Origin of the sequence: Amycolatopsis sp. lyj-112, from assembly GCF_046549055.1 — a bacterium.
GTDB lineage: Bacteria > Actinomycetota > Actinomycetes > Mycobacteriales > Pseudonocardiaceae > Amycolatopsis.
This window is the reverse complement of record NZ_JAJPWS010000003.1, coordinates 221222-276297: the sequence shown is the minus strand read 5'-3', so window position 1 is coordinate 276297 and position 55076 is coordinate 221222. Positions and strand designations below refer to the sequence as shown.

Annotated in this window: 55 protein-coding genes (2 of these 55 running past the window's edge); 28 read left to right on the top strand and 27 right to left on the bottom strand. The window is 67.9% G+C overall.

Annotated elements, in window-relative coordinates:
• Positions 1-999, top strand: partial view of a thymidine phosphorylase gene (locus tag ACLJRL_RS13295; protein ID WP_410656440.1) — the 3' portion only. It extends 282 nt beyond the left edge of the window; the window shows 999 of its 1281 coding nt (coding positions 283-1281); its start codon lies off the left edge, out of view; the stop codon is at positions 997-999.
• Between the two features lie 176 nt (positions 1000-1175).
• Here the strand turns inward: ACLJRL_RS13295 and ACLJRL_RS13290 are convergent, their stop codons facing one another.
• Complete coding sequence (locus tag ACLJRL_RS13290) at positions 1176-2264, bottom strand: PA containing protein (RefSeq protein ID WP_410656439.1); 1089 nt, start codon at positions 2262-2264, stop codon at positions 1176-1178.
• Positions 2265-2474: 210 nt separating this feature from the next.
• Here ACLJRL_RS13290 and ACLJRL_RS13285 point away from each other — a divergent pair, with 210 nt between their 5' ends.
• Both ACLJRL_RS13285 and ACLJRL_RS13280 read left to right on the top strand, forming a co-directional pair.
• On the top strand, positions 2475-3575 hold the full coding sequence (locus ACLJRL_RS13285; RefSeq protein ID WP_410656438.1) for an adenosine deaminase: 1101 nt from the start codon (positions 2475-2477) through the stop codon (positions 3573-3575).
• A 111-nt stretch (positions 3576-3686) separates the two neighbouring features.
• A complete protein-coding gene (locus tag ACLJRL_RS13280; RefSeq protein WP_410656915.1) occupies positions 3687-4895 on the top strand; it encodes an MFS transporter in 1209 nt (402 codons plus the stop codon).
• 24 nt (positions 4896-4919) lie between these two features.
• Here the strand turns inward: ACLJRL_RS13280 and ACLJRL_RS13275 are convergent, their stop codons facing one another.
• A complete protein-coding gene (locus ACLJRL_RS13275; RefSeq protein ID WP_410656437.1) occupies positions 4920-6164 on the bottom strand; it encodes a primosomal protein in 1245 nt (414 codons plus the stop codon).
• A gap of 153 nt (positions 6165-6317) precedes the next feature.
• Between ACLJRL_RS13275 and ACLJRL_RS13270 the strand changes: the two genes are divergently transcribed.
• On the top strand, positions 6318-8822 hold the full coding sequence (locus tag ACLJRL_RS13270) for a DEAD/DEAH box helicase (protein ID WP_410656436.1): 2505 nt from the start codon (positions 6318-6320) through the stop codon (positions 8820-8822).
• A 419-nt stretch (positions 8823-9241) separates the two neighbouring features.
• Here ACLJRL_RS13270 and ACLJRL_RS13265 read toward each other — a convergent pair whose 3' ends face one another.
• Positions 9242-9910 carry a DUF2269 family protein gene (locus ACLJRL_RS13265; RefSeq protein WP_410656435.1) on the bottom strand — a complete coding sequence of 223 codons (669 nt, stop codon included), beginning with the start codon at positions 9908-9910 and terminating at the stop codon, positions 9242-9244.
• Positions 9911-9976: 66 nt separating this feature from the next.
• Positions 9977-10588 (bottom strand): NADPH-dependent F420 reductase, encoded by a 612-nt coding sequence (locus ACLJRL_RS13260; protein ID WP_410656434.1) that lies wholly within the window; start codon positions 10586-10588, stop codon positions 9977-9979.
• A gap of 76 nt (positions 10589-10664) precedes the next feature.
• Between ACLJRL_RS13260 and ACLJRL_RS13255 the strand changes: the two genes are divergently transcribed.
• The gene (locus ACLJRL_RS13255) at positions 10665-11033 is read left to right on the top strand and encodes a winged helix-turn-helix transcriptional regulator (protein WP_410656433.1); all 369 of its coding nucleotides are present in this window, start codon (positions 10665-10667) and stop codon (positions 11031-11033) included.
• Here ACLJRL_RS13255 and ACLJRL_RS13250 read toward each other — a convergent pair.
• Complete coding sequence (locus ACLJRL_RS13250; protein WP_410656432.1) at positions 11002-11982, bottom strand: sugar-binding transcriptional regulator; 981 nt, start codon at positions 11980-11982, stop codon at positions 11002-11004. The genes ACLJRL_RS13255 and ACLJRL_RS13250 overlap by 32 nt on opposite strands.
• A gap of 144 nt (positions 11983-12126) precedes the next feature.
• Between ACLJRL_RS13250 and ACLJRL_RS13245 the strand changes: the two genes are divergently transcribed.
• Genes ACLJRL_RS13245 through ACLJRL_RS13230 form a run of 4 tightly spaced genes read left to right on the top strand, consistent with a single transcriptional unit; the run spans position 12127 to position 16208 of the window.
• A complete protein-coding gene (locus ACLJRL_RS13245; protein ID WP_410656431.1) occupies positions 12127-13131 on the top strand; it encodes a zinc-dependent alcohol dehydrogenase family protein in 1005 nt (334 codons plus the stop codon).
• A complete protein-coding gene (locus ACLJRL_RS13240; protein ID WP_410656430.1) occupies positions 13124-14461 on the top strand; it encodes an ABC transporter substrate-binding protein in 1338 nt (445 codons plus the stop codon). Before ACLJRL_RS13245 ends, ACLJRL_RS13240 begins: the two co-directional genes overlap by 8 nt.
• Positions 14461-15396 (top strand): carbohydrate ABC transporter permease, encoded by a 936-nt coding sequence (locus tag ACLJRL_RS13235; RefSeq protein ID WP_410656429.1) that lies wholly within the window; start codon positions 14461-14463, stop codon positions 15394-15396. Before ACLJRL_RS13240 ends, ACLJRL_RS13235 begins: the two co-directional genes overlap by 1 nt.
• Entirely contained in the window at positions 15393-16208 is an 816-nt protein-coding gene (locus ACLJRL_RS13230; protein WP_410656428.1) for a carbohydrate ABC transporter permease, read from the top strand. Before ACLJRL_RS13235 ends, ACLJRL_RS13230 begins: the two co-directional genes overlap by 4 nt.
• A gap of 71 nt (positions 16209-16279) precedes the next feature.
• Here ACLJRL_RS13230 and ACLJRL_RS13225 read toward each other — a convergent pair whose 3' ends face one another.
• On the bottom strand, positions 16280-16477 hold the full coding sequence (locus ACLJRL_RS13225; protein ID WP_410656427.1) for a ferredoxin: 198 nt from the start codon (positions 16475-16477) through the stop codon (positions 16280-16282).
• An 8-nt stretch (positions 16478-16485) separates the two neighbouring features.
• The gene (locus ACLJRL_RS13220) at positions 16486-17700 is read right to left on the bottom strand and encodes a cytochrome P450 (RefSeq protein ID WP_410656426.1); all 1215 of its coding nucleotides are present in this window, start codon (positions 17698-17700) and stop codon (positions 16486-16488) included.
• Positions 17701-17917: 217 nt separating this feature from the next.
• Between ACLJRL_RS13220 and ACLJRL_RS13215 the strand changes: the two genes are divergently transcribed.
• On the top strand, positions 17918-18565 hold the full coding sequence (locus ACLJRL_RS13215) for a TetR/AcrR family transcriptional regulator (protein ID WP_410656425.1): 648 nt from the start codon (positions 17918-17920) through the stop codon (positions 18563-18565).
• Between the two features lie 70 nt (positions 18566-18635).
• Here ACLJRL_RS13215 and ACLJRL_RS13210 read toward each other — a convergent pair whose 3' ends face one another.
• Genes ACLJRL_RS13210 through ACLJRL_RS13190 form a run of 5 tightly spaced genes read right to left on the bottom strand, consistent with a single transcriptional unit; the run spans position 18636 to position 23717 of the window.
• Positions 18636-19502, bottom strand: coding sequence for an aldehyde dehydrogenase family protein (locus ACLJRL_RS13210; protein WP_410656424.1), 867 nt, complete (start codon positions 19500-19502; stop codon positions 18636-18638).
• Positions 19495-20928 (bottom strand): aldehyde dehydrogenase family protein, encoded by a 1434-nt coding sequence (locus tag ACLJRL_RS13205; protein WP_410656423.1) that lies wholly within the window; start codon positions 20926-20928, stop codon positions 19495-19497. The genes ACLJRL_RS13210 and ACLJRL_RS13205 overlap by 8 nt, the downstream gene beginning before the upstream one ends.
• A gap of 2 nt (positions 20929-20930) precedes the next feature.
• On the bottom strand, positions 20931-21905 hold the full coding sequence (gene deoC / locus ACLJRL_RS13200; protein ID WP_410656422.1) for a deoxyribose-phosphate aldolase: 975 nt from the start codon (positions 21903-21905) through the stop codon (positions 20931-20933).
• A gap of 19 nt (positions 21906-21924) precedes the next feature.
• The gene (locus ACLJRL_RS13195; protein WP_410656421.1) at positions 21925-23082 is read right to left on the bottom strand and encodes a serine hydrolase domain-containing protein; all 1158 of its coding nucleotides are present in this window, start codon (positions 23080-23082) and stop codon (positions 21925-21927) included.
• A gap of 26 nt (positions 23083-23108) precedes the next feature.
• Positions 23109-23717 (bottom strand): DUF1707 domain-containing protein, encoded by a 609-nt coding sequence (locus ACLJRL_RS13190; protein WP_410656914.1) that lies wholly within the window; start codon positions 23715-23717, stop codon positions 23109-23111.
• Positions 23718-23822: 105 nt separating this feature from the next.
• Between ACLJRL_RS13190 and ACLJRL_RS13185 the strand changes: the two genes are divergently transcribed.
• Both ACLJRL_RS13185 and upp read left to right on the top strand, forming a co-directional pair.
• Positions 23823-24266, top strand: coding sequence for a protein-tyrosine phosphatase family protein (locus ACLJRL_RS13185; RefSeq protein ID WP_410656420.1), 444 nt, complete (start codon positions 23823-23825; stop codon positions 24264-24266).
• Positions 24267-24284: 18 nt separating this feature from the next.
• Positions 24285-24908 carry a uracil phosphoribosyltransferase gene (gene upp / locus ACLJRL_RS13180; protein ID WP_410656419.1) on the top strand — a complete coding sequence of 208 codons (624 nt, stop codon included), beginning with the start codon at positions 24285-24287 and terminating at the stop codon, positions 24906-24908.
• A gap of 219 nt (positions 24909-25127) precedes the next feature.
• Here upp and ACLJRL_RS13175 read toward each other — a convergent pair whose 3' ends face one another.
• Positions 25128-25721 (bottom strand): TetR/AcrR family transcriptional regulator, encoded by a 594-nt coding sequence (locus ACLJRL_RS13175; protein ID WP_410656418.1) that lies wholly within the window; start codon positions 25719-25721, stop codon positions 25128-25130.
• Between the two features lie 84 nt (positions 25722-25805).
• Here ACLJRL_RS13175 and ACLJRL_RS13170 point away from each other — a divergent pair, with 84 nt between their 5' ends.
• Genes ACLJRL_RS13170 through ACLJRL_RS13160 form a run of 3 tightly spaced genes read left to right on the top strand, consistent with a single transcriptional unit; the run spans position 25806 to position 28212 of the window.
• Positions 25806-26207, top strand: coding sequence for a MerR family transcriptional regulator (locus ACLJRL_RS13170; RefSeq protein ID WP_410656417.1), 402 nt, complete (start codon positions 25806-25808; stop codon positions 26205-26207).
• Positions 26204-27187 carry an aldo/keto reductase gene (locus ACLJRL_RS13165; protein WP_410656416.1) on the top strand — a complete coding sequence of 328 codons (984 nt, stop codon included), beginning with the start codon at positions 26204-26206 and terminating at the stop codon, positions 27185-27187. The genes ACLJRL_RS13170 and ACLJRL_RS13165 overlap by 4 nt, the downstream gene beginning before the upstream one ends.
• Before the next feature lie 23 nt (positions 27188-27210).
• Complete coding sequence (locus ACLJRL_RS13160) at positions 27211-28212, top strand: aldo/keto reductase (protein WP_410656415.1); 1002 nt, start codon at positions 27211-27213, stop codon at positions 28210-28212.
• A 105-nt stretch (positions 28213-28317) separates the two neighbouring features.
• On the opposite strand, the gene hisS is transcribed toward ACLJRL_RS13160, so the two are convergent.
• The 8 genes from hisS to ACLJRL_RS13120 form a co-directional block, all read right to left on the bottom strand.
• On the bottom strand, positions 28318-29604 hold the full coding sequence (gene hisS, locus ACLJRL_RS13155; protein ID WP_410656414.1) for a histidine--tRNA ligase: 1287 nt from the start codon (positions 29602-29604) through the stop codon (positions 28318-28320).
• 36 nt (positions 29605-29640) lie between these two features.
• Positions 29641-30030, bottom strand: coding sequence for a hypothetical protein (locus tag ACLJRL_RS13150; protein WP_410656413.1), 390 nt, complete (start codon positions 30028-30030; stop codon positions 29641-29643).
• Between the two features lie 86 nt (positions 30031-30116).
• Positions 30117-31301 carry an amidohydrolase family protein gene (locus ACLJRL_RS13145; RefSeq protein WP_410656412.1) on the bottom strand — a complete coding sequence of 395 codons (1185 nt, stop codon included), beginning with the start codon at positions 31299-31301 and terminating at the stop codon, positions 30117-30119.
• Positions 31298-32431, bottom strand: coding sequence for an MAB_1171c family putative transporter (locus ACLJRL_RS13140; protein ID WP_410656913.1), 1134 nt, complete (start codon positions 32429-32431; stop codon positions 31298-31300). The genes ACLJRL_RS13145 and ACLJRL_RS13140 overlap by 4 nt, the downstream gene beginning before the upstream one ends.
• Positions 32428-32949 (bottom strand): hypothetical protein, encoded by a 522-nt coding sequence (locus ACLJRL_RS13135; RefSeq protein ID WP_410656411.1) that lies wholly within the window; start codon positions 32947-32949, stop codon positions 32428-32430. The genes ACLJRL_RS13140 and ACLJRL_RS13135 overlap by 4 nt, the downstream gene beginning before the upstream one ends.
• Positions 32946-33338, bottom strand: a complete 393-nt coding sequence (locus ACLJRL_RS13130; protein WP_410656410.1) for an XRE family transcriptional regulator — start codon at positions 33336-33338, stop codon at positions 32946-32948. The genes ACLJRL_RS13135 and ACLJRL_RS13130 overlap by 4 nt, the downstream gene beginning before the upstream one ends.
• A gap of 369 nt (positions 33339-33707) precedes the next feature.
• Positions 33708-34160 carry a flavodoxin family protein gene (locus tag ACLJRL_RS13125; RefSeq protein WP_410656409.1) on the bottom strand — a complete coding sequence of 151 codons (453 nt, stop codon included), beginning with the start codon at positions 34158-34160 and terminating at the stop codon, positions 33708-33710.
• 10 nt (positions 34161-34170) lie between these two features.
• Complete coding sequence (locus ACLJRL_RS13120; RefSeq protein WP_410656408.1) at positions 34171-35817, bottom strand: phospho-sugar mutase; 1647 nt, start codon at positions 35815-35817, stop codon at positions 34171-34173.
• 29 nt (positions 35818-35846) lie between these two features.
• Between ACLJRL_RS13120 and ACLJRL_RS13115 the strand changes: the two genes are divergently transcribed.
• On the top strand, positions 35847-37001 hold the full coding sequence (locus ACLJRL_RS13115; RefSeq protein WP_410656407.1) for a glycosyltransferase: 1155 nt from the start codon (positions 35847-35849) through the stop codon (positions 36999-37001).
• Between the two features lie 80 nt (positions 37002-37081).
• Here ACLJRL_RS13115 and ACLJRL_RS13110 read toward each other — a convergent pair whose 3' ends face one another.
• The 3 genes from ACLJRL_RS13110 to ACLJRL_RS13100 are packed head-to-tail and all read right to left on the bottom strand — an operon-like array spanning position 37082 to position 39266.
• Positions 37082-37867: a purine-nucleoside phosphorylase gene (locus tag ACLJRL_RS13110; RefSeq protein ID WP_410656406.1), complete on the bottom strand. Its 786-nt coding sequence runs from the start codon at positions 37865-37867 to the stop codon at positions 37082-37084.
• Positions 37864-38292 (bottom strand): ABA4-like family protein, encoded by a 429-nt coding sequence (locus tag ACLJRL_RS13105; RefSeq protein ID WP_410656405.1) that lies wholly within the window; start codon positions 38290-38292, stop codon positions 37864-37866. The genes ACLJRL_RS13110 and ACLJRL_RS13105 overlap by 4 nt, the downstream gene beginning before the upstream one ends.
• Positions 38292-39266: a hypothetical protein gene (locus ACLJRL_RS13100; protein WP_410656404.1), complete on the bottom strand. Its 975-nt coding sequence runs from the start codon at positions 39264-39266 to the stop codon at positions 38292-38294. Before ACLJRL_RS13100 ends, ACLJRL_RS13105 begins: the two co-directional genes overlap by 1 nt.
• A 120-nt stretch (positions 39267-39386) precedes the next feature.
• On the opposite strand from ACLJRL_RS13100, the gene ACLJRL_RS13095 reads away from it, so the two are divergent.
• A complete protein-coding gene (locus ACLJRL_RS13095; protein WP_410656912.1) occupies positions 39387-40028 on the top strand; it encodes a MerR family transcriptional regulator in 642 nt (213 codons plus the stop codon).
• Here ACLJRL_RS13095 and ACLJRL_RS13090 read toward each other — a convergent pair.
• Positions 40008-41780 (bottom strand): protein kinase domain-containing protein, encoded by a 1773-nt coding sequence (locus ACLJRL_RS13090; RefSeq protein ID WP_410656403.1) that lies wholly within the window; start codon positions 41778-41780, stop codon positions 40008-40010. The genes ACLJRL_RS13095 and ACLJRL_RS13090 overlap by 21 nt on opposite strands.
• 128 nt (positions 41781-41908) lie before the next feature.
• Here ACLJRL_RS13090 and ACLJRL_RS13085 point away from each other — a divergent pair, with 128 nt between their 5' ends.
• The 6 genes from ACLJRL_RS13085 (at position 41909) to ACLJRL_RS13060 (ending at position 50022) form a co-directional block, all read left to right on the top strand.
• Positions 41909-43834 (top strand): methylmalonyl-CoA mutase family protein, encoded by a 1926-nt coding sequence (locus ACLJRL_RS13085; protein WP_410656402.1) that lies wholly within the window; start codon positions 41909-41911, stop codon positions 43832-43834.
• A complete protein-coding gene (gene scpA, locus ACLJRL_RS13080) occupies positions 43834-46011 on the top strand; it encodes a methylmalonyl-CoA mutase (RefSeq protein WP_410656401.1) in 2178 nt (725 codons plus the stop codon). Before ACLJRL_RS13085 ends, scpA begins: the two co-directional genes overlap by 1 nt.
• Before the next feature lie 3 nt (positions 46012-46014).
• Positions 46015-47013, top strand: a complete 999-nt coding sequence (gene meaB / locus ACLJRL_RS13075; protein ID WP_410656400.1) for a methylmalonyl Co-A mutase-associated GTPase MeaB — start codon at positions 46015-46017, stop codon at positions 47011-47013.
• Positions 47014-47085: 72 nt separating this feature from the next.
• On the top strand, positions 47086-47418 hold the full coding sequence (locus ACLJRL_RS13070) for a hypothetical protein (protein ID WP_410656399.1): 333 nt from the start codon (positions 47086-47088) through the stop codon (positions 47416-47418).
• Positions 47419-47656: 238 nt separating this feature from the next.
• Positions 47657-48955, top strand: coding sequence for an amidohydrolase (locus ACLJRL_RS13065; protein WP_410656398.1), 1299 nt, complete (start codon positions 47657-47659; stop codon positions 48953-48955).
• Between the two features lie 233 nt (positions 48956-49188).
• Positions 49189-50022 carry a DUF559 domain-containing protein gene (locus tag ACLJRL_RS13060; protein ID WP_410656911.1) on the top strand — a complete coding sequence of 278 codons (834 nt, stop codon included), beginning with the start codon at positions 49189-49191 and terminating at the stop codon, positions 50020-50022.
• Positions 50023-50073: 51 nt separating this feature from the next.
• Here ACLJRL_RS13060 and ACLJRL_RS13055 read toward each other — a convergent pair whose 3' ends face one another.
• Positions 50074-50526: a gamma-glutamylcyclotransferase gene (locus ACLJRL_RS13055; RefSeq protein ID WP_410656397.1), complete on the bottom strand. Its 453-nt coding sequence runs from the start codon at positions 50524-50526 to the stop codon at positions 50074-50076.
• Between the two features lie 126 nt (positions 50527-50652).
• Between ACLJRL_RS13055 and ACLJRL_RS13050 the strand changes: the two genes are divergently transcribed.
• From ACLJRL_RS13050 to ACLJRL_RS13030, 5 genes are all read left to right on the top strand, one after another.
• Positions 50653-52056, top strand: coding sequence for an NAD(P)H-quinone dehydrogenase (locus ACLJRL_RS13050; RefSeq protein WP_410656396.1), 1404 nt, complete (start codon positions 50653-50655; stop codon positions 52054-52056).
• Between the two features lie 97 nt (positions 52057-52153).
• The gene (locus ACLJRL_RS13045; RefSeq protein ID WP_410656395.1) at positions 52154-52624 is read left to right on the top strand and encodes a hypothetical protein; all 471 of its coding nucleotides are present in this window, start codon (positions 52154-52156) and stop codon (positions 52622-52624) included.
• A 163-nt stretch (positions 52625-52787) separates the two neighbouring features.
• Complete coding sequence (locus ACLJRL_RS13040; protein ID WP_410656394.1) at positions 52788-53453, top strand: class F sortase; 666 nt, start codon at positions 52788-52790, stop codon at positions 53451-53453.
• On the top strand, positions 53450-53944 hold the full coding sequence (locus tag ACLJRL_RS13035; protein WP_410656393.1) for a hypothetical protein: 495 nt from the start codon (positions 53450-53452) through the stop codon (positions 53942-53944). Before ACLJRL_RS13040 ends, ACLJRL_RS13035 begins: the two co-directional genes overlap by 4 nt.
• Before the next feature lie 99 nt (positions 53945-54043).
• Entirely contained in the window at positions 54044-54643 is a 600-nt protein-coding gene (locus ACLJRL_RS13030; protein ID WP_410656392.1) for a hypothetical protein, read from the top strand.
• Positions 54644-54719: 76 nt separating this feature from the next.
• On the opposite strand, the gene glpK is transcribed toward ACLJRL_RS13030, so the two are convergent.
• Positions 54720-55076: the final stretch of a glycerol kinase GlpK gene (glpK, locus tag ACLJRL_RS13025; RefSeq protein WP_410656391.1), read on the bottom strand. Its footprint extends 1158 nt past the window's final position; the window shows 357 of its 1515 coding nt (coding positions 1159-1515); the start codon falls outside the window, past its right edge; the stop codon is at positions 54720-54722.

Below are 55076 nucleotides of genomic sequence, written 5' to 3'. Positions count from 1 at the left end.
CTTCCGCTGGCGCCGCTCGTGGCGGCCTGCGGCGCGGCCGTGCCGCAGCTGTCCGGGCGCGGGCTCGGGCACACCGGCGGAACCCTGGACAAACTGGAGTCGATCCCCGGCTGGCGTGCCGCTTTGTCGACATCGGAGATCATCCGGCAGCTCGACGACGTCGGCGCGGTGGTCTGCGCGGCGACGTCCGGGCTGGCTCCCGCGGACAAGAAGCTGTACGCGCTGCGGGACGTGACTTCGACGGTGGAGTCGATCCCGCTGATCGCCAGCTCGATCATGAGCAAGAAGATCGCGGAAGGCGCGGCCGGGCTCGTCCTCGATGTGAAGACCGGGTCCGGCGCGTTCATGAAGACGCTTCCGCAGGCTCGCGAACTCGCGCGGACGCTGGTGGAGATCGGGACGGCGCACGGCGTCGCGACGACGGCGCTGATCACGGACATGGACATCCCGCTCGGGTACGCCGTCGGCAACGCGATCGAGGTCGCCGAGTCGGTCGAGGTACTGCGCGGTGGCGGCCCGGCCGACGTCGTCGAGCTGACCGTGGCCCTGGCGCGGGAGATGCTGGCGCTGGCCGGGCTGTCCGATGTGGATCCGGCTTCGGTGCTCGCGTCAGGCCGGGCTTACGAGACCTGGTGCCGGATGATCGCCGCTCAGGGCGGGGATCCGGAGGCTGCGCTACCGCGGCCTCAGCATGTCCATGTCGTGGAAGCCCCTTCGGATGGCGTGTTGTCCACTTTGGACGCCTATGCGGTGGGGGTCGCCGCCTGGCGGCTCGGCGCCGGACGGGCGCGCAAGGAGGATCCGGTACAGGCCGCGGCAGGTGTGCTGTGCCTGGCGAAGCCGGGCGACGAGGTCAAGGCCGGGCAGCCCCTGCTGGAGCTGCACACCGACACCCCGGACGCCGTACCGTCCGCCCTCGCCGCTCTCACCGACGCCTACGCCGTCACCTCCGAGGCCCCGGCGTCCACGCCTCTGGTCCTGGAGACCGTGCGCCCCTGACCTGCGTTTAGCCCCCATATCGCGATTTCCCTGGGCCTCGCAAGTAGTCCTCTAGTTGCGGTAGTTGGCACTACGCACTTTCGCAACTAGAGGACTAAACGCGGGAAGCGCGTGAAGGCCCCCTTCCCTCGGCTGAGCCGAGGGAAGGGGGCCTTCACGCGCTAAAGGGGAGAGTCTCAGTCAGTGGGCTCGTCGGTGCCGTCGGCCTTGGTCTTGGCGTCGGCTGTCTTGGGCGCCCGGCCGTTGCGGGAGCTGCGGCGCGGCTGACGCGGGGCGGGCGGCGGCGGGGAGATCTGCTGCATGGCCGGGCCGCCACCGAGCATCAGCTCGGCGAACGTCGCCATGGCCTCGTCGAGCTGGCCACCGATCCGGCGCACGGACTCGTCGTTGCTCTTGCGCACCAGCGTGTCCACCGAGTCGGTGTCCGGCTGCTTCGACAGCGTGCTCTCGACCTTGGACAGGCCGCTGCGGATCGAGCCGTCGAGGTCGCCGAGCCGTCCGGTGAAGCCGTCCTCGACCTTGTCGAGGCGCTCGGCCAGACCGTCGAGCCGCGAGGTGACCTTCTCCAGCCTGTCGCCGAGGCCGTCGAGCCGATCCGAGGCGTCCATCATCTCGCCGGTCTCGGTCAGCGCGGTCTTGAGCGCCTCGGCGTTCGCGGCGAGGCTTTCCTTGGTGGCCTTGTCGAGGTTCTCGACGCGGGTGCGCAGCTCGCGGTCGACGGTGTCGACGCGGTCGCGCAGGACCGACTCGGCCTGCTCGACGCGCTCGCGCACCGGGCCGATCACCGACTGCGGCAGCGAGTCCGTCTTCACGTCCTGCTTGTCGAGGTGCGCGCCGAGCTCGTCGAGACGGCGGTGGATGTTCTGAAGCTTGTCCTCGAGCCCGTCCATCCGGCCCGCGACGCCTTCGAACTTCGCGGCCATGCCGTCGAGGCGGCCGTCGAGCTGGGCGAAGGGCTTGGCGAGCTTGTCGACGATGCTTTCGACCGCGCGGGTCAGCGCGGCGATCGCGCCGTCCTGCGCTTCGAGCCGCGACATGGTCTCGTCGAGGCGCTCGGCGAGCACGCTGGTCTCGGTGCGGTCGGGCATCTCCGAGAGCCGCTTCCGGACCGCGCCGAGCGAGTCGACCGGGGCCAGGCGGGCGTAGATGTCGTCGAGGGCGTCGAAGATCTGCTGCTGTTCGCTCTCACGCACTTCGGCCGCGCGCACCAGCATGTTGCGCATCCGGTCGAAGGACGGGGCTGCAATGTGGTTGTCAGTGGTCACTGCGGTGTCCTTCGGGGGCGGGGAAATGGGAGGGACGTGACGTGAAGCTTATCCATTGCGAAATTGCTGTGCGTATGGCCCCCGGGTATCGGACAATGCCGAGCTCTGCCCCTGATGGCCGATTCAGGCCGTGATCGACAAAGCTGAGGGTTAAGTCCAGCATGAGACTTACCGCCATGTAGGGGAATGACAGCCCGGTTACCGTTACGTATGTCCTCTGAAAGCAGCAGTCCCCGCATCCAGGAGGCGGTACTGGCCCGCGCTCCGAAGGTCCTCCTGCACGACCACCTGGACGGCGGGCTGCGGCCCGCCACGGTCGCCGAGCTCGCCGATCAGACGGGGTACAAGGCCCTGCCGTCCCACGATCCCGCGGAACTCGGCCGATGGTTCCGGGAAGCCGCCGATTCCGGCTCTCTCGTCTCGTACCTTGAGACGTTCGCGCATACCTGCGGCGTGATGCAGACCGAGGAAGCCCTGGTCAGGGTGGCTGCCGAGGCCGTCGAGGATCTCGCGGCCGACGGAGTCGTCTACGCCGAGGTGCGTTATGCCCCCGAACTCTTCGTCGAGCGCGGACTGTCACTCGATGCGGTGGTCGAGGCTATTCAGGCCGGCTTCGCGGAAGGTGAACGGAGAGTGGCCGCCGGAGGCGGCAGGATCCGCGTCGGGACGTTGCTCTGCGCTATGCGCCAGCACGCCCGCGCCCTCGAGATCGCCGGGCTCGCCGTCCGCTACCGCGACGCCGGCGTCGTCGGGTTCGACATCGCCGGACCGGAAGACGGATTTCCGCCTACCAGAAATTTGGACGCATTCGAGTTCCTGCGAACGAATAATGCGCATTTCACCATTCATGCCGGGGAGGCGTTCGGTCTCGCGTCCATTTGGGAGGCCATTCAGCATTGCGGTGCGGAGCGGCTCGGGCACGGCGTGCGCATCGTCGACGACATCAAGGTCGACAGTGACGGAACGGTCCATTTGGGACGGTTGGCCGCCTATGTCCGCGACTGCCGGATCCCGCTGGAGATCTGCCCCACGTCCAATGTGCAGACCGGAGCGGCCCGCTCGATCGCCGAGCACCCCATCGGCCTGCTGGCCCGGCTGCGCTTCCGGGTCACGGTCAACACCGACAACCGGCTGATGAGCGGCTGCTCGATGACCAGCGAATTCGCCACGCTGGCCGAGACGTTCGGCTACGACCTGGCCGAGCTGGAGTGGTTCACGATCAATGCGATGAAATCCGCGTTCCTCGATTTCGACCAACGGCTCGAGATCATCAACACGGTCATCAAACCCGGGTACGCCGCGCTGGCCTGAGGCTCCGGATGCGCGAACGCGGCCGCCGTCCCGGCGGTTGCGTTCGTTAGCATGCCCAACTATATTTCACTATATAGGAGAACTATCCCAGATAGTGAAACGGTGGCGGAGATAGTGCAGGTCGCGGGCGTGGGGATCGGCGGAAAGCGACGCTGGCTCGTCCTCGGGCTCGGCCTCGCCGCCCAGACCGCGAGCTGCTCCTTCCTTTACGGGATCCCGTTCCTGGTGCCGTCCATGCAGCGTGCGGAGGGTCTGACGCTCGCCGAGGCGGGGACGGTGGTCGCGGCACCGAGTCTTGGCCTTCTGTTCACCCTGATCCTGTGGGGCGCGGCCGCGGACCGTTACGGAGAGCGTCTGGTGATGGCCATCGGACTGGGCACTTCGGGATTACTCCTCGTGTACGCGGCCCTCGGCGACCACTCGCTCGGGGTCCTCTTTGGTGTGTTCTTGCTGGCCGGCGCGAGCACAGCGTCAGTGAACGCGGCGAGCGGCCGGGCCGTCCTCGGCTGGTTCGGCCCGGCCGAACGCGGACTCGCGATGGGCATCCGCCAGACGGCCCAGCCGCTGGGCGTGGGGGTCGCCGCCTTCGGTCTCCCGCCGCTCGCGGATCGCTGGGGTTTCCAGGTTTCGCTGCTGCTGCCCGCGGTGGCGGCCGTCGTCGTCGCGCTGCTGGTCGCCGGGTTGCTCGTCGACCCGCCCCGGCCGCCTTCCGAGTCCGGCACAGGGGAGAAGCCGCTGTCGCCGTACCGGAAACCGGCGTTGTGGCGGGTCCACGGCGCGAGCGCGCTGCTCGTGGTCCCGCAGTTCACCGTTTCGGCGTTCACGCCGGTGTACCTGGTGACCGTGCACCACTGGACGGCGCTGTCGGCGGGCTGGTTCGTCGGCGGCGTGCAGATCCTCGGCGCGCTGGGCAGGCTCGTGTCGGGGCACTGGTCCGACCGCGTCGGCAGCCGGCTGCGGCCGATGCGGCAACTGGCGATCTCGAGCGCCGGAGTGATGCTGCTGGTCGCCGTCGGGGACGCGACCTGGCCGTGGCTCGTGCTGCTCGCGCTCGTCCTGGCCGCGGTGATCACCGTGTCCGACAACGGGCTCGGCTTCACCGCATCGGCTGAAATGGCCGGGCTCGCGTGGGCCGGGAGGGCGATGGGGACGCAGAACACCGGCCAGAACATCGCCGCCGCGCTGACCCCGCCGATGCTGGGGCTCGTGATCGGCGACTCGCGCTACGCACTGGCGTTCTGCGTGGCCGCCGTCTTCCCGGCACTGGCCGTCGCGCTCGTGCCCGTCAAAGACGAAAAGGCCCCCTCAGAGCAAGTCTGAGGGGGCCTCGCGTGACTACTGGGTTCAGACGACCGTGAGCCGGTTTTCGAAGGTCTCGACCAGCTTGCGCCACTCGGACTGCTCGGCGTCGAACGGAGCGCTCGGCTCGAGGCGCGAGGGGTCCGGCCGCAGCACGAACGACACCAGCCAGCCGAGGCTTTCGTTGGAGGCCAGCGCGGTTTCGACGCTGTCGTCCTCGGCCCACTCGGCGGCGTCGGTGATCAGCTCGACGGCCAGCTCCAGCTGGATCGGGTCGATCGACTCGGGGCCCTCGGCGATGTCGTCCGAGAGGCCGTTCAGCACGTAGGTGTTCTCGGCGTCGACGTCGATCTCGAGTTCGCCGGCGGTGGCCTTCGTGGTCACCTCTTCCCAGGTGGACACCTGGGTGAGGTCGTTGTCCGTCAGGTCCTTGCCGTCCGCGATCGCGCGGATCAGGGCCTTTTCGGAGGCGAAGACGTCGATCTCGCCTTCGCTGCCGAGGAACACCGGCTTGTCGTCGAGGTAGCAGCGCAGCGTGTAGTACTCGGCGCCGGAGGTGATGATCTTGATCGGGTCGATGCCGACCTCGCCCCAGAAGCCGAGGGGCACGTCTTCTTCTTCGTCATCCTCGGCGTCGATGGCTTCGAGGTCCTCGTTCTCCGCGGCCGCTTCGGCTTCGGCGGATTCCGCGAGGAAGGTCGCGAGCTCTTCCGCGGTCTGCTCCAGCAGCTTCTCGTCGACGTCGGGCGCGGTCACCAGGCCGTCGATCGCGTCGAGCACGATGTCCCACTTTTCGGAGACCGCCTGGGACAGGTCGGCCCACAGACGCTCGCCGTCGCGGCCGGAGAAGGGCAGTGTGCCCTGGTCCAGCAGCGAGAAGCTCTCGTGCGCGTCGAGGACTTCGTGGACGTCGTCGAGCTCGCACACGTCCGCGAGCGAACGCACGATGCCGATGATCTCGGCCAGCTCGCCCAGCGTCCACTGGTCCGGCTTGTCGGCGACCAGCTCGGGGACGCCCACCAGGTCGTAGGAGTGGTCGTCGTCCGGGATCAGCTCGGGCACGTTCAGCGCGGGAACGAGTTCCCAGGCGGGGTGGTCGAGCAGGTCGTGCTGCTCGGACGTCCGTACGAACGCGGCGAGGTGTGCGGCGTCCGGGAAGGCGTACAGGTCCTCCTCGTCGCCGAGGAAGGCTTCCCATTCCTCGCCGTCTTCCCGCCAGCGCGGCGCCCAAAGAGTGACGACGTCACCCTGCGGCAGGCCGAGTTCGATCGGGATGATGTCCTGTGCCATTCCTAAGCCCTCTCGGATTACCGCCTGTGTGCGCGCGACCGGGTGACGTTCCCCCGGTAGGTGCGCGGTACCGCGAAGCCTACGGGTTTCCATCTGAGGGCGCGATCACCCCTGGGCAAGAAGCGACCAACGGATGGCACGATAGGCCTTCTGATGACTCTTACAGACCTCCTGCCAGCGGATCCCGACCCCGACTCGCTGTTCGAAGCCTTCTCCGCGTGGACAGCCGAGCGCGGGCTAGAGCTGTACCCCGCTCAGGAGGAGGCCATCATCGAAGTGGTCTCCGGGGCGAACGTGATCCTCTCGACACCGACGGGCTCGGGTAAGAGCCTGGTCGCCGTCGGCGCCCACTTCACCGCGCTCGCGCACGGCCGCCGCAGCTTCTACACGGCGCCGATCAAGGCGCTGGTCTCGGAGAAGTTCTTCCAGCTCATCGGGATCTTCGGTGCCGACAAGGTCGGCATGATGACCGGCGATTCGAGCGTCAACGCGGACGCGCCGATCATCTGCTGCACAGCGGAAATCCTGGCGAACATGGCGTTGCGGTTCGGTGCGGGCGCGGACGTCGGCCAGGTCGTGGCCGACGAGTTCCACTTCTACTCCGAACCCGATCGCGGCTGGGCCTGGCAGGTGCCGCTGCTGGAACTGCCGAACGCGCAGTTCGTGCTGATGTCGGCGACGCTCGGCGATGTCTCGTTCTTCGAGAAGGACCTCACCCGCCGGACCGGCCGTTCGACCGCGGTGGTCACCTCGGTGCAGCGGCCGGTGCCGCTCACCTTCCGCTACGCGCTGACGCCGTTGCACGAGACGATGTCCGAGCTGCTCAACGGCGGCCAGTCGCCGGTCTACGTCGTGCACTTCTCGCAGGCCGCGGCCATCGAGCGCGCGCAGACGCTGATGAGCATCAACGTCACCACCAAGGCGGAGAAGGAGGCCATCGCCGAACTGCTCGGCGACTTCCGCTTCTCGGCCGGGTTCGGGAAGACCCTTTCGCGGCTGGTCCGGCACGGTATCGGCGTGCACCACGCCGGAATGCTGCCGAAGTACCGGCGCCTGATCGAGCAGCTCGCGCAGGCGGGACTGCTGAAGGTGATCTGCGGGACCGACACGCTGGGCGTCGGCATCAACGTACCGATCCGCACGGTGGTCTTCTCCGCGCTGACGAAGTACGACGGGGTGCGGCAACGGCATCTCAAGGCGCGCGAGTTCCACCAGATCGCCGGGCGGGCCGGTCGCGCGGGCTACGACACCGACGGCTACGTCGTCGTGCAGGCACCGGACCACGTCGTCGACAACGCCAAGGCGCTGGAGAAGGCGGGCGACGACCCCAAGAAGAAAAAGAAGATCGTCCGCAAGAAGGCGCCCGAAGGTTTCGTCAACTGGACGGAGAGCACCTTCGACCGGCTGATCGCGGCCGACCCGGAACCGCTGACGTCGAGCTTCCGCGTCACCCACTCGATGCTGCTGAACGTCGTCTCCCGCCCGGGCAACGCGTTCGACTCCATGCGGCATCTGCTGGAGGACAACCACTCCGAGCGTCCCGCTCAGCGGAAACTGATCCTGCGCGCGATCGCGATCTACCGCGCGCTGCTCGCGGCCGGCATCGTCGAACGGCTCGACGAACCCGACGAGCAGGGCCGGATCGTCCGGCTCACCATGGATCTGCAGTTCGACTTCGCGCTGAACCAGCCGCTTTCGCCGTTCGCGCTGGCCGCGATCGAGCTGCTCGACACCGAGTCGCCGTCGTATCCACTGGACGTCGTGTCCATTGTGGAATCCACGGTGGAGAATCCCCGTCCGGTCCTGTCGCAGCAGCAGTTCAAGGCGCGCGGCGAGGCCGTACAGGCGATGAAGGCCGAAGGCATCGAATACGACGAGCGGATGGAACTGCTCGAAAACGTCACGTATCCGAAGCCGCTGGAGGAGCTGCTGGAGGCGGCGTATTCCCGCTACCGGCAAGGGCATCCGTGGGTCGACGACTACGAGCTCAAGCCGAAGTCCGTCGTGCGCGACATGTACGAGCGGGCGATGAACTTCGTGGAGTACATCGGTTTCTACCAGCTCGCCCGCTCGGAAGGGCTGGTGCTGCGGTATCTCACCGACACGTACGACTCGCTCCGGCACACGGTTCCCGACGAGGCCAAGACGGAACCGTTGCAGGACCTCATCGAATGGCTGGGTGAACTGGTGCGCCAGGTCGACTCCAGCCTCCTCGACGAGTGGGAAGCCTTGCGGCATCCCGACGAAGAGGGTCCGGTTTCGACCCGGCCGCCGTCCGAGCCGCCCGCGGTCACGCGGAACGAGAGGGCTTTCCGGGTGCTCGTGCGGAACGAGCTGTTCCGTCGCGTCGAACTGGCGTCGCGCCGCGCCTTCGGGACGTTGGGCGAGCTGGACGCCGCTTCGGGCTGGGACGCCGACGCGTGGGAAGACGCCATCGAGGACTACTTCGACGAGCACGAAACCCTCGGCATCGGGCCGGACGCGCGCGGCCCTCAGTTGATGATCATCGAGAAGGAGACCGGACTCTGGCGAATCCGGCAGATCTTCGACGATCCGGCGGGCGACCACGACTGGGGCATCAGCGCCGAGGTCGACCTGGCGGCGTCGGACGAGGCGGGTTCGGCGGTCATCCGGATCACCGGCGTCGACCGGCCCTGAGTTCCGAACGCAAGTAGAGGACTAAACGCGAGCCGGTGCGGCGCTGACTGGTGTGAAGGGGTCTTTCCCGGCATCGCATGTGGGGAAAGGCCCCTTCACACCAGGTCTCGTTGATCTCCGGTGTCCTAGCTCACGACCCCATCCCTGTTTGTTGCCCGTCGGCAGGTGGCGGTTTCGCGTGACTGGACGGACGACACATGTGACTGGACGGACGTCACGCGTGATTGGACGGACGTCACGCGTGATTGGACGGACGTCACGCCCGCGGCCGGATTCCGCCCCGTGTCGTCCATCTGAACACACGCGCCGTCCGTCCAATCACGCGTGTCGTCCCTCCAGACACACGACACCAGGTGTTTCCGGAGTCTGGCCCCTTCACCTCTGCCATGGCCACCCACAGGGAGAACGCAAGTAGAGGACTAAACGCGAGCCGGTGCGGCGGCGGTCTGAAGCCGAAGTGACCGCCGCCGTCCGGTCAGCCGCACGGTGAGCACGATCAGCGAAAGCGCGGGCAAGGGGAACCCGAGGATCAGGCCCGCGGTGATGTCGGCGAGCGGAGCCACGACCGCGGCGACGAACACCCAGGTCGGCGCCGTCGGCAGCTTCGCGCCGGTCCGGGCCTTGCCCCACGGCTTCGCCACCGAAAGCCACGCCTGGAACGCGAGTCCGCTCGCCATCAGCGCGACACCGACGAGCTGGGTCAGCGACGCGGGTTCGGGGTCCCCGGCCCGCGCCGCGGCCACGGAGTCCTGCAGTGCGCCGGAAAGCAGGAAGATCCCGGCGTACAGCTGGACGAGCGTGATCACGAACTTCGAGAGCACCCACCAGTGCCGTGTGAATCCCCAGGCGGTCGCCGCCGCGAGCATGAACCCGGTGAAGGCCGACGCGTTCGCGAGCGGTGCCAGCAGAAGCGTGTCGAGTTCGTGCGCCATCGACGTCGCGGCGATACGAACGGCGACGTCGCCGCTGGTGTGGCTGATCGTCAGGAGGGTGAACAGCGCCAGTGCCTGCCCCATCCAGCCCACGGACGTGATGACGTGCAGCCATACGGTCGCCTGCCGCCAGCGTTGCGAAGTCCTTTTCCCCATGCTCGACAGGTTCGCGCGCTTAGGTGCCCTCGCACATCCGGGACGTCCCCGACCGGCGCCCTGAGATCAGCCCGCGAGCGGCGGGAAGCAGGCCTGGGCGTCGTGGCCGTCGAACCACAGCCCGACCATGAACGCCATGGTCGCCTCCATGAGCCGCGCGCGGTCGAGCCCGCCGGCGGGCAGCGGCACGCAGCCGATGTCGCGGACGAGCCCGCTCACGGTGGCGACCGCCGCCGGGTCGCCGCAGAGCGGTACCGCCAGCGGACGGCCGCCGAACACCGGGGGAGTCATCCGCCAGACATCGACGTGACACAGGTTGAACGCCTTGACCACGTGCGCGTCGTCCACGGCGGTGGCGATCCGCGCGGCCTGGTCGGGGACCGTGAGCACGGCGCCGGGGCCGACCGCGTTGGTGCAGTCGGCCAGGACCTTCCCGGCCGTGGCTTTCCCTGCCGCGGCAAGGACTTCCGTCACCGACGGGGCGGAAACGGCGAGCAGGATCACCTCGCCGAAGTCAGCGGTTTCCCGCCAGGTCCCCACTCGCGCGGAGATCTTCGCGGCGAGAGTGCCGGCCTTCGCGTGGTCGCGCGCCGCGACCATCACCTCGTGCCCGGCCCGGACCCACTGTCCGCCGAGCGCCTCCGCCATTCCGCCCGCGCCGAAAACACCGATACGCATGTGCTCGCTCCCTATGATCGAGGTACCGCACGACCGTAGAAAGCCACGCGGGTACCAAGTGGTTACCGGAGGTCCCATGAACGACGTCTTCCTCGCCGACTGCCGCGCCCGGCTGGCCTTCGACCTGATGGCGAACACGTGGAACCCGGTCGTGCTGTGGGCGCTGAAGGAGGGCGCGCTCCGGCCCGCCGAACTGAGGCGACGGCTCGGCGGGATCAGCACGAAGGTGCTCACGGAGACGGTCCGCCGGCTGGAGTTCAACGGCCTGATCAGCAGGCGTGACTGTGGCCGCACGGCGAAGGTCGAGTACTCGCTGACGGACCTCGGAGTCAGCCTCCTGGGACCCATCGAGGCCTTCGGGGAGTGGGCCTATCGCCATGGTGACGACGTGATGGAGGCCCGGGACAGGGCTGCTAGGACGGCGGGCGAGCCTCGGCCAGCTTGAGGAGCGGGATCGCCGCGTCGACGTCGGTGATCAGCGTCGAGACCATTCCGGAGCGGAGGACGGCGTCGATCGCCTCGGCCTTCGGTTCCGTGTAGCCCAGCGCGATCACTTCGGGAACCGCCAAGAGCTCTTCCGCGCTGATGGCCAGTACGTGGTGGGCCAGCCCGGTGGACATCGGAGTGCCGTCGGCGTCGAACAAGCGCGCGGCGACCTCGGCTTTCGCGCCGCGTTTGGCTATGGAGCCGCGTTCCGTTTCGGTGAGGGCGTCATAGACCGTCGATTCTTCGGGCTTCCATGCGCCGATGCTGACGACCGCTTTCGTCAGGTTCTTGAACTGGCCGAACGTTTCCGCGATCCCGGGCTGCCTTCGCAGCGTCTCGGTGGTGCGGCGGTCGGGGAGGACGAGCGGACCGAAGATCGGGTACGCCTGGCCGCCGGACACGGAGGCGACCAGGCCGACCGTCTCCACCGACCGGTCGCGCATGTCCATGCCCGCCTGGACTCCGCACAGCTGGACGACCGGGCACTTCGGCAACGACCGGATCGCGTCGGTCATCGCGTTCACCGAACGTGCCCACGACAGGCCGAGAACATCGCTGGGAGTGACGATTTCGGCCAAAAGCCGGGCGGCGAGCGAGCCGATCTTCCGGCGGACGACTTCGCGGGGTTCCCGCTCCGGCGCTCGTTCGAGCACCAGGACCCGGTCCAGCCGGTAGGCCGCGCGGAGCTCCTCGGAAAGGGGCAGATCCACCGGCGCCGGGAGGTGGAACTCGACCTTGACGATGCCGCTTTCCCTTGCTGTATCGAGCATCCGGGCCACTTTGAAGCGGCTGATGCCGAACTCGTCGGCGATCTCGAGTTTCGAGGCGCCCTGCTCGTAGAACCGCCGGGCCACCGCGGCCAGGCGCAGGGACTCCACCAGGCCGGGATCTGGTTTCTTCCCGCTCATATGAGCACTATAGCGCGAAATCTGACCGAAAGGTTGACGCAACAACCAGGAAAAGTTCACCATGCCTGGGACATCAACAGCAGGACATGCAGTTCGAACCATAAGCTATTTCCGCTCATTTGAGCGGAAAGAAGAGGAGCTGGCATGCGTGCCGCGATCGTGGACCGGCCCGGGGAGATCAGGGTCGGCGAGGTACCCGATCCGAAACCGGGGGATCGTCAGGTCGTCGTGAAAGTCGGTGCCTGCGGTATCTGCGGGACCGACCTCCACATCGCCGACGGTCATTTCCCGCCGACGCCCTACCCGATCGTCCCCGGCCACGAATTCGCCGGCGAGATCGTCGAACTCGGCGCGGACGTGCCCGGGGGCTGGCAGGTGGGCGACCGGGTGGCGGTCGATCCGTCCCTGTTCTGTGGCTACTGCACACCTTGCCGGTCCGGCCGAGGCAATCTCTGCGCGAACTGGGGCGCGACCGGGGACACCGTGAACGGCGCGTTCGCCGAGTACGTCGCCGTTCCCTCCGCCAACTGCTACCGGATGCCGGACACGATGACCTGGGAACAGGGCGCGCTCGTCGAACCGGTCTCCTGCGCGGTCCACGGCGTCCGCCGGATCGGTGTCGAGGCGGGAGAACGGTTCCTCGTCGTCGGCGCGGGCACCATGGGCCTGGTCATGCAGCAGTTGCTGCAGCGCGCGGGCGCGCTCGTCACGGTGGTCGACCGCAACACCGCCCGCCTCGGCCGCGCGAAGGACCTCGGCGCGGTGGCCGTCGCGGGCGACGTCAAGGATCTGGACGACGAGAAGTTCGACGCCGCCGCGGACTGCACCGGCGCCGCGCCCGCCATCGAGGCCGCCTTCGATTCGCTCCAGCGTGGTGGCCGCCTGCTGGTGTTCGGAGTCGCGCCCGCTGAAGCACGCGTCGCGCTGTCGCCGTTCAGGATCTACAACGACGAGATCACCGTCGTCGGGTCCATGGCCGTCATGAACAGCTTCGGCACAGCGCTCGACCTGGTCGCCGGCGGCGCCATCGACACCGGTGCCCTGCTCACCGACACGCTCCCGCTGGAGCAGTACCCGGACGCGCTCGCGCTCATGCGCAGCGGCGCCGGACTGAAGGTCCAGGTCTTACCGGGAGGCGAAAGTGCGTAAATCCGCCGCTCTGCTCGCGGTGCTTCTGCTGACCCTCACCGGATGCGCGGGGGCGGGCGCACTCGGGACCGGTGACCGGACACTGGTCGTCGCGATCGTCGCGAATCCGCAGATGAAGGACGCCATCGAACTCTCCGGCGAGTTCGAGAAGGCCAATCCCGGCGTCAGCATCAAGTTCGTGTCGCTGCCCGAAAACCAGGCGCGCGCGAAGATCACCGCGTCGACGGCCACCGAAGGCGGCGAGTTCGACGTCGTCATGATCAGCAACTACGAGGCCCCGCAGTGGGCGGCGAACGGCTGGCTCGAGAACCTCGGCCCGCATATCGCGGCGAACCCCGCCTACGACGCCGGCGACTTCATCCCGAGTATCAAGGATTCCTTGTCGCACAACGGATCCCTCTACGCCGTGCCGTTCTACGGCGAGTCGTCCTTCCTGGCTTACCGGAAGGATCTGTTCGAGCAGGCCGGGATCACGATGCCCGCCAAACCGACGTGGGCGCAGATCGCCGAATACGCCGCGAAACTCGACGACAAGTCGAAGGGCGTCGCCGGGATCTGCCTGCGCGGAAAGCCGGGCTGGGGCGAGAGCCTCGCGCCGTTCAGCACCGTCGCCAACACCTTCGGCGCGCAGTGGTTCGACAAGGACTGGAACGCGAAACTGACCAGCCCCGAATTCAAGGCGGCCGCCGAGTTCTACGTCAACCTGGTGCGGCAGCACGGCGAGGTCGGCGCGTCCAGCGCGGGCTTCTCCGAATGCGGCACGCGGTACACACAGGGCCAGGCCGCCATGTGGTACGACGCCACGGTCATGGCCGGGACCAATGAGGACCCGGCTACCAGCAAGATCGTCGGCAAATCCGGCTACGCCCCGGCGCCGGTGGAGAAGACGCAAGCGAGCGGGTGGCTCTACACCTGGGCCCTGGCGATCCCGAAGGTCGCCAAGGACAAGGACACCGCCTGGAAGTTCATGTCCTGGATGACCGACAAGGCCTACGTGCAGCGCGTCGCGCAGGAGTACGGCTGGAACCGCGTCCCGCCGGGCGTGCGGAAGTCGACCTACGACGTGCCCGCGTATCGCGAGGCGGCCAAGGCCTACGCCCAACCCACGCTGGACGGGATCGCGGACGCCGACCAGCAGAAGGCGATGGTGAATCCGGTGCCCTATCCCGGGATCCAGTTCGTCGGCATTCCCGAGTTCCAGGACCTCGGCACTCGCGTCAGCCAGCAGCTCTCGGCGGCGATCGCGGGCCAGATCACCGTGGACGAAGCCCTGAAACAGTCCCAGGAGTACGCGCAGACCGTCGGCAAGTCGTATCAGGAGGTGCAGTGATGTCCACGCTCTCCGCTCCTGCCCGCAGTGCGCCCGCCCACAAGCGGTCGGCGCCCCCGAAACGGGGTACTGACACACCGTTCAAACGACGGCTTCCGCTGCTGCCGGCACTGGTGTTCGTCATCGCCGTCACCCAGCTGCCGTTCGTGCTGACGGTGTTCTATTCGTTCCAGTCGTGGAACCTGGTGCGGCCGGGTTCGCGGCATTTCGTCGGGCTGCAGAACTACATCGACGTCTTCTCCGACACGACGTTCCTCGGAGCGTTGCTGAACACCGTCGTCCTCACGGTCGTCTGTGTCTTCTTCTCGCTTCTGCTCGGCCTGGGACTCGCGATCCTGCTGGACCGGAAGTTCCTCGGCCGCGGCGTCGTCCGGACGCTGCTGATCACGCCGTTCCTGATCCTGCCCGCGGCCGGCGCGCTGCTGTGGAAGACGACGATGTTCGACCCGACCTACGGATTGCTGCACTTCGTGTTCGGCACCGACATCGACTGGCTCTCGGAGTTCCCGCTCGCCGCGGTGATGGCCCAGGTCGTCTGGCAGTGGACGCCGTTCATGATGCTGCTGATCCTGGCCGGGCTGCAGAGCCAGCCCAAGGACGTCCTCGAAGCCGCGTCGGTCGACGGCGCCGGCCGCTGGCGGACGTTCACCCTGATCACGTTGCCGCATCTGAGCCGGTTCCTGCAGCTGGCGACACTGCTGGGCGCGATCTACATCGTGAACAGCTTCGACGCGATCTTCCTGATGACGCAGGGCGGTCCCGGTACGGCCAGCACGAACCTGCCGTTCTACATCTACCAGCGCGCGTTCCAGGGGTTCGACATCGGGCAGTCGTCCGCGATGGGCGTGGTCGTGGTGATCCTGACGATGATCGTGGCGACCTTCGCCCTGCGGCTGATGTTCCGCTCGTTCTCGGTCCAGGGAGGCACGAAATGAACCGCCGGTTCGGCGCGGGCACGCTGACCGTCGCGACCTGGGTGATCGCGATCCTGTTCGTGTTCCCGCTGTTATGGATGATCCTGACGGCCTTCAAACAGGAGGCCGACGCCTACACCGATCCGCCGCGCCTGTTCTTCGAGCCGACGCTCGACCAGTTCGCCGGCGTTCTCGAACGCGGTTTCCTTCCGTACCTGTCGAATTCCGCGTTCGTGACCATCGTGTCGACGCTTTTCGTGCTGCTGCTGGGAATCCCGGCCGCGTACGCCCTGTCGCTGGCGCCGGTGAAGGGCACGAGCAACGCGCTCGGGTTCTTCCTGTCGACGAAGATGCTGCCGATCGTGGCGGCGATCATCCCGCTGTACGTGATCTCGCAGAACATCCAGCTGCTGGACAACGTGTGGGCGCTGATCATCCTGTACACGTCGATGAACCTGCCGCTGGCGATCTGGATGATGCGGTCGTTCTTCCTCGAAGTGCCGCACGAGATGATCGAGGCGGCCCGGATCGACGGGGCGACCCTGCCCATCCTGCTCCGGAAGATCATCATGCCGGTCGTCGCGCCCGGAGTGGCGGCGACCGCGCTGATCTGCGTGATCTTCTCCTGGACCGAGTTCTTCTACTCGGTCAACCTCACCGCCGCGCGTGCCGGAACCGTGCCGGTGTTCCTGGTCGGGTTCATCACCAGCGAGGGGCTGTACTGGGCTCAGCTGTCCGCCGCCGCCCTGCTCGCGTCGCTTCCGGTGATGATCGTCGGCTGGATCGCGCAGAACCACCTCGTCCGCGGCCTGTCGATGGGCGCGGTCAAGTAAGCCTGTGAAAGTCCGTGAAGGCCTCCTTGAGGGAATCTGATTCCCTCAAGGAGGCCTTCACGGACTTCTGTCTACTCGGCGAGCGAGAGCGTCTGGCTCGGGCAGATGTGCACGGCGGTGCGCGCGTTCTCTTCCGCCTCGGCGCCCTCGGGTTCGGGGACCAGCACGATGACCGTCCCGTCGTCCTCGCTCTGATCGAAGAGATCGGGATCGGTGAGCACGCACTGGCCCGCGCCCACGCACCTCCCGGTGTCCGCGATGATCTTCATGCGTCCTCCTACCAGGTGATCGGCAGCCCGTGGAGGCCGTAGATCGACGAATCGTGCTTGAACTGCAGTTCGTCGACCGGAACGGCCAGCCGGATGCCCGGGATACGGCTGAACAACGTGTCGAACACGATCTGCAGTTCCATCCGCGCCAGGTTCTGGCCCAGGCACTGGTGCGCGCCGAAGCCGAACGCGACATGGTGCCGCGCACCGCGTTCGATGTCGAAGTCGTCGGGGTTCTCGAAGCCGTCGGGGTCGTGGTTGCCGGCGTTGCTCAGCCCGACGACGCCGTCACCCGCCCGGATGAGCGTGCCGCCGATCTCGACGTCGGCCGTGGCGAAGCGCGAGGTCGCCATCTCGGCGATGGTGAAGACGCGAAGAAGCTCTTCGATCGCGGGGAGGGTCTTGCCCGGGTCCGCCTTGATCTTCGCCAGCTGATCGGGGTTCTCCAGCAGGGTCACCGTGCCGAGCGAGATCATGTTCGCCGTCGTCTCGTGCCCGGCGATGAGCAGCAGGAACGCCAAGCCGACGAGTTCGCCATGGTCGGCGTCGCCCGTTTCCCGCTGCTTCAGGATCTGGCGGCCGAGGAGGTCGTCTTCGGTGGTGTTCGCTTCCTTCCCCGTCACGAGGTCGTCGAGATATTTCTCGAGTTGCTCGAACGCCGTCCGCCGTTCCTCGGGGCTGACCTCCCGGCTCAGCATCTTGGAACTGCAGGACTGGAAGAACTCGTGGTCCGCATAGGGGACGCCGAGCAGTTCGCAGATCACCAACGACGGAACCGGCAGCGAAAGGGCCTGGACGAGATCGACGGGCTTGGGGCCTTCGAGGATGGCGTCGATGTGTTCGTCGACGATCTGCTGGATCCGCGGCTGCAGCGCCTTCATCCGCTTGACGGTGAATTCCCCGACGACGTCACGCCGGGCCTGGCTGTGCTCGGGCGGGTCCATGGCGATGAGGGACGGCCGGAAAGGCTTGTCCTCCCGCTGGATCGGCCGCTCCACCATCATCGGGAACGAGGGACTCTGCCGGTCGGAGCTGAAATGCGGGCTGCTCAGCATTTCGCGGATGTCTTCGAGCCGGGTGAGTGCCCAAGCCGTCTGACCGGTCGGCAGGCCGACCCGGGAAATCGGGCTTTCTTCGCGAAGCTTTTTGTACTCCGGCGGAGGAGCGAACGGACAGGTTCGAGCCAGCGGCAAGGTGGCGGTGGTTTCTTCGACGTCAGTCATCGGGTGTCCTTCCCCAGGTGTCGGGTGGGTTCGGGCGATATCGGACAAGAAGCCCCAAAGAACCTATGCGGATGGTTTTATTCCGCTTATGCATCCAAGGTACTCAAGTGGAGACGGGTCGTCCACTCGCGAAGGGGTGGACTCCCGGGAAGCGTGAACCGCACCCCCGTCCGTGCGAGAATCACCGCGCCGCAGCACCGTGCGAGAGGCGAGGACCATGACAGCCGACCCCGAGACCCCCTTGCGCGCCGACGCGCGCCGGAACCGGGACCAGATCCTCGCCGCCGCGAAGACGATTTTCGCCGCTCAGGGCGCCGAGGTCCCGATGGAAGAGATCGCGCGCTCGGCGGGCGTGGGCGTCGGAACCCTCTACCGGCGCTTCCCGGATCGCGACGCGCTGATCCGCGCGGTCGCCGTCGACAACTTCGACCGGGTTCTCGTGGACGCGAAGGTCGCGCGAGACCAGGAACCGAGCAACTGGGACGCCCTGATCCGGCTCCTGCACCAGTCGATGGAGCTCCAGCTGAGCGTCCAGCTCGCGATGGTGTCGGCGCGGGCGCTGGTGATCCTGAAGAGCGACCCCGCGATCAAGGCACTGCGCGACGACCTGCTTCTCGTGCTGGACGACTTCGTCCAGGGCGCTCAGGCGGAGGGCAAGCTGAGGACGGACGTCGCGACCGGTGACGTCGCGATGCTGTTCGCGACCCTGCTGCGGCAGATGCCGGGCAAGAACGAAGAGGTCGCGCGGATGGCGATCCGGCGCTGCATCGGCATCATGATCGACGGCCTGCGGGTCGCCGGACCGAACGAGCCGCTGCCCGGCCGCGCCCTCACGAGCGCCGACCTGGACCACCCTGCGAGCTGAGAAAGCGCGTGAAGGCCCCCTTCCCTCTGCTCAGCCGAGGGAAGGGGGCCTTCACGCGCTTCTGGGTGGTCTAGACGCCTAGGGGGTGCCAGACGGTCTTCGCCTCGAGATAGCGCCGCAGCCGGCCCATGTCGGCGTCGGCCGTCCAGTCCGGCTCGGCGTCCGGCACGGTCAGGACGCGCTTCACGGTGCCCGCGGCGTCGCGTGCCAGGTCCGCGCGTGCGGAAGGCTCCGCGCCGGTCGGGTCGAGGGCGTTGACGTCGCCGTGCGAAGCCAGCCAAGAACCGAGTTCCGACGCCCGGCCGGTCAGGATGTTCGCGACCCCGCCGGGCAGGTCGGACGTCGCCAGAACCTCCGACAGGGTGATCGCGGGCAGCGGCCGCTCCGCGCTGGAGACGACCACCGCGGTCGAGCCCGTCGCCAGCACCGGCGCCAGCACGCTCACCAGGCCCAGCAGCGAAGACTGCTGAGGTGCCAGCACACCGACGACACCGGTCGGTTCCGGGACGGTGAAGGAGAAGTACGGCCCCGCGACCGGGTTGGTCGCGCCGAGCACGGTCGCGATCTTGTCCGTCCAGCCCGCGTACCAGACCCAGCGGTCGATCGAAGCGTCCACAAGGGACTGTGCCTTCTTCGTCGCCACGCCTTCGGAAGCGACCACTTCCGCGACGAACTGCTCGCGACGGCCTTCCAGTACCTCCGCGACCCGGTAGAGCACCTGGCCGCGGTTGTAGGCGGTCGCCGCCGACCAGCCACCGAAAGCCTTGCGGGCGGCGGAAACCGCGTCGCGAACGTCCTTTCGGGACGCGTGCGAGGCGTTGGCCAGGAACTTGCCCTTCGCGTCGGAGACCGGGTACACGCGGCCCGACTCGGAGCGAGGGAACTTGCCGCCGACGTAGAGTTTGTAGGTCTTCGCCACCGAAATTCGGTCAGACATCGAGGTAAGCCTCCAGTCCGGTGCGTCCGCCTTCGCGGCCGAAACCCGACTCCTGGTAGCCGCCGAACGGCGCGGCGGGATCGAAGCGGTTGAACGTGTTGGCCCAGACGACACCGGCGCGGAGCTGGTTCGCCATCCACAGGATGCGCGAGCCCTTCTCGGTCCAGATGCCGGCGGAGAGCCCGTACGGCGTGTTGTTCGCCTTGGTGACGGCTTCGTCCGGCGTGCGGAAGGTCAGCACCGACAGCACCGGGCCGAAGATCTCTTCGCGGGCGATGCGCATCGACTGCTGGACATCGGAGAACACCGTGGGAGCGAAGAAGAAACCGCGTTCGGGCACCGGGCACGGGCTGGTCCAGCGCTGTGCGCCCTCGGCGTCGCCGGATTCCACCAGGCCCTTGATCTTCGCGAGCTGCTCGGCGGAGTTGATCGCGCCGATGTCGGTGTTCTTGTCCAGCGGGTCGCCCAGCCGCAGCGTCGAGACGCGGTAGCGGAGCTTCTCCAGAAGTTCCTCGGCGATGGACTCCTGGACCAGGAGGCGCGAACCGGCGCAGCAGACGTGGCCCTGGTTGAAGAAGATCCCGTTGACGATCCCCTCGACGGCCTGGTCCAGCGCGGCATCGTCGAACACGATGTTCGCCGCTTTTCCGCCCAGCTCCAGGGTGAGCTTCTTCGAGGTTCCGGCGACCTGACGCTGGATGGCCTTGCCGACGTCGGTCGATCCGGTGAAGGCGACCTTGTTGACGTCGTTGTGGCCCACCAGCGCGGCGCCGATGTCCCCGGCGCCGGGCAGGATGTTGACCACGCCGGGCGGGAGTTCGGCCTGCTGGCAGATCTCCGCGAAGACGAGCGCCGTCAGGGGCGTGGTCTCCGCGGGCTTGAGCACCACGGTGTTGCCGGTGGCCAGCGCGGGCGCGATCTTCCACGCCAGCATGAGCAGCGGGAAGTTCCACGGGATGACCTGGCCCGCGACACCGAGCGGCCGCGGGTTCGGGCCGTAGCCCGCGTAGTCGAGCTTGTCGGCCCAGCCCGCATGGTAGAAGAAGTGCGCGGCGGCCGTCGGCACGTCGGAATCGCGAGATTCCTTGATGGGCTTGCCGTTGTCGAGGCTCTCCAGAACGGCCAGCTCCCGCGACCGCTCCTGGATCAGGCGCGCGATGCGGAACAGGTACTTGGCGCGTTCCGAGCCCGGCATCTTGGACCAGACGCCTGTGTACGCCTTGCGTGCGGCCTTGACCGCGGTGTCCACATCGGACGTCGACGCCGTGCCGACCTCGGCGAGCACCTCTTCGGTGGCCGGGTTGATCGTTTTGAGCGGCTCGCCGGAGCCGTCGACGAACTCGCCGTTGATGAACGGCCGGTAGTGCGGTTTGAGGTTCGCGATGTCGCGCGATTCGGGCGCGGGCGCGTACTCGAAGATGCCCATGGTCAGTCCACCGTCACGTAGTCGGGACCGCTGTAGTGGCCGTCGGCCTGGGTGCGGCGCTGCAGCAGGAGGTCGTTGAGCAGGCTGGACGCCCCGAACCGGAACAGGTCCGGGTTCAGCCACTGCTCACCGGCGACCTCGTGCACCGCCACCAGGTACTTGATCGCGTCCTTGGTCGTCCGGATCCCACCGGCGGGTTTGACGCCGCGCAGCTCCCCGGACTGGTTGAACCAGTCGTGGACGGCCTGCAGCATCACGTGTGTGACCGGCAGTGTCGCGGCGGGCGAGATCTTGCCGGTGGAGGTCTTGATGAAGTCGCCGCCCGCCAGCAGCGCGAGCCAGGACGCGCGGCGGACGTTGTCGTAGGTGGCCAGCTCACCGGTCTCGAGGATCACCTTCAGGTGAGCGCTGCCGCAGGCGGCCTTGATGGCCTGGATCTCCTCGAAGACCGCCATGTAGCGGCCCTCCAGGAAGGCGCCGCGGTCGATCACCATGTCGACTTCGGACGCACCGGCGTCGACGGCGATCTTGGTGTCGGCCAGCTTGATCTCGCGGCTCGTGCGGCCCGCCGGGAAGCCGGTGGCGACACTCGCGACGTGGATGCCGGTGCCTTGGAGCGCCTCGACGGCCGTCTCGACCATGTCCGGGTACACGCACACGGCCGCCACCGAGGGGGTGTCCGGCCGGTCCGGGTCGGGCCGCTTGGCCTTCGCCGCCAGTGCGCGGACCTTGCCCCGGGTGTCGGCACCTTCGAGGGTCGTCAAGTCGACCATCGAGATGGCGGTGTCGATCGCCCAGAGCTTGGCGGCCTTCTTGATGCTGCGCGTGCCGAGGCCTGCTGCTCGCTGCTCGACGCCGACCTGGTCGACACCAGGCAGGCCGTGCAGGAAGCGGCGCAGGCTCGCCTCGTCGCGAGTCGCGTCCGTCAGTGGCGCCGGGGTGTCCGCCGCCGCTGACGAGCTGGTCGTAGCTGTCATACCGGTGAGTGTAGGCGGCCTACAAGCTTGGCACCGGGGCCTGGGCGGCGGCCCGCGCGGGCAGCACCGGCGTACAGAACTCGTTGACCATCGGCAGCTGCCGCTTGATCGCGGCGTCCTGCGACACGGTGAGATCCACCGTGGCCATCGTGGAGATGTTCTTGCCGGATTCGTCACGGAAACTGAGGGTGTTGTAGCCGGGCAGGTCGCCGCCGTGACCCCAGATGGTGATGTCCTCCGCGCAGATGCCCGCACTCTTGAGGTTCAGCTTCATCAAGCCGAGGCCGTACTCCATGCCGCCCGCCGGGACCGTCGTCTTCATCTGCGTGAGCAGGGCGGGCGGCAGCAGACGGCCGCCGAGCAGGGCCTCGAAGAAGCGGTTGAGGTCCGCGCCCGAGGACACCACACCGCCCGCGGCGTAGTAGCGCGAGTAGTTGTAGGTGGTGACGTCGGTGAGGCCGCGGGGCGCGTCGTAGAGCTGCTCGTAGCCGCGGGCGGCCGGGCCGAGCAGGAACGGGAAGTCGCGGGGGAGCGAGGTGTCGCGCAGGTGCAGCGGGCCGGTGATGCGTTCGGCCAGCACCCGCTCCAGTGGCTTCCGGGAAAGCTTCTCGACCAGCAGGCCGAGGACGTTGTAGCCGGTGTTGGAGTACGCCCAGCTCGTCCCCGGCTTGAACAGCAGCGGCTGCTTCTTCGTGCTGAGACGGATTTCGTCGTCGCTGTCGAAGTGCTCGAAGCGTTCGGTGTCGATCTCCGGCAGCGTCGCCCAGGAATCCTCGGGGAGCAGGTCGCGCGGGAGACCGCTGGTGTGCTGCAGGACCTGGCGGACGGTGATCGGCTCCGGGTACGGCAGCAGCCCGGGCAGGTAGCGCTGGACGGGTTCGTCGAGAGCGGCGCGTTTCTCGGCGACGAGCTGCAGGACCAGCGTCGCGACGAAGACCTTGGACACACTCGCGACCCGCCAGCGTCCCGACGCGTCGGGCTTGCCGGGCCGTTCGATGCTCGCGACGCCGCTCACCCCGCGGAAGTCGTCGGCGACCGCGACCATGCCCGGAATGCCCGCGGCGACCGCCGCGTCCATCGCGGCCTGGCGCGGATCGGTCTTCTCGGCGGCTGCCGCCGGGAAGGCGGTCGCGGAAAGCAGTGCGGCACAAGCGATGGCTACGAAACTTCGGCGCATCAGACGGTCCCCCGGTTCGGTGCGAGTCAGGCTTCGAGTTCAGGTACGTCTTTCTTACGGGGCTTCCGCTTGACGATGACGGCGCCCCAGAACGCCAGCCCGGTGATCTTCACCGTCGGCGCGGTCGGCGGCGCGGCAGGCGCACCGGAGCGGTCTTCCAGCTCGAACGCGCCCATGAAGCCGATTCCGGTGACCTCCACGTTGATGTCGTCGGGCACGATGATGTCGATCCCGCCCATGATCGCGACCGCGGTGATCGTCGTGTTCTTCTCGGCGAAGCGCGCGTGCCGCAGGTCGATGTCGGTCCCGCCCCAGAACGCGAAACTGTTGTGCTGCGGCGGAACGACCCAGCTGCCCTTGCGGGACGCGCCGGACATGACGGCGATCGAAGCGCCGGAGCCCGGGTGCCCGCCGATGCGGTCGTCGGGCAGGCCGAGCGCGCGCGACGTCGCCGGTTGGATCGCCGAGCGGGTCTGCGGCAGGTCCGCGGTGACCGGCTTGAGGTCTCCGACGGTCTTGGCCGCGTAGACGATGGTGAGCCGTTCTTCCAGCTCGTTGATGGTGATGCGGCCCTCGGACATCGCCGCGTGCAGCACCTGCGCGACCTGCTCACGGTCGGCGTCGGAGATGCGCATCTGTTCGGGTCCCGGCAGAGCCGGCTCTTCGCTCACGCGCAGTAGCCTAGCGCCGGTCGAGGGGTCGGGCGTCCATCTTCTGGCGGACAGTGGGATTCTGCCGTGATGGGGAACTCACTACTTGGAGCGATCGAACTGCCGGATGGTGTCGAAGTGCGGGGGCGCGGCCTGGGGCGCCCCTGGCCAGAGGGGCCATCGCCGGATTTCGGGCTGTATCTGGGCGGCGCGAAGCTGCGGCGTAAGCACGACCACAAGCTGGACTGGGACCACGAGTGGATCCGCTGGCCCGACTTCCTGGTGCCGCTGGACCGGGAGGACGCGCGGCGGAAGATCGTGGCCCTGCACGGGCGGGCCGCGGCGGGGGAGAACGTCGAGATCGCCTGTTACGGCGGGGTGGGGCGGACCGGCACGGTGCTTTCCTGTCTGGCGACGCTTTCCGGGCTGACCGCCGACGAGGCCGTGGCGTGGGCGCGGGCCAACCATCACGAGCGTTCGGTGGAGATGCCGTGGCAGCGCCGCTGGGTCGGCTGGTTCGCGCGGCAGGCCTGACGGGCTAAATTGACCGGCATGGATGTGCACGTCGTTGATCACCCGCTGGCCAAGGCCCGGCTTTCCACCATGCGCGACGCGCGCACCGACAGTGCCGCCTTCCGCGCGGCGCTGCACGAACTCACCGTCATGCTGGTCTACGAAGCCACGCGCGACATGCCCGTGCGGATCGAGCGGATCCACACCCCGGTCGCCCGCACCGACGGCTACGCGCTCGCCAGCCCGCCGCTGCTGGTGCCGGTGCTGCGGGCCGGGCTGGGGATGGCGGATCAGGCGCACAAGCTGATCCCCGACGCCCAGATGGGCTTCGTCGGGCTCGCCCGCGACGAGGAGACGCTCAAACCGACGCCGTACCTGGAGTCGCTGCCCGAATCGCTCGCCGACCGGCCGGTGATGGTGCTCGACCCGATGCTCGCGACCGGCGGCTCGATGGAGTACACGATCCGCCTGCTCATCGACCGGGGCGCCACCGACGTCACCGCCATCTGCGCTTTGGCGGCGCCCGAGGGGATCGCACACCTGGAGAAGACCGGGCTGCCGCTGCGGGTGGTGACCGCGAGCATCGACGAACGGCTCAACGACTCCGGGTTCATCGTGCCCGGGCTCGGAGACGCGGGGGACCGCCAGTACGGGGCCGTTTGACCTGCGTTTAGCCGACTAAACGCGATCCGTCAGGCTTCGTGTGGCCGCAAGTCCGTGAAGGCCTCCTTGAGGGACCCAGAGTCCCTCAAGGAGGCCTTCACGGACTTCTGGGCCTGGTGCGGCTGGGGGCGCGTTTAGTCGGCTAAGTGCGTGCCGGGGCGCCGACAGATCGCGGTTAGCCCGCTAAACGCAGGTGGAGCGCGGGGAGCGAAGCGGGGGTTAGCGGCGCAGCCAGCCGGAGGCGTTCGCCCGAAGCGCCATTTCGTAGGCGGTGCTCACGGTGTGCGCGTCCGGCAGGTTCCCGTTCAGTTCCAGCGACACGAGGCCGTGCACGATGCCCCAGCAGCTCACGACGATGACTTCGGGCGGGACGTCGGCGAAGACGCCGTCGGTGACAGCCTTGCGGATCGTCTCCTCCAGGGGCGCCATCGTGGCGCGAGCCTGCTCGGATGTCTCCTCGGCCGGCTCGAAACCCGGCACCGACTTCGTGAACATGATCGCGTACAGATGCGGGTCGGCCAGCGCGCTCGCCCGATACGCGACGCCGAGCCGCACCAGGTCCTCGATCGGGTCGCCGGTGCGCGAGACACCGGACATCCGGACGCCGAAACGCCGGAATCCCTCGGAGAAGAGTGCGCTGACGAGGTCCGTCTTCCCGCCGAAGAGTGAATAGACCGCGGTGGTGGACGTGCCGACGTCCGCGGCCAGTTTGCGGAGGCTGAGTGCCTTCGGGCCGTCGGCAGAGATGAGCTCACCGGCGCGGTCCAGCAGTTTCAGCCGGAGGTTCTCGTCGTGCGTCCTGGGGCGGGGCATGATCCGAGCGTATCGCAACGCTGTTATCAATCGCGAGAATTCGGAGTTGACCTGGAGCGCACTCCAGGTCGTACTGTCGTTGACATGAGCTACTCGATAGCGGAAGCCGCGCGACGTAGCGGGTTGTCCATCGACACTCTCCGGTACTACGAGCGCATCAAACTCGTCGAACCCCCGGCCAGGGACGCCGCGGGGCGCCGTGCCTACACCGACGACGACCTCGGGTGGCTGGGGTTCCTGACCAAGCTGCGCCTGACCGGCATGCCCATCAAGCGCATGCGGGAGTACGCGGCCCTGCGTCACCACGGTGCGGCGAGTGCGGGGCGCCGGAAGGCGATTCTCGTCGACCAGCGCACGTCGGTCGCGGATCGGATCGCCGAGCTGCGGACGTGTCTCGAGATCCTCGACTACAAGATCGACCACTACGACCAGGTGGAACGCAAGGTGCTCGGCACCGGAGCCACCATGGAGGGAATTTCAGCGTGATCAGCACCAGGAGGCTCGGCGGTCTGGAAGTCGGGGCGCAGGGGCTCGGCTGCATGGGTATGAGCCAGGCCTACGGCGTCCGCGACAACGACGCGGAGTCGATCGCCACCATCCACCGTGCCCTCGAACTGGGCGTGACCCTGCTCGACACGTCCAACGTGTACGCCGACGGCGAGAACGAAGAATTCGTCGGCCAGGCGATCGCGGGCAAGCGGGACCAGGTCGTGCTGGCGACCAAATTCGGCATCGTCTGGACCGAAGACGGCGGGATGGCCGCTCGGGGGGACGCGGCCTACGTCAAGAAGTGCTGCGAAGACTCCTTGCGACGGCTGAACGTCGACCACATCGACCTCTTCTACCAGCACCGCGTCGATCCGGACACGCCGGTCGAAGAGACCTGGGGCGCGCTCTCGGAGCTGGTGGACGAGGGGAAGATCCGGTTCGCCGGGATCTCCGAGGCCGGTGCCGAGACGATCCGCCGCGCGCACGCCGTCCACCCGGTGGCGGCTCTGCAGAGCGAATGGTCCTTGTGGACTCGCGGCATCGAAGGCGAGATCCTCTCGACCGTCCGTGAGCTGGGGATCGGCATCGTGCCGTTCTCGCCCCTCGGCCGCGGTTTCCTCACCGGCAGCGTGACGTCGGTGAAGGACCTGCCGGCGGACGACATGCGCCACGGGCTGCCGAGGTTCGCCGAGGGCAACTTCGAGCGGAACCTGGCCATCGTCGAGGCGCTGCGCGCTTTGGCGGCGGAAAGGGGTGTGACGGCGGGGCAGCTGGCACTCGCGTGGGTTCAGTCGCAGGGTGACGACGTCGTGCCGATTCCGGGCACCAAGCGGCGTAAGTACCTTGAGGAGAATGCCGCCGCGGCCGAGCTGGAACTGTCCGAAGTGGACATCGAGGCCATCGAAAAGGCCGCGCCCGCCGAGGCGATCGCCGGGGAACGTTACCCGGAGCGGCTCGCCCGCGCGGCCGGCAAGTGATCCTGAGAAGTGCGAGAGAGAACATGACGGGTTCGACGCTGCCCCTTCGGAGGCTCGGCACGCTGGAAGTCGGCGCGCAGGGGCTCGGCTGCATGGGTATGAGCGAGTTCTACGGCCAAGGTGACGACACCGAATCGATCGCGACGATCCATCGCGCGATCGAGCTGGGCGTGACCTTGATCGACACGGCGGACATGTACGGCTTCGGCCGCAACGAGGAACTGGTCGGCCGAGCGCTGGCGGGCAAACGCGATCAGGTCGTGCTGGCGACCAAGTTCGGCATCGTGCGTGACGAGGCCGATCCCGGGAAACGCGGGATCCGGGGTGACGAGTTCTATGTGCGGCAACAGGTCGAAGCCTCGCTGCGCAGGCTGAACGTCGATCACATCGACCTGTACTACCAGCACCGGGTCGACACGAGCGTGCCGATCGAGGAGACCGCCGGCGCGCTGTCCTCACTGGTGGAGCAAGGGAAGATCCGGCACATCGGGCTTTCTGAGGCAGGCCCGGACACGATCCGGCGGGCGCACGCGGTGCATCCGGTGACGGCGGTGCAGACCGAATGGTCGCTGTGGTCGCGGGACATCGAGGACGAGGTCGTTCCGGTCTGCCGTGAGCTCGGTATCGGGCTGGTGCCGTATTCGCCGCTGGGGCGCGGTTTCCTCACCGGCCGCTACAAGTCCAAAGAGGACTTCGCGGAAGGGGACTTCCGGCAGACGACCCAGCCGAGGTTCGCCGAGGGCAACCTGGAGCGGAACCTGGCTATCGTCGAGGCGCTGCGTGCGTTGGCCGAGCCGAAGGGTGTGACCGCGGGCCAGCTGGCGTTGGCGTGGGTACAGGCCCGAGGCGAGGACGTCGTACCGATTCCGGGCACGAAGCGTCTCAAGTACCTCGAAGAGAACGTCGCGGCAGTCGGTCTGGAGCTGACCGCCGAGGACCTGGCCGCGATCGAGGCGGCGGTGCCTGCCGACGCTGTCGCCGGCGAGCGTTACCCCGAAGCGGCCATGCGCCTGCTGTCACGCTGACCGTAACTCGCGTGCTCAGGAACGTCACACGCGTGTTTGGAGCCGGATCACGATGATCCGGCTCCAAGCACGTGAGTCACGTCTTCAAACACGCGAGTTACGTTGTCAGAGCAGGGAAGTGACGGTCGAGACCACGGCGTCGACGGCCACGGTCTGCTGCTCGCGGGTCGCGAGGCTGCGGACCGTCACGTTCCCGGCGTCCCAGTCTTCCTGGCCGACGATCACCACTGCCCGCGCACCGGCCTTGTCGGCTCGGGTGAGTTCCTTGCCCAGCTTGCGGAGATCGATGGGCGTGGACGTGCGCAGACCGGCCTTCCTCAGCCGTCCCGCGACGTCGCGCGCGGCGTCGGTGAGTTCTTCGACGACCGGGATCACCACGACATCGGCCTCGCTGCGCTGCTTCGGCGTGAGGTCGTGGGTGTCGAGGAAGTCGATCAGCGTGACGTCGCCCATGCCGAAGCCGATCCCCGGGATCTGCTGCGACGTGAACAGGGACGCGAGGTCGCTGTACCGGCCGCCGCCGAAGAGGGCGCGGCGGTTTTCCGGGGAGGTGTCGAAGACCTCGAACACGGTCGACGTGTAGTACGCGAGCCCGCGCACGATCATGGGATCGAACGTGACCAGGTCCGCGGCGCCGCTCGACAGCACCTTCACCAGGTTCGAGTTCTCCTTGACCTGCTCGGGAAGCTCGTCGAGCAGAGCCGTGCCGGAAGTCAGGATCTCGGTCAGCTTCTCGAACTGCTTGTCGGTCAGGCCGATCTCGGCGGCGGTGTCGCTCAGCTTCGTGCGATCCGACTTCTCCCAGCGGTCCACCAGGGTGAACACCTGCGGCAGCTGCTCGGGCGTCACCCCGACGATGTCGGTGAGCGCCGAAGAGAGCAGGTTCCGGTCGTTGGCGCGCACCTGGAACATGTCCGGGGTCGCTCCGAGCGCGCCCATCATGTCGTGGACGAGCTCGAAGATCTCGATCTCGCAGTTCGCGCTGTCCGAACCGAAGATATCCGCGTTGATCTGCCAGTGCTCGCGAACGCGGCCACGCTGCGGCCGCTCGTAGCGGTGGCAGTTCGGGTGGCTGTACCAGCGCACCGGGAACTGCAGCGACTTCGCGTTGCCCGCGATCATCCTGGCGACCGACGGCGTCATCTCCGGGCGCAGCGCCAGCCGCTCGCCGCCCTTGGTGGTCAGCGTGTAGAGCTGCTGGTCCGCGATCTCCTGGCCGGACTTCCGCTCGTAGATCTCGGCGGGTTCGAGGATCGGCCCGTCGTAGCGGAGGAAGCCGCGCAGTTCGAGGACGTCGTAGAGATGGCCGAACACCTGCGTCCGGACGGACATCTCGGCGGGCAGGAAGTCGCGGGTCCCCTTGACGGGGGCTGTCGGCAGGTATTCAGGCACGTCAACCAGCTTAACGAGCCGTCGCCGGCGCTTTTGCTAGGGGAAGGCCACGCCGTACGCGGTGGTCAGTATCGCCGCCCCGAGCAGTACGGCGCCGGTGCTGGTGACCCGGCCGCCGAGCTTGCCCTTACCCGGTGCCAGGTGCAGGAAAAAGCCGCCGGACTGGGCGAGAACGCCGAAGAGCAGCAGGGAACAGGTGATCCACAGTGCGACGTCCGAGAGGCCGGTCTGCGTGAGGATCTGCAGCGCGACCAGTGCCAGGATCAGCAGGACACCCGCGTGGGCATGGCCGGCACGGAACATCGCTCGTTGGTGTTCGGTCAGTTTCCGGTCGCGCATGACGCCCATCAGGGCATACCCGCCGTACATCACGGTCGGCAGCGACACGAGCGCGATGACCGTGAACAGCCTGATCGGGCCTTCCATGGTTCTTCCCTTCGTGGTGGCGTGCGGCAACGATAACATCGTTTTAAAACGCTGTCACGGAACTTGCCGAGTACCGCTTGAAGGGGTCAGGCCCGGGAGCCGCGCGAAAGGACGAGGAGAACGTTTCGAAGTGCGGAGAGGTCGGCGAGCGGATCGCCGTCGACGACCAGGACGTCGGCGCTCAGCCCGGGGGCGAGCCGGCCGGTGACGTCGCCGAGGCCGAGCCCGGTGGCGCTGTCCTCGGTCGCGATCTCGAGGATCCGACGTCGGCCGAACCCGAGCCATTCGTAGAGTTCGAGGGCGCCGACGGGGTCGTCGAACACCGAACCGGGCAGTCCGGCGTCGGTCCCCGCCAGCAGGGGGACACCCAGCTCTTCCAGCCAGGAAAGCCTGCCGTAGACGGTCTTCGCGAGCTCCTCGCCCATGCGCTCGGCCATCATCCGCCAGTTGCGGCTGCTCGTCGAACACGCCGCGATGCCTTCGGCCGCCATCTTCTGGGCGACGGAGTCACGCCTGTCCTGCTGCTGAGGCCCGGTCATCCAGGTGCAGTGCTCGATCGTGCTGACCCGGGCCTCGACGGCCGCCTCGATCGCGTCGGCGCCGTGGGCGTGCGCGGCGACCGGGAGTCCGTGCCGCGCCGCGTGCTCGACGATCAGCCAGAGCGTCCGGACGTCGAACTGGGACTCCCACATGTCCGCGCCGCCCTCGGTGATCTGGCCGCCGCTGGCCATCACCTTGATCACGTCGGCCCCGGCGGCCGCGTTGGCGTCGATCACGGCCCGGATGGTGTGGTCATCGGCCGCCGCGCCACCGAAGAAGTGGCAGTGTCCATTCGGGACGGTCAGCGGCGAGCCCGCGGTCAGCAAACGCGGAGCGGCCACACCTTCGGCTTCGAGCTCTGCCCGGACCCGGGCGCCCAGGGCGTCGCGGTCGCCGAGATCCCGCACCGTCGTGACGCCGCTGCGCAGCAGGAGGTCCAGCCGCTCACGTGCGCCCGCGCGCAGCGTTTCGTCCGTGCTCGCCAGGAAGTTCGGGAGCATTTCGCGAGAGGCGTCGAAGGCCAGGTGCACGTGGGCGTTGAACATGCCGGGCATCAGTGTCGCGCCGGGGAAGTCGAGCGTTTCGGCGTCCGGCGACGCCTGGGCGGCGACTTCGGCGCGCGGGCCCGCCGCGACGATCCGGTCTCCGTCGACGAGAACGGCTCCGTCGTCGATGGGCGTACTCGGGCGCGGCAAGATCCGGCTCGCTGTCAGCAGAAGCTGCAAGGTCATGCCCCGTTCTGGGAAACCGCGGCCGAGAGCGCGAGCAACGGCCGCACGTCGGATTCGATGTCGGCGCCGCCGCCGGGGAGCACCAGTTTCGCCCGGCCGTCGTTCTCCTCGCCCGCGGCTTGTCTGGCGATCGCCGTCTTCAGTGCCTCCGCCGCTCCACGGGGATCATCGACGGCCAGCGCGGTGAGGTCGGTGTCGAGGTAGGGACTCAGCTGCACGAGCCCGTCCCGGATCTCGATCACGCGGCGGTAGTAGTGGCGGTGCACGGTGCGCGGGCGCCACTGGTCCCACCGGCCCCGCGGCGTGGACCGCAGCACGATGTTCGGGTACACGTCGGCCAGCACCGTCCACAAAGGAGTGAGCCGCTCGTGGTGACGCTGATGCTGACGCCGACGCTGCAACGCGGCGAAGCGCGCTCGCACGCCCGGGTAGGTGATCCCCGCGAGGAACAGCACGATTCCGAGGAGCACCAAGGGAATGGCGACAGAGAGCAGAACCGGCACCGACGGCCCGAACGCCCACGCGATGACGATGTAAAGCGCGCGGAAGACGCTGCCGACGGACAGGCAGAGCAACCCGGCCGCGCTGAGTTTCAGCCCGGTTCTGAGGTTGCGGTCCGCGGTGCGGATGTACCGGAAGATCCACCAGGTGCAGGCGATCAGGCAGTAGATCAGGTACAGCCCGGCCCCGAGGTAGAACAGCGCGACGCCCGGCTCGTGCACGAGCTTGGGGCTCAGTGCGGCGCCGCGTGCTTCCCTTGGTGTGACGGCCATCGCGATGAACATCAGCACGATCGCGGCGGCCAGCGGAAGCAGTTCGAAGAGGACTCGGCGAGGCCGGCGCGGGCCCAGTGCGGAACCCAGGAAGACGATCAGCAGCGCGCAGGCCCCGATGGCCAGCATGACGTTGTTGACCAGACGTCCGGCGCCCTTGCCCGTCAGCTCGTCGAGCCAGTCGGAGATCACCTTCTGCTGCGCCAGGAACGAGCCCGCGACGCAGGCGATCGTGACGGTGATCGCCCAGTTCGGCAGTACGCGCGGCGCCCGGGAGGTCTGGTAGATCCGCCAGGCGAGCGCCGTCGCGAACAGCACCATCGCCACGATGTTGATGGGGGAGAACAGCGAGTTCACAGCCACCCTTGGTGATCACCCAGCGCACCTTGGACGCGGCGGACGTCATCGTCGTCGGCGGGCCTGGGGATCGTGTAGTTCAAGACCGACGCCCATTCGAGAATGATCGTCGCCACCGTCTCGGCTTCCCATTCGTGGGCCTCATCGTAGGAGGTGCGACGTAAAGCGCGGTGTACGGCGTCGCCGTCGAGACCGGTCGCGGGCCCACTGAGGAAGTCGGCGGGTTCGGCGTCGCCGCCGGGGTGGTGATCGGCGAGCATATGGCCGAGTTCGTGCAGGATGATGTGGTCCTGGTGGGACTTCGTGGTCTCCTGCTGGAAGAAGATGTAGTCCGCCGAGCCGGTGGCGATCCAGCAGCCGAACGGACCCGGTACCTCCAACGGGTAAGGCATCAGCCGGATCGACCTGCCTCGCTGCTCGCCCAGCCGCTCGCAGAGCACGCCGACGTCCAACGGCGGCTCGATGTCGAGCTTGTTCAGCATCTTGCGGCAGCGCTTGCGAAGCTCGCGTTCCTTCATCGGCCTTCACCCGGCTGATCGCGCTCGGCCCGTTCATAGCGTTCGACGAGTTCCAGCAGGTCCATGACCTGGCGCCGGCCTTGCGGGGAGAGCTCCTGTGCGCGCATGGCCATGAGCTTCACCTCTCCGACGGGTTGCGGTTCCTGGCTCTCGAAGAAGTACGTGATCGGGACGCCGAACAACTTCGCCAGCACTTCGACGTAGTGGATTTTCGGGTTGATCCTCTTGCCGGTGGCGAGTTGCTGGAGGTACGCGGGCGACATCGGGGGGCCGCCGGCGCGATCGATCGCCGCTGACAGTTCGCGATAGCTGTGCGGGGCGCCTTCGTCCGCGCGTACCGAGTCGATCAGCGCGCTCAGCTTCTCGGCGAAGGTGTGGTGCGGCGACATGATCCCCCTTCGTTCTGTAGTCGCAGTGTAACGCGATTTGGCCTGTCCGCAGCTGTTGACAGCACATGTATGCAGTGGTTTACAGTTGTGGCGCGGTTTCGTACCGTGTTCGGAGCCTCTCTCTCCGGAATCCGTGCTCTGGGGGTGCACGGACAACGGAGTGAGAGGCCTTTTCCCAGGCGGGTGCACAAGATCGTGCTGGGTGTAGTACGCTTCGGTAGCCAAGGTTGATCGCCATCACGGCGAACCCTTGGTCTAGGCCTGTTGCCGGAGGTCGACCCCCAGGGCTTCCGGTGACAGGCCCCTTTAATTTCCGAATCTTTCTCACCGCCACTAGAGGACTAATTGCGCTAGCGGGCGGCGGCGTGGTCAGGGCATGAGGGTCGCCGCGAGGGTGCCGCCGAGTTCGAAACAGGCGTCCAAATCCTTTTTGCCCGGTTCTCCGGTGAGCAGTACCGGGTCGGCCGCGCGTTCCCAGCCGAGGCCCGTGGTGATCGTTTCGATTCCGCGTACGGTGCCCGCGGTATCGCTGTTGCCGTGCACGAAGAAACCGAACGGTCGTCCGCGCGTCGAATCCAGGCACGGGTAGTACACGGTGTCGAAGAAATGCTTCAGCGCCCCGGACATGTAGCCGAGGTTCGCCGGCGTGCCGAGCAGGTAGCCGTCCGCTTCGAGGACGTCGGGAACGGTCGCGCCCAGAGCCGGACGGCGCACGACGTCGACGCCCTCGATGTCCGGATGGTTCGCGCCGGAAAGCACGGCTTCGAACATCGCCTGCATCGAGGGCGACGGCGTGTGGTGAACGATCAGCAGCTTCGCCATGGGCCGATTGTCAGGTCAGACGGGACTCGATGTCGGATCGGAGCGCGGCCAGCCGTGCGTCCGCGGTGGCGCGAGCCTCGGCGAGATCGCCGGAGACCGGCTGTTTCACCTGCAGATACGCCTTCAGCTTCGGCTCGGTTCCGGACGGCCTGATCACCACCCGCAGCCCCTCGCCGGTCAGGCGGAGGACGTCGGCGTCGGGCAGGAGATCCTCCATCGTGACGTCGGTGCCGCCCACCGACGTCGGCGGTTCGGCGCGCAGGCCGGCCATCAGCTTCTCCCGCACCGAAAGGTCGGTGACCCGCAGCGAGACCTGATCCGTCACGTGTACCCCGTGCCGGACGGCCAGTTCGTCGAGGACGTCCAGCGGGCCGCGCCCGGCCGCGCGCAGCGACGCGGTGAGTCCCGCGGCGAGCACGGCGGCGGAGATGCCGTCCTTGTCGCGCACGAAACCGGGGTTCACGCAGAGGCCGAGCGCCTCCTCGTAGGCGAACACCAGCCCGTCGCCCGCGCGGACCAGCCATTTGAACCCGGTCAGCGTCTCGGCGTAGCGCGCTCCGAACTCCTTCGCGACTTCGCCCAGCATCGACGACGACACGATCGTCGTGGCCACGAGCGGGTCCGTCGCGACCGATTTGTCCACAGTGGACAGAACGTGCCAGCCGAGCAGGACGCCGGTCTCGTCGCCCCGCAGCATCCGCCACGAACCGTCCCGTTCGCGTACGCCCAGCGCGCACCGGTCCGCGTCGGGGTCGAGCGCGATCGCCAGCTCGGCGTCCACTTCGGACGCCAGCGCCAGCAGAAGATCCGTCGCGCCCGGCTCTTCCGGGTTCGGGAACGCGACGGTCGGGAAGCCGGGGTCCGGTTCGGCCTGTTCGGCCACCAGATGCACTTCCGGGAAACCGGCGCGTTCGAACGCGGTGCGCAGGGTTTCGGCGCCGACGCCGTGGAGTGCCGTCGCGGCGACCTTGACCGCGCGTTCCGGGCCGCGGGGCAGGAGCGCGACCTTGGCGAGGTAAGCGTCCCGGAGTTCTTCGCCCAGGACTTCGGCGCCCGGCTCGCGCGGCACGCTGACCGCGGCGGGCGTGGCTTCGATGGCGCGTTCGATCTGGCCGTCCGACGGCGGGACGATCTGGCCACCGGTGGCGTCGTAAAGCTTGTACCCGTTGTCGGCCGGGGGATTGTGCGAAGCGGTGATCTGAATACCCGCGACCGCGCCGAGTTCCAGCACCGCGAACGCGAGCACCGGGGTGGGCAGCGGCCTGGGCAGCACCTTCACCGCGAATCCGGCGGCCGTCAGCACTTCCGCGGCGGCCGCGGCGAAGGCTTCCGAACCGTGCCGCGCGTCGCGGCCGACCACCACGACCCCGCCCGAATGTCCTTGCCCGTCCAGCCATGCGGCGACGCCGGCCGTCGTCCGGGTCACGACCGCGACGTTCATCCCATTGGGTCCGGCGCGCACCGGGCCGCGCAGCCCGGCGGTGCCGAACTCGAGCGGTCCCGCCATCCGGTCCGCCAGTTCGTCGGCGGCACCGGCTTCGCCGCCCATCGCGCGGGCGAGGATGTTCTGCAGTTCGACGCGGGAATCGTCGTCCGGATCATCGGCGATCCAGCGGAACGCCTGATCCCTGAGAACGGGGGTCAAGGAAGTCGTCACCGAGTCAGCCTACGGGTACGTTGGAGAAGGTGCGATTGATCTTCACTTCTCTGGTCAGTCATGGTCATCTCTATCCCCTACTACCGCTCGCCGTCGCCGCGCGCGACGCCGGGCACGATGTCCTTTTCGCCACCGGTGATGATCTACGACCGGTCGTCGAAAAGGCCGGTTTGGCTACGGAAAGCGCCGGATTCGGGATGCGGGAGGCGTTCGCCTCGTTCTTCGGGCCCGACGCCCGGCCCCGTCCGAATGACGGCCCGCCCGAGTTGTTCTATCCCGTTATCGCGCAAGTGTTCGGAAATGTGCTGCCTCGGCGGTTCGTCGCCGACCTGACCCCGCTGTTCGAGCGGTATCGGCCGGATCTGGTCGTGTACGAAAGCGGCAACATGGGTGGCGCCATCGCCGCCCGCCTCGCCGGGATTCCCGCGATAGGACACGGTTTCGGCCGGGTTTCGCCGGGCGACGTCGTCGACGTCATCACCGGCCGCCTCGCGGAATACGCGCAAGAGGTCGGTTTCGACGGCGTGGAGCTGCCTTCCTTCGGTGACCCGGTCCTCGACATCTGCCCGGAAACGGTGCAGTCGCCCGATTTCCTGGCCGAAGCGAAACGGGTTCCGTTGCGTCCTGTCGGCTGGGCCGAACCGGGAGACCTCCCGGCCGGCGTGCTGGGGCGGGACAAGAGCCGTCCGCTGATCTACCTCACTCTCGGCACCGCCTTCGGTGACGAAGGTGTGCTGAAGCGGGCCATCGGCGGGCTGGCCCGGCTCGAAGCGGACGTCGTGGTCGCGGCGGGTCCCACGGTGGATCCGGCTCAGCTCGGCGATGTCCCGGCGAACGTCCGGGTCGAGGCGTGGGTGCCGCAGGCCGAACTGCTGCCGCATGTGGACCTCGTGGTCCACCACGGCGGGAGCGGGACGACACTCGGTGCCTTCGGTGAGGCGCTGCCGCAGCTGGTCCTTCCGCAGGGGGCGGACCAGTTCACGAACGCCGAAGCCGTCGTCGCGGCCGGAGTGGGCGGGCAGCTGATCGGCGACGGCATCACCGAAGACGCCATTTTCGAAGGGTCGCGAAAGTTGCTGGCCGACGACGCCGTCCGTGCCGCGGCGCGGGCACTCGCCGACGAGGTCGCGGCGATGCCGTCACCGGCGGAGGTCGCGAAGCGGCTTCCCGAGTTCGCCGGCTGACAGGTTTGCGCGTGAAGGCCCCCTTCCCTCGGCTCAGCCGAGGGAAGGGGGCCTTCACGCGCAAAGCGTCAGGGGAAGCGTCAGGCGCGGGTGACGAGTTCCTTCAGCAGGGTGCCCATGCGTGTCGCCGACTGACGGCCCGCTTCGAGGACCTCTTCGTGGTTCAGCGGTTCCCCGGTCATCCCGGCCGCCAGGTTGGTCACCAGCGAAAGCCCGAAGACCTCGACACCGGCGGCGCGGGCGGCGATCGCTTCCAGCACCGTCGACATGCCGACGAGGTCGGCGCCGAGCGTCCGCAGCATGTGGATCTCGGCCGGGGTCTCGAAATGCGGCCCGGTCAGGCCCGCGTAGACGCCCTCTTCCAGCGAGGGGTCGATCGACCGGGCGATGTCGCGCAGCCGCTTCGAGTAGAGATCCGTCAGGTCGACGAAGTTCGCGCCGACGATCGGTGACCGCGCCGTCAGGTTCAGGTGGTCGGAGATCAGCACCGGCTGCCCGACCTGGAAACCCTGGCGCAGGCCGCCCGCGGCGTTGGTCAGCACGACCGTCCTGGCTCCGGCGGCCGCGGCGGTGCGCACGTTGTGCACGACCGGGTCGATGCCCTTGCCCTCGTAGAAGTGCGTCCGGCCCAGCAGGATCAGCGCCCGCTTGTCGCCGACGCGGACCGACCGCGCGGTTCCCCCGTGCCCGACAGCGCCCGGTGCCACGAATCCGGGCAGTTCACCCAGCGGGATTTCCGCCTCGGGCTCCCCGATGACGTCCGCCGCCGGGCGCCAGCCCGAACCGAGCACGACGGCGATGTCGTGCTTCTCGACGCCGGTGCGTTCGGCGATGGCGGCGGCCGCCGCGACCTCGTTCTCACTCATGCCGACGAGCGTATCCGGACGGTTCGCGCGACCAGGAACGCCACCAGCCCGAAGGGGGACAGGAAGATCGTGAGCGCCAGGATCGGGCCGGTCACCAGCGGGTGGATGCGGTGTTCGCGGGATTCGAAGTACATCCACCGCGCGATGAAGAGGTCGAAGGCCACCAGATGCGCCCAGATCGCGGCCGCCCCGTACGGCGATCCGGTGAACGCGCTGAGCACGTCCAGGTCCGGTTGCCGCACGGCCGTCCACAGTTCGCCGAGATGCGGGATGGCCAAAGCGAAGTACGGGATCAAGGGCAGCAGCGGCACCCAAGGGGAGGACATGATCCGCCGGGTCCACGACCAGCCGGGGAGGAAGATCATCAGCAGCCAGAACGGCGCCGCGAGCGGAAAGGTCCAGGTGAACAGGGTCGACACACTCATCAGGCGGCCGTCTCCAACTCTCGGTCATGGGCAGGGCGTCGGTTGAGCGAGATCAGCGAACCGATCGCGACGGCGGCGAGGAGCAGCACGAAAGCCGTCAACGTGAGGCCATCGGGGTTCACGATCGACTGACCGCGGAGAGCCTGCCAGGTGAGCAGCGCGAGCAGGCCCGCGTACCCGGCGCCGGCGACCACCACCAGCCGCAGCCGGACGACGTCGTCGCGAAGCTTCGGGTAGCGCGCGGCCAGGACGATCAGGAGGAGCGCGAGCAGCGGAAGCGCCTGAAGGCCGTGCAGCCCGGCGAAATGCGGGATCCGCAGGTCGCCGCCGACCGTGCTCCAGCCGAGGATCGGCAGGCCGGGGCCACCGTCCGGGAGGCCGACGGTATGCGCGCCGATCGCCGCGGACTGCCCGGTCGCGTCGAGTGCGGCCTGCTGGTCCGGGGTGGGGCCGCTCATCAGGGTGGCCACCGAAATCCCGATCATGCCGAGTACCGCGCCGATCCGGGCCGCCCACGCCGTCGCGCGATCCGCGGTCTTGGTGAACATCACCGCGACCGTCAGTACGAAGTTGATCAGCCACAGCAGCGCGATCATCCCGCCCATGACCTGGAAGATCGTGTTGTCCAGCGGGGTCGCGTTGTTGAAGTGGCTCGCCCGGACGCGGACGGCCTGGAACACCATCAGCACGTACTCGGCCGAGAAGATCACGACGAGGCCGTTCGCCAGCCAGTTCGCGGTCCGCTTGAACTTCGGCAGGAGCGACACGAGCCAGCTCCAGGTGAAGAAGTACAGCGCCGCGGACACGGCGAATTTGAACGGTTTCGCCCAGAGCGCCGCGCCGTTCAGCGTCCGCTGGTCGATCAGCAGGGCCAGCACGCACAGCACGGTGATCACGGCGAAGGCTTGGGCCGAGCGATACGACGCCCGGTGCCAGGTGCGGGTTCTCTCGGTGAGATCGGTCAAGATGGTCATGGGTCCCCTCCCAGGATGGATAGTCAGGCTCTCCGTTATGGAAACCTAGACTATCTATCCTGAGAAGTCTTCAGGGATGACCCTGAACCGTCCCGGAGAGGGGAGTGTCAGCGCGTGCGGATGGCGGAACTGAGCGAAAAGGCCGGGGTCCCGGTCGCCACGATCAAGTACTACCTGCGTGAAGGGCTTCTCCCGCCAGGGGAGCGGACGAGCCCCAACCAGGCCAAGTACGACGACGGGCACGTTCAGCGGATCAAGCTCATCAGGGCGTTGATGGACGTCGGCGGTCTCTCGCTCGCGACGGTCGGCGAAGTGCTCGCCGCGGTCGACGCCGGTGAAGCCAGCCCGCACCACGTCCTCGGCATCGCCCAGCAGGGCATCACGACGTCGAAGCAGATCTCCGACGACGGCTCCAAGGAATGGGCGCTCGCCACGGTCCAGGAGCTCGCGGACCGCCGGGGCTGGCCGTGCAAGGACCCCGACGACCTGGTCGTCCAGGCCCTCGTCGGTGTCCTGTGCACCATCCGCGAGGTCGGGCACGGCTGGTATCTCGACAAACTCGACGCCTATGCCGACATCGCCGACCAGACCGCCGACCTGGACCTCGAAGGCATCGCCGGCGTCGAGTCGCTGGATCGGATCATCGAGATCGCCGTCGTCGAGACCGTACTCGGCGACAAGCTGCTTTCGGTGCTGCGGAGGCTGGCGCAGCAGCGGGCCTCGGAGGCGTATTTCGGGCAGCTAGCCGGCGACGGTGAGTGACTGCGCGACCGGCTCGAAAACGCCGGTCTTAGCCGTCGACTCCTGTTCGATCGGGGCGGTCACCGACACGATCCACAGGTCTTCGGCCGAGCCGAACAGGTCCAGGTACGTCGTCCGCGTGATGGTTTCGTTGGTGGCGTCGTTCACCGCGGGCACGGTGGAGCGCTCGGTCGTCCGATAGACGTACCGCATGCTCTCCTTTCCCCGTCCCGGCACGGTGCCGGGGGTGCCGATGAGATCGATGTCCGGATGCTGCGACTTCAGCCAGCTGAAGTAGGCCGTGACCTCTTTGTCGGCCATGAAGCCGGTCAGCCGCTCGATCCTGATGGCCTGGTAGCCGTCGGGCGCGACGTACTGGACCACCGTGCTCGGAACGCCCTGGGTGACGTGCGGGGCGACGAACTTCTGCCAGCCTTCCGGCACGCTGATGCTGAACCGGCCGCCCTTGACGCCGTTGACCGTGCTGGCGTCACCCTGTTGTGTGATCAGCTTCGGCGGCGGCTGAGGGCTGATCGAATCACCCTGCTCCATCCCGGCCGGCGGCTGGAGCTGTTGCCCGCCGACCGTCCTGGCCAGGACGAACCCGCCCGCGGCGGCCAGCAGGAAGACCACGATCGAGGCGATCGTCAGCACCGTCGTGATCGTGCCGGACCGGCCGGGCGGCCTCGGCGGCAGCGGCGAGACCGTCGGCATCGGCTCGGGCTGGGATTCCGGAGAGAGGCCGGGCGGGCGCAGGAACGGCAGGGGCCCGGGGTCGGCGGCGAGTTCGGAACCGGTGCCTTCCGACGGCTTCTCCGGCGTGACCGTCTTGATCACCTGGGTGTCGGTGGCGTCCAGGTGTGCGGTGGTCTTCTTGCCGTCCGGCGTGTGGAACAGCTCGGCCGGGAAGAGGTCGATCAGCGTCTTGGCCTGCAGCGGGTACAGCCGTCGCCGTACCTCGCGCAGCGTGATGCGCTTCGACGGTTCCTTCTTCATCAGCGCGCCGATGACGTCGGACAGCGGACCCGGTGCGGGTTTCGGCACCTTCCCGTTGACGACCTTGCCGACCGTTTCGAGCGGGTCGCCGTCGGCGTCGTACGGTGGCGAGCCCTCGCTGGCGGCGAACAAGGTGGCGCCGAGGCCCCACAGGTCGGCGGCGGGGGTGACCGCGCCACCGGACGCGACTTCGGGCGCGATGTAGGCGGGGGAGCCGAGCATCATCCCGGTGCGGGTCATGGTGGCTTCGGAGACGTTGCGCGCGATGCCGAAGTCGGTGAGCTTGATCCGGCCGTCGCCGGCGACCAGGACGTTCCCCGGTTTGACGTCACGGTGGGTGATCCCGGCGGCGTGGGCGGCTTCGAGCGCGGAGGCCACCGCGATCCCGACAGCCGCCGACTGCTCGACCGTCAGCGGCCCGTGGTCGCGCAGGATATGCGCGAGGCTGCGCGACGGCAGCAGCTCCATGACCACGAACGGCTCGTCGTTCTCCCGCGCGACGTCGTGCAGAGTGATCACGTTCGGGTGACTCAGAACCGCGATCGCCCGCGCTTCGCGCAAGGTCCGTTCGCGCAGTTCGTCGGCCTGCGAGACCGGGACCCCCGGCGGAAGCCGCACTTCCTTGACCGCGACAGGGCGGTGCAGGAACTCGTCGTAGGCCGACCAGACCGTCCCCATCGACCCTGATCCGATGACCGAACGCAACCGATATCGCCCGGCGACGACACGCGTCTCTTCGCCGGGGCTCTCGCTGGACTCGGTGGTGTCGGACGGCACGGGCCAATTGTGGCGTATGCCCCCGTGGCGGCCGTATGCACCGTGCCCCTGAGGAGTGAACGACCCGACCCCTTAGCGCGACTAGTGTCACAGGTAGGGGCTGTTAAGGGCCGTTAACATCGTGGGTTATGACGGAAGTGGCCGGAACGGAGTCAATGCCGATCTCCAAGCCCGAGGCACGTTTTCCCGGCGAGGGCTCATCGGCACAGCCAGACGAGCCCGAAGAGCTGGTCCTCGCGGCGGAATTCCCGGAAGCGAGCCAGGAACAGTGGCGGGAGCTCGTCGCCGGAGTGCTGCGCAAGAGCGGTGCCCTCGACGAGGGGTTCGACGGTCTCCCCGAGAGCAAGCTGGTCACCCGGACGTATGACGGACTGGAGATCCAGCCGCTCTACACCGCCGACGACACGATCGAGGGAATCGGATTTCCCGGTCTTCCCCCGTTCGTGAGAGGTGCTCGTCCCGAAGGCTCGGTGACCACGGGCTGGGATATCCGCGCCCGTTTCGCGCGTCGTGACGCGAAGGCCACGAACACCGCCGTGCTCGCCGACCTCGAAGGCGGCGTCAGCTCGATCTGGCTGCGCGTCGGGTCGGCCGGTGTCCCTCTCGACGAACTGGCCGACGCGCTGAACGAGGTCTACGTCGACCTCGCGCCGGTCACCCTCGACGCGGCAGAGGACTACGAAGCCGCGGCCGCCGCTTTGCTCGAACTCTTCGCCGAGCGGGAGATCCCGCCCAGCGCGGCCGTCGCGACCCTCGGCGCCGACCCGATCGGCTTGACCGCGCGCACCGGTTCGGCGCATCCGCTCGCCCCCGCCGCGGAACTGGCGGCGCGCATCGCCACCAGTCACCCGAAGGTGCGGACGATCGTGGCCGACGGCCTGCCGTTCCACGAAGCGGGCGGCTCCGACGCGCAGGAACTCGGCGCGACCATCGCGGCCGGCGTCGCCTACCTGCGGGCGCTCACCGAAGCGGGGCTGGACGTCGACACCGCGGCCGGGCAGCTCGAGTTCCGGCTCGCCGCCACGGCGGACCAGTTCCTCACCATCGCGAAGTTCCGGGCCGCGCGGCGTCTGTGGGCCCGGGTCACCGAGGTCTCGGGCGGCAAGGAAGGCAAGGGGTCGGGCATGCGGCAGCACGCCGTCACCTCGCCCGCGATGCTGACTCAGCGCGACCCGTGGGTGAACATGCTGCGGACCACCCTCGCCTGTTTCGGGGCCGGCGTCGGAGGCGCGGACGCGATCACCGTGCTCCCGTTCGACTCGGCGATCGGCCAGCCGGACGCGTTCTCCGCACGGATCGCGCGCAATACCCACGCCGTACTGCTGGAAGAGTCCAAACTCGCCGGTGTCATCGACCCCGCGGGCGGCTCCTGGTACGTCGAAAACCTCACCGACGAACTCGCCAAGGCCGCTTGGCGGGAGTTCACCGCCATCGAAGCGGCCGGCGGGATCGAGGCCGAGCTGGCCTCGGGTGCGCTCGCCGCACGCCTGGCGGAAACCTGGGAAAAGCGGTCGAAGCGGCTCGCGACCCGGCGCGACCCGATCACCGGAGTGAGCGAATTCCCCAACCTGACGGAAAAAGCGGTCGTTCGCGACCCTCTCGACGTCGTCGCGGAAGGTGGCCTGCCCCGGCATCGGTACGCCGAGGCATTCGAAGCGCTGCGGGACCGGTCGGACGCGCAGCCCACCCGTCCGCGCGTCTTCCTCGCCACGCTCGGCCCGGTCGCCGCGCACACCGCGCGGGCGAGTTTCGCGGCGAATCTCTTCCAGGCAGGCGGGATCGAAGCCATCAATCCCGGCGCTCCCGAAGGCCTCGACGAACTTGTCGCCGAATTCCGTGCCAGTGACACGAAGGTCGCGTGCCTCTGCGGAAGCAACACTTCCTACGCGGAAGAAGCCGCCGACATCGCGAAGGCGTTGAAGGAGGCAGGTGCCACATCGGTGCTGCTCGCCGGAAAACCCGGCGACCATCCCGGCGTCACCGGATACCTCTACGCGGGTTGTGACGCCCTCGAAGTCCTGACCGGCACGTTGAACGAGCTCGGAGTGCAGTGATGACCATCCCGAACTTCGCCGGTGTCGACCTCGGCACCCCCGACCCGGTCGGCCGTCCTCAATGGACCGAAGCACTGCACGCCGCCACCGGCAAGGGGCCCGACGCGCTCGCATGGGAGACGCCGGAGGGTATCGGCGTCAAGCCGGTCTACACCGCCGCTGATCTGTCCGGAGTGGATTTCCTCGGCACGTACCCCGGCATCGCGCCGTACCTGCGCGGCCCGTACCCGACGATGTACGTCAACCAGCCGTGGACCATCCGCCAGTACGCGGGTTTCTCCACCGCCGAGGAATCGAACGCCTTCTACCGCCGTAACCTCGCGGCCGGCCAGAAAGGCCTTTCGGTCGCCTTCGACCTCGCCACGCACCGCGGCTACGACTCCGACCACCCGCGTGTCGCCGGTGACGTCGGGATGGCAGGCGTCGCCATCGACTCGATCTACGACATGCGCCAGCTCTTCGACGGCATCCCGCTCGACAAGATGAGCGTTTCGATGACGATGAACGGCGCCGTCCTGCCGGTGCTCGCGCTCTACGTCGTCGCGGCCGAGGAACAGGGCGTCACGCCGGACAAACTGGCCGGGACCATCCAGAACGACATCCTCAAAGAGTTCATGGTCCGCAACACCTACATCTACCCGCCGCAGCCGTCGATGCGGATCATTTCGGACATCTTCTCGTTCACCTCGCAGAACATGCCGAAGTACAACTCGATCTCCATTTCCGGCTATCACATGCAGGAAGCCGGGGCCACCGCCGACCTGGAGCTCGCGTACACACTCGCGGACGGAGTCGAGTACATCCGTTCCGGTGTCGAGGCGGGGCTGGACGTCGACAAGTTCGCGCCGCGCCTGTCGTTCTTCTGGGCGATCGGCATGAACTTCTTCATGGAGGTGGCGAAACTCCGCGCCGCTCGGCTGCTGTGGGCGAAGCTGGTCAAGGGCTTCGACCCCAAGTCGTCGAAGTCCCTGTCCCTGCGGACGCACTCGCAGACCTCCGGCTGGTCGCTGACCGCGCAGGACGTCTACAACAACGTCGTCCGCACCTGCGTCGAGGCGATGGCGGCGACGCAGGGGCACACGCAGTCGTTGCACACCAACGCCCTCGACGAGGCGCTCGCGTTGCCGACGGACTTCTCCGCCCGCATCGCGCGGAACACTCAGCTCCTGCTCCAGCAGGAGTCCGGGACCACGCGGGTCATCGACCCGTGGGGCGGCAGCGCGTTCGTGGAAAAGCTGACCTACGACCTCGCCCGCAAGGCGTGGGGCCACATCACCGAGGTCGAGCAGGCCGGTGGCATGGCGAAGGCGATCGACGCGGGAATCCCGAAGTTGCGCATCGAGGAGGCCGCCGCACGGACGCAGGCGCGGATCGATTCGGGTCGCCAGCCGGTGATCGGCATCAACAAGTACAAGGTCGCCGGCGAAGACGCGGCCGAGCAGATCGAAGTGCTCAAAATCGACAACAAGGGCGTTCGGGCGCAGCAGCTGGAAAAGCTGCGGCGGTTGCGTGAAGAGCGGGACGAAGAGGGCACCCAGGATGCGCTGCGGCGGCTCACGGCCGGCGCCCGGTCCGACGGGAACCTGCTCGCGCTGGCCATCGACGCCGCCAGGGCGAAGGCCACGGTCGGGGAGATTTCCGACGCGCTGGAGAAGATCTGGGGGCGCCACTCCGGTCAGATTCGTACCATCTCCGGTGTGTACCGCGAGGAGGTCGGCAACGCCGAGAACGTCGAGCAGGCGCGCGAACTGGTCGAAAAGTTCGCCGAAGAGGAAGGCCGCCGTCCCCGGATCCTGGTCGCGAAGATGGGCCAGGACGGCCACGACCGCGGTCAGAAGGTGATCGCGACCGGGTTCGCCGACATCGGTTTCGACGTCGACGTCGGCCCGCTGTTCTCCACTCCCGGCGAGGTCGCGCGGCAGGCGATCGAGGCCGACGTGCACGTGATCGGCGTTTCGTCGCTGGCGGCCGGGCACCTTTCGCTGGTCCCCGCGCTGCGTGCCGAACTCGCCGAACAAGGGCGCGAGGACATCATCGTCGTGGTCGGCGGCGTGATCCCGCCGCAGGACTACGAGGAACTGCGTGCGGCGGGCGCGGCGGCGATCTTCGGTCCCGGCACGGTGATCGCCGACGCGGCGATCGACCTGATCGGGCAGCTGACCGCACAGGAGTCCTGAACTTTGCCGCGCAAGATCGACGTCGGGCTGCTGGCCAAGGGGGTACTCGCGGGCGACCGCGGGGTGCTCTCGCGGGCGATCACGCTGGTCGAATCCCAGCGGGAGGACCACCGGGCGCAGGCCCAGGAACTGCTGGTCGAGCTGCTCCCGCACGCGGGCGGCGCGCAGCGGGTCGGGATCACCGGCGTCCCCGGTGTCGGCAAGTCGACATTCATCGACCAGCTCGGCACGGATCTGACGGAGGCCGGTCATCGCGTGGCCGTCCTCGCCGTCGACCCGTCGTCGACCAAGACCGGCGGTTCGATCCTGGGCGACAAGACCCGGATGGCGCGGCTCGCGGTGGACCCGAAAGCGTTCATTCGCCCTTCGCCGACTTCAGGGACTCTCGGCGGTGTCGCGCGCGCGACCCGCGAGACGATCGTGCTGATGGAAGCGGCCGGCCACGACATCGTGCTGGTCGAGACCGTCGGGGTCGGGCAGTCCGAGGTGACCGTGGCGAACATGGTCGACTGCTTCCTGTTCCTGACGCTGGCCCGGACCGGCGATCAGCTGCAGGGGATCAAAAAGGGCGTCCTCGAACTGGCCGACGTCATCGCGGTCAACAAGGCCGACGGCGACCACGAACGGGACGCGAAACGCGCCGCTCGTGAACTGGCCGGGGCACTCCGGATGATCTACGGGCGCGACGCCGAGTGGACCCCGCCGGTGCTGACCTGCAGTGCGCTCACCGATGTCGGGCTCGACAAGGTGTGGGCGGAGATCTGCCGTCACCGTGACGTTTTGACGTCGTCGGGGGAGTGGGAAGGGCGTCGCCGGCGCCAGCAGGTGGAGTGGACCTGGGCGATGGTCCGGGAACAGCTGCTCGGCCGTCTCGCGTCGCATCCGGAAGTGCGAGCGGTCGTTCCGGACGTCGAACGGGCGGTCCGGGACGGTGAACTGACCCCGACGCTGGCCGCTCAGCGGATCCTGGAGGCGTTTTCCGGTCCTCCGCGTGGCGGCTGACGCCTGAACCCGGCAGAGTGCAGAATCGGATCCGCACTCTGTGGACGAACGGAGTGCCGATGAAAGGGAGTCATGCCTACAAGGTCTCGTCTCGGGCAGCTGGCCGGGCTTCTGATCGCCGGGCTGGTCGTCGGGATAACCGTTTGGGCTCCGGTCGCGCAGGCTTCGCCGGCCGCGCGGTTTTCGGAGATCCAGTCCACTTCGCCGATGATCATGCAGGCAGCGGCGGTGCACGAGGCGCCGTCGCAGGTTCCGCCGGGACCCGTGCTCGACCCCGCCGACACCGACAAGGCCAACAGTGAGGAGACCAAGAACAAGATCATCGCCGGCATCATCGCCGCGATCCTCCTGGGTCTGGTGATCCTCGGCCGTCGCTCCCGTTCCAAGGCGAAAAAGAAGAAGTAACCGCTACTCGTAAGTAGAAGGACTCTCCGCTTAGCCCCGACCGAACTCCCCGTAGCCGTTCAACGCAGATCCACTACCGGCCGTCTAGGGCTCCATCACTCGACGAGCGGCTTGTCATCTGCATGGTGCACGATCTATCGCAAATGCGTATCACAGATCGAACGGCACCCAGCGTGCCTTCAGTCACCACTCGTATGGTGGTAGACGAAGGCAACTGTGTTGCGGGAGGAGGTGCGGAGTGACAGTGCTCGATTCACGTCCGGACATTCCAGGCGACCCTGATGGTCGCGTCGTTGCCCCTATAGGAGCGCCCACCGCGCTGATCTCCGAGGCCGGCGTCAGCATGGCACCTGTGGATGATCTAGGTGCCGGCCGTGGCCCCTTCTGGCTCGACGACTGGCTTCGCGCGAACGCCACCGACGTCCTCGCGTGGCGCCGGCACATTCACGCGCACCCGGAACTCTCCCGCCACGAGTTCGCGACCACCGAAATGATCATGTCCCTGCTGCGCTCGGTCGGGCTGAAGCCCTGGGTGCTGCCGGTGGGCACCGGTGTCGTGTGTGACATCGGCAGCGGCGACCGCTGCGTCGCGCTGCGCGCCGACATGGACGCGCTGCCGCTGACCGAGGCCACCGGGCTGCCGTACGCCTCCAAGACCGACGGCGCCGCGCATATGTGCGGGCACGACGCGCACACCGCGATCCTCCTGGGCGCGGCGCGGGCACTGGCCGGCGCGCCGGAACTGCCCGGCCGGGTCCGGCTGATCTTCCAGCCCGCCGAAGAGGTGATGCCCGGCGGTGCGCTGGACATGATCGCCGCGGGCGCGATGGAAGGCGTCGAGCGGATCTACGGGCTGCACTGCGACCCTCGGCTCGAAGTCGGCAAGGTCGGACTGCGCGAAGGCGCGCTGACGTCGGCCGCGGACCTCATCGAACTCCGGCTCACCTCGCCGGGCGGCCACACCTCGCGGCCGCACCTGACCGCCGACCTGGTGCACGCGCTCGGCACGGTGATCACGTCGCTGCCCGCGGTGCTGTCGCGCCGCGTCGACCCGCGCTCCGGGACCGTGCTGGTCTGGGGTGCGGTGCACGCCGGGCAGGCCGCGAACGCCGTCCCGCAGGACGGGGTCCTGCGGGGCACGCTGCGCACCGCGGACCACGACGTCTGGACGATGCTGGAGCCGCTGGTCGCGTCCTCGGTCGAGTCGCTGCTCGCGCCCACCGGCGTCGGGTTCTCGCTCGACTACCGCCGCGGGGTCCCGCCGGTCGTCTCCGACCCGGAATCGACCGCGCTGATGCGCGCCGGTGTCGAAGCCGCGCTGGGTGAGACCGCCGTGGCCGGCACGGAACAGTCGTCCGGTGGCGAAGACTTCGGCTGGTACCTGGAGCACGTCCAGGGCGCCTTCGCGCGCCTCGGCGTGTGGTCCGGCGAAGGCCCGATGGCCGACATCCACCGCCCGACCTTCACCCTGGACGAGCGCTCGCTCCTCTGCGGTGTCCGCACCCTGGTCCACACCGCACTGGCCACCCTCGCCTGACGTCACCACTCACGCGAGTTCCGTCTTCAATCACGCGAGTTCCGCCTCTGTGCACGGATGTTCGCCCTATCGGGTCCGAACATCCGTGCACAGAGTTATCCACAGCCTGAACAAGTTATCCACAGCTCTGAAAATGGCTCTTCCCAAGACTGATCCGGTCTTCGATTCTCGAAGGTGTGATCAACTGGGGAGGACGTCATGGGGCCGTCTTGCGTAGCGAGGCGGACAAGATCTTGGGGCGGCGAGCCGTCATCGAAGGGCTGGCGCGTGGTGTGCTCGCACAGCCTTGGCGAGGCGTGGTCGTCCACGCGGCAGATCTGCTCAAGTTGCCGAGCCTGGCACAGGCGGCACTGCTCGCGGTCGGACAGCCCGCAGTGCTTTCCGGTGCCACATCTCTTGCCCTGCATGGGATTTCGGCTGCAAACGGTACGACAGTCCACCTGACTGTCCCCTACGCGAGACGGGTCGGATCAAGGCCGGGCCTCGTGGTGCACAGGGCGGAATTTCACCCGTCCGATGTTCTCGAACTGGACGAACTCCCGGTGTTCTCATTGGATCGCGCACTGGCCGACTACCTCTGCGACGGCGACAAGCGAACGGCGTTCGCCGCGCTCGAAGAGGCGCTGCACAACCTCGCGCCGAACCACCGGGGAATCCTTCACGCCAATGTCCGGGATCGCATCATCGACCGTCGCGACCGGCGAGGTATCCACAGGGCGCAGATGCTGCTCGCGCTCGCTACAGGTGAGGCCGATTCGCCGCCGGAGAGCATCCTTCGCTTGATCGTCGTGGAGGCCGGGCTGCCGATACCGGTCGCCCAGTACGAGATCGGCACCGTCGATGGGCGGAAGCTGTACGTACTCGACCTCGCGTGGCCCGAGCTGCGTATCGCCCTGGAGTACGACGGCTACGCCGCTCATGAGAGCAGGCAGGGCTACGACGCGGAGCGAGATGCCCGAATGGCGGCGCGTGGGTGGATCACGATCCGCGCGACGGCGGCCGATCTGCGGGATCCACGACGGTTGCTGGCGGAGTTGCGCGGAGCGTTCGAGCGTCGCGCAGCGTGACTCGCGTGATCGGCGGCGGGACTCGCGTGTTTGAAGTCGTAACTCGCGTGATCAGCCGGTGATGCCTGAGCAGGGGCGGGTGCGGAGCGCGTCGACGTAGTCCGTGGGGGCGCCCGCTGTCTCGGCCGCCTCGGCCAGGACACCGAGGTAGCGCGCGGACGGAAGGCCGCCCTCATAGGCGTCCAGCACGTACAGCCAGGCCAGGACGGAACCGTCCATGGTCTGCACGCGGAGCCGGAGCTTGGTGTGCATGCCGAGCTCGCCGCCTTCCCAGCGGTCGAGTCTGTCTTCGTCCAAGGAGATGACGTCGTACAGCACCACGAAGACCCGGGAGCCCGGGTCTTCGACGATGGTCGCGAGCGCACCTTCCCAGCCCAGGTCTTCCCCGCCGAAGGTCAGCCTCCAGCCCTCCAGCCAGCCGGTGCCGGCCATGGGCGAGTGAGGAGCGCGCTCCAACATCTGGGCGGGTTCCATATTTGATCCATACGCGGCATACAACGGCACGGTCACAGCCTAGCGACCCGGCGCTCACCCGGCTGGACGCACATGCCGTGTCCGGCCACTCAATCCGCCCACCGGTCGCCCGCGTACGGTAAACGCAGTCACAACAGCGGTGCGAGGAGGAGACCAGTGACCAAGATCGTGATCATGGGCGGAGGCCCCGCCGGTTACGAGGCGGCACTGGTCGCGGCCCAGCACGGAGCCGACGTCACCATCGTCGAACGCGACGGTCTCGGCGGCGCGTGCGTGCTCTACGACTGTGTCCCGTCGAAGACGTTCATCGCGTCCTCCGGTGCCCTCGCGAACATGCACGACCTCGGCGAACTCGGCATCAACACCGACATGGCCGACACCAGCATCGACCTGCCGACCGTCCACGGCCGGGTGCGGGGGCTCGCGCTCGCGCAGTCCGCCGACATCCGCGCCCGCGTGCAGCGCGAAGGCGTCCGCGTGGTCGTCGGCCACGGCCGGTTCGACGACGACGAGACCGGCCTCGCCACCCACAAGGTCGCCGTCACCGCCCATGACGGCACGACCGAGACACTCGAAGCCGACGTCGTCCTCATCTCGACCGGTGCCACCCCGCGGGTGCTGCCCGGCGCGGTGCCGGACGGCGAGCGCATCCTCGACTGGCGCCAGCTCTACGACCTGCGCGAGCTGCCCGAGCACCTCGCCGTCGTCGGCTCGGGTGTCACCGGTGCCGAGTTCGCCTCGGCCTACACCGAGATGGGTGTCAAGGTCACTGTCGTGTCCAGCCGCGACCGCGTCCTCCCGCACGAGGACGCCGACGCCGCCGCAGTGCTTGAAGAGGTCTTCACGCAGCGCGGCACCACGGTCGCCAAGCAGGCCCGCGCCGACAAGGTCGTGCGGACCGACAAGGGCGTCGAAATCCACCTCGCGGACGGCCGCGTGATCGAAGCCAGCCACGCGCTGATGACCGTCGGTTCCGTGCCCAACACCACCGACATCGGCCTGGAAAAGGTCGGCATCGAAGCGGGCCCGGGCGGCTTCATCGGCGTCGACCGCGTCTCCCGCACCAGCGCGCCCGGCATCTACGCCGCCGGCGACTGCACCGGCGTGCTCATGCTCGCCTCGGTGGCCAGCATGCAGGGCCGCATCGCGATGTGGCACGCGCTCGGTGAAGGTGTCGCGCCGATCAAGCTCAAGACCGTCGCCGCCAACGTCTTCACCCACCCCGAGATCGCGACCGTCGGCATCAGCCAGCAGGCGATCGACTCGGGGGAGGTGCCCGCCCGCACCATCATGCTCCCGCTCGCGACGAACGCCCGCGCGAAGATGGAAGGCCTGCGACGCGGTTTCGTGAAGCTGTTCTGCCGCCCCGCCACCGGTGTCGTCGTCGGCGGCGTGGTCGTGGCACCGAGGGCGAGCGAACTCATCCTTCCCATCGCGCTCGCCGTGCAGAACCAGCTCACAGTGGAACATCTGGCACTGACCTTTTCGGTGTACCCGTCGCTGTCGGGTTCGATCACCGAGGCGGGCCGTCAGCTGATGCGCCACGACGACTTGGACTGATCTTCTCGGACTGATCTTCTCCGCGACGCAACCCGCGCGGGGGTGCCCGCGTCTAGCGCGTGTCGGTGTTTCGTTGACAGCTAGGGGTTTTACCGTGATGCGCAGGGTTCTCGTCGGAGTGATGGCGATCGGTGCGGCGGTGCTGGCGGGGCCGGCGACCGGTCTCGCCCAGCAGCCGCAACCCGAACCCCAGCCCGGTCCCGGCGTCACCGTTCAGCTGAACGACGACACGGCCTACGACGTCGGGCTGGTCAACAAGTACGTGCACGGCGACTTCAACGTCGCGCTGGCGCAGTGCCCCGGCGAAGGACTGAAGGCGCCGAAGTCGACGACGTTCTCTTCGCCGGTGCTGACCGTCGGGAAGTACGACTACGGCCCGCTCATCGGCGTCCCGGCGAACGTGAGCGCGGACGTCGAACTCAAGGCGGGAACGGCTCCGGGCAGCTATCCGCTCACCGTCAACTGTAATGGAAAGCCTTACACCGCAACGTTTTCCGTGCCGCGGAAGCAGGTGAGCGCGATACCTTCGGGTGCCGCCGGTGCCGGTGACGGCAGCATGGCGCCCTGATTTCCGGCACTCACGACCACCCCGCCGTCGATCGCGACCATTTCGTGACCTGGGCGGGCAACCGTCCGGCCGCGCGTGGCGTCTGGCATGCGTGGGGGTGAACACGAGCCGGTCCCGGTCTGGGGGCTGGGGCCGGCTCGTTTCTCAAATGCCGGGGGTGGGAATGAAGTCGACGCGGTTGCGAGGACGGCGAGCGCTGCTGCTGCTCGCGGTCTCCTTGCTGGCCGTGCTGGCGACACTGGCGTTCGTCCTGTCGGGTCCTCGGGGGGAGGGCCAGGCCGCGCCGCCGCCGGCCGCGGGGCAGACGGAAGCGCCGTCGGCCGCGCCGCGCACCGAACCGGAGGCCGAGGGTGGGGCGGCCGGCGAGGGGATGCCGAAGGCCGAACCTGTGTCGATAGACGTGCCGAAGATCGACGCGAAGTCCAGTTTGGTCCCGTTGGGACTCAACGCGGACAACACCGTCGAGGTCCCGCCGGTCACCCGGCCCCTGCAGGCGGGCTGGTACGTGAACGGGCCGACTCCGGGGGAGGTCGGGCCTTCGGTGATCCTCGGGCACGTCGACGGGAACAAGCAGAAGGGCATTTTCTTCCGGCTGAAGGAACTCGCGCCCGGCGACAAGGTCTCCGTCGCCCGCAAGGACGGCACGACGGCCGAGTTCGCGGTCACGAAGGTCGAGAAGGTGCCGAAGGACCAGTTCCCCACCGACGCGGTTTACGGCGACACCAGCGAGCCTGAACTGCGGCTCATCACCTGTGGCGGGGTCTTCGACAAGGCGTCGCACAACTATCTCGACAACGTCATCGTTTTCGCTCGGTTGATCGTGAGGTGAGTTCCCTGACCAGGTATCGGTCCGCGACCGTCCTGCTGGCGGCGTGCGGTGTGGCCCTGGCCGTTCCGTCGGCCGGGTTCGCGCAGGACGACTACCCGTTCCTCGGCCTGTCCCCGCGGCAGTCGAAGGCGGGGGAGGAGATCCTGGTCTCGGTCGGCTGCCCGGGCGGTGACCTGGGCGAGGTGAAGTCGGTCGTGCTGGATCGCCTCGGGAAGTTCGAGGTGACCAACGAAACCCCGGTGATCCAGGGGGCCGTCGCGCATATCAACGATAAGGCGAGGCCCGGTTTTTACGCGATCAAGGCGATCTGCAAGAAGAAGACGATGACGGCGAACCTCGAAATCGTGCCGGCCAAGCCGCCGACTCCGACTTCTGCCAAACCGCCGAAGCCGACGAAATCGACTTCGCCGGTTAAGCCTACTGTGGGCGGTCAGGTGTCGAAGATTCCGGTGGGGGCGCCGCAGACCGGTGGCGGGGCAACTTCTTCCTGAATTTCGCGGAATTGTGCTTTCCCTTGAGATTTCGAGGCAACTCTTTCCCTTTCCCGGACGTGTTCACAAGGCGAGGGCATTCGCACTGAGGGAGAGATCATGGGAATGAAGGGAATTGTCGCGAGTGCGGGTCTGCTCGCGATGGTGGCGGGCGTGTTCATCGCGCCGCAGGCGGCCGCGACCGCGCCTCCGCCGAAACTTTCGGTCAGCCCGGCGAAGGTCGCGCCCGGGCAGGCACTCCGATTCACGGCCAGTTGCTACGGCAACGTCAGCGCCGTGACGTCGCCTGGGCTGGCAGGTCCGGTCACGCTCTATAAGTCGTTCATCGGAGACGGCAAAGCAGGCGGGAAGACCGGCAAGTTCAAGGCGAGTTTCCACTGCGACGGCGGGCCGAACCTGCCTGCCGCGAGCGGGACGGCGACCGTCGAGTTCGAGGTGGTCTGCCTGCCCACGACACCGCCGTCGAGCACCAAGCCCTCGAACACCAAGCCTCTCTCGAGCACCAAGCCGCCGTCGAGTTCCAGCACGCCGCCCAGCAGCGCGCCGTCATCGAGCCCGGCGCCGTCGTCCAGTTCACGCGCCATCGTGCCGGCGGCGCTGACGAAGCCGTGCGGAACTCCGCCCGCGCCGGATAAGAAGCCGCAGGTGAAGGTCACTCCGAAGGGCGCTCCGCAGACCGGTGGCGGCGCGTTCGGCTAGCCCCGGAACGAAGCAAGGGACCTTTGCTCTCACTTCCCGAGGGAGGTGAGAGCAAAGGTCCCTTGCTCTCTCTGGGTCAGTCTTCGTCTTCGACCCAGTCGAAGGTCTTCGTGACCGCCTTCTTCCAGTTCCGGTACTCGGACTCACGGCGGGCTTCGTCCATCGACGGGTCCCACTGCTTGTCCTGCGCCCAGTTGGTGCGGATGTCGTCTTCGCTCTTCCAGAACCCGACCGCGAGACCGGCCGCGTAGGCGGCGCCGAGCGCGGTGGTCTCGTTCACCACCGGGCGGATCACGGGCACGCCGAGGATGTCGGCCTGGAACTGCATGAGCAGCTCGTTGACGACCATGCCGCCGTCGACCTTGAGCGACTTCAGCGGGACACCGGAGTCGGCGTTCATCGCGTCGATCACCTCGCGCGACTGGAACGCCGT

What these genes read in the sequence shown, in the direction of transcription:
- ACLJRL_RS13285 (WP_410656438.1), top strand. Translation starts at nt 2,475, where the DNA reads ATGTCCTCTGAAAGCAGCAGTCCCCGCATCCAGGAGGCGGTACTGGCC.
- ACLJRL_RS13275 (WP_410656437.1), bottom strand. Translation starts at nt 6,164, where the DNA reads ATGGCACAGGACATCATCCCGATCGAACTCGGCCTGCCGCAGGGTGAC.
- ACLJRL_RS13270 (WP_410656436.1), top strand. Translation starts at nt 6,318, where the DNA reads ATGACTCTTACAGACCTCCTGCCAGCGGATCCCGACCCCGACTCGCTG.
- ACLJRL_RS13265 (WP_410656435.1), bottom strand. Translation starts at nt 9,910, where the DNA reads ATGGGGAAAAGGACTTCGCAACGCTGGCGGCAGGCGACCGTATGGCTG.
- ACLJRL_RS13260 (WP_410656434.1), bottom strand. Translation starts at nt 10,588, where the DNA reads ATGCGTATCGGTGTTTTCGGCGCGGGCGGAATGGCGGAGGCGCTCGGC.
- ACLJRL_RS13255 (WP_410656433.1), top strand. Translation starts at nt 10,665, where the DNA reads ATGAACGACGTCTTCCTCGCCGACTGCCGCGCCCGGCTGGCCTTCGAC.
- ACLJRL_RS13250 (WP_410656432.1), bottom strand. Translation starts at nt 11,982, where the DNA reads ATGAGCGGGAAGAAACCAGATCCCGGCCTGGTGGAGTCCCTGCGCCTG.
- ACLJRL_RS13245 (WP_410656431.1), top strand. Translation starts at nt 12,127, where the DNA reads ATGCGTGCCGCGATCGTGGACCGGCCCGGGGAGATCAGGGTCGGCGAG.
- ACLJRL_RS13235 (WP_410656429.1), top strand. Translation starts at nt 14,461, where the DNA reads ATGTCCACGCTCTCCGCTCCTGCCCGCAGTGCGCCCGCCCACAAGCGG.
- ACLJRL_RS13230 (WP_410656428.1), top strand. Translation starts at nt 15,393, where the DNA reads ATGAACCGCCGGTTCGGCGCGGGCACGCTGACCGTCGCGACCTGGGTG.
- ACLJRL_RS13225 (WP_410656427.1), bottom strand. Translation starts at nt 16,477, where the DNA reads ATGAAGATCATCGCGGACACCGGGAGGTGCGTGGGCGCGGGCCAGTGC.
- ACLJRL_RS13220 (WP_410656426.1), bottom strand. Translation starts at nt 17,700, where the DNA reads ATGACTGACGTCGAAGAAACCACCGCCACCTTGCCGCTGGCTCGAACC.
- ACLJRL_RS13215 (WP_410656425.1), top strand. Translation starts at nt 17,918, where the DNA reads ATGACAGCCGACCCCGAGACCCCCTTGCGCGCCGACGCGCGCCGGAAC.
- ACLJRL_RS13210 (WP_410656424.1), bottom strand. Translation starts at nt 19,502, where the DNA reads ATGTCTGACCGAATTTCGGTGGCGAAGACCTACAAACTCTACGTCGGC.
- ACLJRL_RS13205 (WP_410656423.1), bottom strand. Translation starts at nt 20,928, where the DNA reads ATGGGCATCTTCGAGTACGCGCCCGCGCCCGAATCGCGCGACATCGCG.
- deoC (WP_410656422.1), bottom strand. Translation starts at nt 21,905, where the DNA reads ATGACAGCTACGACCAGCTCGTCAGCGGCGGCGGACACCCCGGCGCCA.
- ACLJRL_RS13195 (WP_410656421.1), bottom strand. Translation starts at nt 23,082, where the DNA reads ATGCGCCGAAGTTTCGTAGCCATCGCTTGTGCCGCACTGCTTTCCGCG.
- ACLJRL_RS13190 (WP_410656914.1), bottom strand. Translation starts at nt 23,717, where the DNA reads ATGCGCATCTCCGACGCCGACCGTGAGCAGGTCGCGCAGGTGCTGCAC.
- ACLJRL_RS13185 (WP_410656420.1), top strand. Translation starts at nt 23,823, where the DNA reads ATGGGGAACTCACTACTTGGAGCGATCGAACTGCCGGATGGTGTCGAA.
- upp (WP_410656419.1), top strand. Translation starts at nt 24,285, where the DNA reads ATGGATGTGCACGTCGTTGATCACCCGCTGGCCAAGGCCCGGCTTTCC.
- ACLJRL_RS13175 (WP_410656418.1), bottom strand. Translation starts at nt 25,721, where the DNA reads ATGCCCCGCCCCAGGACGCACGACGAGAACCTCCGGCTGAAACTGCTG.
- ACLJRL_RS13170 (WP_410656417.1), top strand. Translation starts at nt 25,806, where the DNA reads ATGAGCTACTCGATAGCGGAAGCCGCGCGACGTAGCGGGTTGTCCATC.
- ACLJRL_RS13160 (WP_410656415.1), top strand. Translation starts at nt 27,211, where the DNA reads ATGACGGGTTCGACGCTGCCCCTTCGGAGGCTCGGCACGCTGGAAGTC.
- ACLJRL_RS13150 (WP_410656413.1), bottom strand. Translation starts at nt 30,030, where the DNA reads ATGGAAGGCCCGATCAGGCTGTTCACGGTCATCGCGCTCGTGTCGCTG.
- ACLJRL_RS13145 (WP_410656412.1), bottom strand. Translation starts at nt 31,301, where the DNA reads ATGACCTTGCAGCTTCTGCTGACAGCGAGCCGGATCTTGCCGCGCCCG.
- ACLJRL_RS13135 (WP_410656411.1), bottom strand. Translation starts at nt 32,949, where the DNA reads ATGAAGGAACGCGAGCTTCGCAAGCGCTGCCGCAAGATGCTGAACAAG.
- ACLJRL_RS13130 (WP_410656410.1), bottom strand. Translation starts at nt 33,338, where the DNA reads ATGTCGCCGCACCACACCTTCGCCGAGAAGCTGAGCGCGCTGATCGAC.
- ACLJRL_RS13125 (WP_410656409.1), bottom strand. Translation starts at nt 34,160, where the DNA reads ATGGCGAAGCTGCTGATCGTTCACCACACGCCGTCGCCCTCGATGCAG.
- ACLJRL_RS13110 (WP_410656406.1), bottom strand. Translation starts at nt 37,867, where the DNA reads ATGAGTGAGAACGAGGTCGCGGCGGCCGCCGCCATCGCCGAACGCACC.
- ACLJRL_RS13105 (WP_410656405.1), bottom strand. Translation starts at nt 38,292, where the DNA reads ATGAGTGTGTCGACCCTGTTCACCTGGACCTTTCCGCTCGCGGCGCCG.
- ACLJRL_RS13100 (WP_410656404.1), bottom strand. Translation starts at nt 39,266, where the DNA reads ATGACCATCTTGACCGATCTCACCGAGAGAACCCGCACCTGGCACCGG.
- ACLJRL_RS13095 (WP_410656912.1), top strand. Translation starts at nt 39,387, where the DNA reads ATGGCGGAACTGAGCGAAAAGGCCGGGGTCCCGGTCGCCACGATCAAG.
- ACLJRL_RS13085 (WP_410656402.1), top strand. Translation starts at nt 41,909, where the DNA reads ATGACGGAAGTGGCCGGAACGGAGTCAATGCCGATCTCCAAGCCCGAG.
- scpA (WP_410656401.1), top strand. Translation starts at nt 43,834, where the DNA reads ATGACCATCCCGAACTTCGCCGGTGTCGACCTCGGCACCCCCGACCCG.
- ACLJRL_RS13070 (WP_410656399.1), top strand. Translation starts at nt 47,086, where the DNA reads ATGCCTACAAGGTCTCGTCTCGGGCAGCTGGCCGGGCTTCTGATCGCC.
- ACLJRL_RS13045 (WP_410656395.1), top strand. Translation starts at nt 52,154, where the DNA reads ATGCGCAGGGTTCTCGTCGGAGTGATGGCGATCGGTGCGGCGGTGCTG.
- ACLJRL_RS13040 (WP_410656394.1), top strand. Translation starts at nt 52,788, where the DNA reads ATGAAGTCGACGCGGTTGCGAGGACGGCGAGCGCTGCTGCTGCTCGCG.
- ACLJRL_RS13030 (WP_410656392.1), top strand. Translation starts at nt 54,044, where the DNA reads ATGGGAATGAAGGGAATTGTCGCGAGTGCGGGTCTGCTCGCGATGGTG.